Genomic DNA, 57671 nt, shown 5'->3' on the forward strand with positions numbered 1-57671 from the left:
GCATTTTTAGATTAAAGTCCTGTCCACTCCTGATGAAGATTGGCTTCTATGCCAAACATTTCCAGAATGCGACCGACTGCTTCATTGACCATATCCATCACTGAATCGGATTTATTGTAAAAAGCCGGCATCGGTGGATATAGGATGGCGCCCATTTCCGTTGCCGTTACCATATTGCGGACATGGGCCAGATTAAGGGGCGTTTCGCGCGGCATCAGCACCACTTTTCGGCGTTCTTTAAGTTGTACATCGGCCGCGCGTGTAATCAGGTTATCGCCAAAACCATGTGCGATGGCCGCCAGGGTTTTCATCGAGCAGGGCGCGATAATCATGCCTTCGGTTTTGAACGAGCCACTCGATACGGCGGCAGCAATATCATTGATACCATGAACCTGGTCGGCCAGTGATTCGATGTCGGACTTTCTCATATTCAGCTCAAATTTCAGGTTGACCAGTCCGGCTGAGGAAATAATCAAATGACTTTCCCACTCATCTAGAGTTTGCAAAACCTGTAACATTCGAATGCCATAAATAGCGCCTGTCGCGCCGGTCAATGCGATAATTAAGCGTTTTTTGCGCGGTTTCAATCGTGTTTCCAAAATACTCAAACCTGTTGTAAAAAATTATCAGTGGCCGTGATTAAGGCGTCAATCATTTCATCGCCAGCGGCAATATGGCCACTGTTTGGCAAAATTTCCAATTTGGCTTTTGGCAAGGCCTTTGATAATGAAAATCCGGCTTCGGCCGGGCATACCAAATCTAAACGACCATGAATGATATGGGTGGGAATATGTTGGATGAGGTGACAATTATCCAGTATTTGGTTGTCCTCAATGAAATAATGATTATGGGCGTAGTGCAGTTCCATGCGGACTTGCCGCAGCAGTGTTTCATCACACTCAGCCTTTGCCGTATCGGTTGGATACAAAGGTCCTAGGGCGGTTTGTGCGCCCCAGTCGGCCCAGGCTAAGGCGGCGGCTTCACGCTCTTCTTTATGTGATGAAAAAACCGCCTGAACCAGGTGCTCCAACAGGTGTTTAGGGTGTGACAAGCGAACACTTGACACCAATTTTTGCCAACATTCAGGATAGATGCGCCCCGCGCTACCTTCAATAAACCAATCCATATCACGTTGCCGGGCCAGGAAAACGCCACGTAAAATGAGGCCTGCGACCCGTTCAGGGTACTGTTGGGCATAGAGCAAGGCGAGTGTTGCGCCCCATGAGCCTGCAAATAATAACCATGTAGAAATCTTCAGACGTTTGCGGATGTTTTCCAAGTCATTGATTAATGCTTGGGTATTATTTTGTTCAAGTGCTCCAAATGGGCGTGAACGACCGCTGCCGCGCTGATCCAGTAAAATAATATGGTATTGTTCTGGGTTGAAAAAACGCCGATGCTCGGGGCGACAACCAGAGCAGGGACCGCCGTGCAAAAACACAACCGGAAAGCCAGCAGGATTTCCACATTGCTCGACATAAACTTGATGAATGTCATCAGTATCGAGGTAAAAATGATGAAAAGGATCTATTTCGGGGTAGAGTGTTTGCATAGCGCGTGATCAAAATAAAGGGAGATTATTATACGCTTCAGATAGAAAAAATAGATAGATACAGACCGCGCTTTTGTTACTTGATTTGAGCTTGAATACACAGCTTAGGTTGCTTCCACAGATGATTTCAATAATGGCCGTTTCTATATTATGTCGGCTCGGTGTATACTCTGCAAATGAGGTAATTATGATTTTTTTGCGACTTTAGGGATGTGATTTAATGGCTGATAAAACAGTAAGTAAGCATTTGATTCAACTCGAAAAGCTCTTTGCCAGTGGAAACCCCGCCTTGCAAACAGCAATCAAGACTTTTCACGAATTAGATCAGCTTGAATATGATTTAGGGCTGCTGGATGAAAATGACACGACAGCTCGCAAAGTATCCTGGTGGCCGATTATCAGTACGATCGGCGGACATTCACCGTCGAAAAATGAATTTTTAACGCGTTTTCTTAACACAGAAGCCTATAGTAATCCACATAAATTCACCGTGTTTCAATACACGGCGCAAGCTTCTTCGGTGACGTTGCCGGGGACTGCCGTCGATGCTGATCATCGCTTACCGTTCTATCAAATCAGTCGCGATATTGAAAATATTGCCAAAGGGGAAGGCGCTAAGATCAATGCCTATCTGGAATTAGTTACGGTAAATAGTGATATTCTTAAAAACAGGTTGTTGATCGATACACCGGTTCTGGGGACACATGAAGACAATAAAATCATACAACTATTGACCAACCGGACGATTGCCATGTCTGATCTGGTTTTGGTGTTTAGTGATTTTTTCGAGGCCGATTCCGAGCTGATTAAAGAGACGGTAAATACTATTGTAGAAAATCAGGACAGCAACAAATTCCTTTTTGTTATCGACCACTCTGAGCTCAGTCTCGATGCCGCTAGAACGGCTGAAATCATTGGAACTTGGCGCAGACGTCTAAGACAATTAGGCATCAACACAGGCGAATTTGTGGTGTTGACGCAAACAAACGAACACTCCACCATTCAACGTCGGATCAATAATCTGGAAACTGATCGCGCCTATCGGATTTTGGCGGTTTTAGAGCAAAATATTCGGGCCGTTGAAGATGTTCATGTTCCAGAAGTCAGAAAGGCGGTTGAAACCTGGAAAGATCGAACCAATATGACGACATTAATTGTTTTGGGCTTTTTGGTGACGATTCTGTTATTTGCCGAAATTACGATGGGTATTTTGGATATATTGATCGATCCGATAATCGGCCCGATATTTTTGTTGATATTGATAGCGATTTTATTGCCCATACATTTGGTTGTCGGCAAGGTTCATGCAAAGTTAATCGTTGAGACATTGTATTCACGACAACGAAAATTGAATATTCCCGAAAATCTGGCCGGTATGTTTGAGAAAGGACTAAGCTTCTGGCGGATTATTTTGCCCATAAAATCAACAATTGCAGAGAGTAAGAAGTACCGCAAACGTATCAAACAACTACTGGAAAAAACCAAAGACTTGGTTCAATCATTGAATGATCAATTCAGCCATTTTCAAATAGATTCATCAGCGTCAACGTCTTATCAGCCTTCCTATGATGATACTGAGACTTTCGACATTAATAACAATAACAATAATAGTCTTGAGTAACCGATATGAACTATTTAAAACAGTATCTGCCGCTCTGCTGGTTTGGTGTGAATCCGCTCGATTTACCGATATCGATCCAGTTTTTTAAACAGAACCTGTTTTTTTATTTTGCCTTGGAGCTGTTTACCCAGGCGAATATGATTGAAACCTATGAAGCGTTTTTTGAAGTCACGATAGAAACCATACTGACGGTTTGTTTTATTGCGCTTGCATTGGCGGTCAACAGAACCTTTGATACCTTTCTTCCGGTTGTAACGGCTGTTTTGTTCAGTGAGAATGTGGTTGCTGTCTTAGGTTTGCCGACCATGATCTGGTTGACGATGACCGATCATGAGGTGAGTTATATCCTGATGTTTATATTGGTTGTTTGGGATTTTTTACTGGTTGCGTATGTGTTTCGGAAGGCGCTGGGCATCAATAGATTGGCATCGTTTATCGTTTCCTTCTTTTATTTTTTTTGTACCTACGGTGCAGCCTATGGCATTACTTCATTGGTTATTGGCTAAACCAACGTCATATCACTTTTCCGTAATGAACATTATAAACATCAATGCGCCTGCGCCTTGTCTCTTGATGAGTTCAGCTTCGCTTGCCAAAGCCTACAGCGCACGGTAAAGTGCCTGGCTTGTGTTTACTTTGATATTGAAGACTTTATGCCTATCTCACCTGCCATCGCTGAAAATATTATTCGCCAAGCTGGAAACATTGCGCTTGAGCATTTTAAAGACTTAACCACCCTTGAAGTTAATAAAAAAAGTTCACGTGACTTGGTGACAGAAGCAGATGTCGCGGTTGAAGCTTTTTTAAAGCAGGCTTTAAACGATGCTTACCCGGAATTTGGTTTTTGGGGGGAAGAAAGCGGCCAAACTGAAAACCAGGCTAATCGTTGGATTGTTGACCCGATTGACGGTACCCATTCTTTTGCTAAAGGCCAGTATTTCTGGTCAATCAGTGTTGCATTGGAGCTGGAAGGGGAATTGCCGTTTGGTGCGGTCTACGCGCCGGCATTAGATGATTATTATTATGCACAAAAGTCTCAAGGTGCATTCAAAAATGGGAATGCAATACATGTTTCTGATGAGGACAGCCTAGATAATGCCATGGTCGCAACGGGTTTTGCCTGTTTGCGTTCATATCTGGAGGATAATAATCTAGAGCGTTTTGCTCGTATTGCTATGAGAACCACAGGGCAACGGCGGTTTGGATCGGCGGCGATGGATTTATGTTTAGTTGCTGATGGTCAGGTCGATGCGTTTTGGGAGCAGGAATTAAATCTGTATGACGTGGCGGCGGGCGCGTTGATTGTCAAAGAAGCCGGTGGCACGGTGACCGATTTTAAAGGACAAGAGGGGATTTTTCCCAAGCAAATTCTGGCAACTAATGGCTTGTTGCTGGATCAGATCCTGGCGTTGATGTAAATATATTCTGCGAAAGTATCATACTTTCGCAGAATAGGTATAAAACAGGTTCAAGAATAATTTTCATTTAATTCTTTCTCAAGTAGGGATTGAATAAGTGTGTCGTAATGTCGCCGCAGATTGAAATCGGTGGGCTTTGGCAGGCCTAATTGCTGTTCTAATTTGAAGCGTAATTCGGTGATAAAGTGTCGCCGTAAGGTGCTGTCTTCTGGGATAGTGACTTTTTTTATGGTCTGTGACTGAACGGCAATGAGGGCTGCGTTACTGTCGCTTCGATCGGTTAGCGCTTGAAGTTTTTCAATCAATTTAGATTCTAGCAATTGATCGTAATGTCGTTTGAGCGTTGCATCGGTCGGTCTCGGTTCAAGCAATGCTTCTGTCTCAGCTAATAATTGTGTCATGAAATGGCGTTTCAAGGCGCTATCCTGTGGCACGACTTCGCCAAACATTTCGGCAATTTCAATAAGTTCATGCAATGGTTTACGATAACACCGTGTAATGGAAGGTATGCCAGAGTCGTTTTCTGAGGTTTTAGTGTCAGGCGATGGTGTTTTGGTAGAAAAGGTTTTTTCATGTGCATCGACATGTTGTTTGAGCGTTTCCAATGCGTGACGGCCGTGTTTCAGTTTGCGTAATGACAAAACCAGAAACAAGGAACCGATAAGCGCAAATGCAATCGAAGCCATTGCGATTTCATCAAGTTGTTGCTGATGCATATAAACAGCCAGTGCCAGGTAGCCAACTAGAATAATAATGATAAAGGCAACAATCGCTTTGACTTCCCCGGCAATAATATCAACACTGTCTTCTTTGACATGAAGTTTAGGCAAACCGACTTTTAAAAGGTTTTGCGGGTCACGGGTATCGCATTTGAGGTCCCGTGCCAGCGCGAGTGTATCGTAATCCTGTTTTATCCGTTTATGCCGTTTACGGCTTTTTTGTAAAAAATAAATAATAACCAGCACAGTAATAAACATCGCTAATAGAATGAGCTCGAGTGCTGGGGTTGTATCTTTTATGTTATTCAGAAAATCTTGTTTTGAATTAAACATACTGACCTCCTCATATAGTTTTATTATTTTATTTATAGAGAATTTGAGTATCTCTCTTAATTCATTAAAAAACAAGTCTACTTTGCCTGATTTGTCAATATCCTGGATGAAATATATCCATATCATTAGCAAATAAAACAGTCCCTGAATATTCTTTTGCGATCTGTTTTCGGGTTTTTACTTCCTGGCCAAAAGTGCGCGTCATCCGATGAGATAAAACCAGTTTTTTAACCTTGGCTTCAGCAGCAATTCGACCTATTTCAGAAGGTGGCATGTGTAATTGGCGCGCAACACCTTGAGCCTGTTCAGGAATGGCATGATGTGCAATCAATAAATTGGCATGTTGGGCTAGTCCTGCCAAGGTATGGAACTGGTTGTTCATATCACCTGAAAAGACCAGTTTACAACCGGCTATATCAATCTTCCAGGCTAATGCGGGTAAGGGCCCATGATGAACAGGAACTGCGGATAATGCCATTTGAGCATTGCGATAGACAAAGCGTACCTGTTTCTTGGTGACATCAACATTTCTTACCTTGATATGATAGCTAGCTTGGCTTGATGAATCTATGTATGCATTTAAATAAGGATAAAGACCTGTGGAGGAAAAGAGTCGCTCAATAAATTTATCGGTAGCAGGTAATAAGGAATTTCCGGTGGGCCCAAACACAGCAAGATCACGATGACGGCCTGTGAAATAAAATCCTTTTATTAGGGCCGGCAGTTCGGCACTGTGATCGACATGCAAATGAGAAAACAACACAACACTTAGATCATTCGGGTTGGCATTACTTTTTTCATAATTGAGCATGGAGCCTGTGCCGGTATCCAGCAAGATAATTCCCTTATCATCCAGCCAGATTAAATAACTGGTCGATGCGCGCTGATCTGTCAGCTCAGGACCACCTGAGCCCAATACTTGGACCCGCACGCGATCTTTCTGGCATGTGGCCTGGGTGGCCAGGCTGAATAGCATTAAAAAAATGATTGAAAAAGTTTTCATGACATATCCCCGTTTCCTCTTTATCTCAAATAGTGATTATGTCGCACTCCAGGTATTCGTTCAATGGCGTTACTGTTTTATAAAAACTTTAAACGCCTGTTATAATGCCGCTTTATTTTTGATTCAGTCCACTGTTATGGGCGACATAATAGTTGAATCAATCGCTCTCCTATCTAACGTAAACTCAAGAGAAATCTATGGCACTTCATTGTGGAATAGTGGGATTACCCAATGTTGGGAAATCCACTTTGTTTAATGCTTTGACCAAAGCGACTATCGCCGCGGAAAATTACCCTTTTTGTACGATTGACCCCAATGTCGGTGTCGTTCCTGTACCCGATCCGCGCATGGATAAACTAGCGGAAATCGTGAATCCGGAAAGGGTTCTACCGACCACAATCGAATTTGTTGATATTGCAGGGTTAGTTGCTGGCGCATCTAAAGGCGAGGGGTTGGGTAACCAATTTCTGGGGAATATCCGCGAAACCGATGCCATTATCCATGTTGTGCGCTGTTTTGAAGATGATAACGTTGTTCATGTGGCTGGTAAGATTGACCCTATTGGTGATATTGATGTGATCAATACCGAACTTGCTTTAGCTGATATGAATACAGTCGAAAAAGCCTTACAACGTGCGGCTAAAGCATCAAAATCAGGCAACAAAGATGAATTAGCCAGAAAAAATGTGTTGGAAAAAGTATCCAAGCACTTAGATCAGGGCTTACCGGTTCGAACAATGGAGCTAACAGAGGATGAACAAGAGCTGCTTAAAGAGCTCTGTCTGATTACCCTCAAACCCGTATTATATGTGGCCAATGTGCAAGACGACGGCTTTGAGAATAACCCTATGCTGGATCAAGTCAGTCAGTTAGCCAAACAAGAAAATGCCCAAATTGTTCCGGTTTGTGCCGCTATCGAAGCCGAGATCGTTCAGCTTGAAGAGAGTGAAAAAAAAGAATTTCTGGATGATTTAGGCTTGGAAGAGCCAGGCTTAGATCGCGTTATTCGTGCCGCCTATGATTTACTTGATCTTTCCACCTATTTTACGGCAGGTGTGAAAGAAGTTCGCGCTTGGACCATTCCGAAGGGTGCTTCGGCACCGCAAGCGGCTGGCGTGATTCATACCGATTTTGAAAAAGGCTTTATTCGCGCCGAAGTTATCGCCTATGAAGACTTTGTGGCCTTTAAGGGGGAGCAAGGCGCAAAAGATGCCGGAAAATGGCGGCTGGAAGGTAAGGACTATATCGTTCAGGATGGCGATGTCATTCACTTTCGATTTAATGTTTGACACTAAAACGATTACTACCTATAATACGCGCTCTCTCATCGAGAGCGTACTTCTTTTTGAAGGTTCTATATTGGCGGCATAGCTCAGTCCGGTTAGAGCGCGGGATTCATAACCCCGAGGTCCCAGGTTCGATCCCCGGTGCCGCCACCATCTCAGCATCCACCAACGTCCAAGAAAGTCCTGAAGCCAGCATTGTAGCTGGTTTTTTTATGCCTGAATGGTACGATAACGTCCATCAATGTTTGGGGGCATCCACGCAAAAGAGGGGTTATATTCTAATCCCTAAGGATAGCCGTACTATGTATTTGTTTATTCCGAACTCAGGTTTGATCCGAAATTTTTTCTAAGCACTTACTTTTATAGATCACCATTTTTAAAATCATTTATAAAATAGCTGAAATGTTCCGGCGTCACAGGTGACAAGTGTGTTCTAATCAGGATGTTATTGATAAAAATATCAAAATCTGCCTGATAAAGTAATTTTCCAGTATTTTTAAAGTCCTCTTTTCTGACTGCAGGAAAAAGCTTCATAATATTTTTATGATTATAGGCAAGGTGGTTTGCATTAATTGCATCTTCAATCATTTTCCTGAACCTTTCCCTATCCTCGACCATGATATTCTTAATGGGCTCATATTTTTCATAGAACACGGTTTCCATCTTTTCTTTACCGTATTCCTCGACTTTTTCTACCCTGATATTTAATCGCTTTAGTCTACTCTTAAGTTCTTGAATGTTTGATGGTTTTATACGTTCTCTTGATAAATAATCATACGTGTTGTCCGAGGATATGGTGTGGCCTTCACTCTTTGGGTTTATCGAGCTGATCTGTTGAACGGGTGAATTAGCGCTATCATTACAGCCTATAACAAGAAACACAACCTCAATTAAGATGATTAATTTTTTCATTTGTTTGAGCAATCTAAATATTGGGCTTTGTTGCTATAAGTGGTTAGCAAAAAGTTAAGTTGTATTCCGAGCTAAATCCCTTATGAATTTTATCGATTTCATTTTCTAATTCCTCAGGCTCCATTTGTTTAAAGGGCAACCATTCATATTTTATTTTACGCCACAGCATTTCAATTCGGTTCAGCTCTGGCGAATAAGGGGGCAAAAAGTAAAATTCCATGCCTTCCTCTTTCAGCAATTCCCAATAGGGAGCGAGTTTTTGCTGGTGTGAATCGAAGCATTATCTAAAATCACTACCAAGGGTTTGCGTATTGTTTTAATCACCGCCATCAAAAAGCAAAGAAAAACAATCCGGTAACACTTCTCCAAAGCTTTGCCAACATGAGTTTACCGGATGAAAACATAGCCCCTATTAAATTAAGTCGCTGGCCTCGTTTGGCCGTGACACAATGTGTTTCACCTTGTTTAGTCCAGGCTGAACGATTCGGTGGTTGCGGCATAAATCCGGCTTCATCGACATAGGCCAACTCAATCTCACCTTTTTGAGCACGTTCAATTAATTGCTCAATCTCTTGCTTTGCTCGTATTTAGCCAAGAATTTAAAGTACAATCAGTAGAAAAAGCATTATCCAGAAGACCAGAACAATCGCTAAAGCAAATTGCAGTTACTTTAGGTGTGGGTTACTCCACACTTCAAAAATGGATTCGGTTAGCTAAGAAAAATCAACTCGAAAAACAGAGTCAAACATGTCAAAAGAAAAAAGCCCTCAAGATTGGAATACAGTAGAACGTTTTGAAGCCATTGTTCATTGTCATCATCTCACCGATGATCAGGCTAGCGCCTATTGTCGTGAACAAGGCATCTACTTACATCATCTAAATACCTGGAAAGCGGAATTTTTTGTCAGAATCTAAATCAACAGAATCCGTATATAAACAGGCGCAAACAAAACTCAAACAAGAAAACAAGCGTTTGCATAAGGAGCTAAACCGCAAAGAGAAAGCGTTATCAGAAACAGCGGCTTTACTGGTGTTATCAAAAAGTGCCAAGCGATCTGGGGGAAAAGGCGGCCGATTAATCGCCTACTCAGATCGCCAACACTACAGCGCACTCATTGATGAAGCCGTTGACAATGGAGCGCGGCAGAAATTAGCCTGTGAACTGGTGGGTATATCAGCTCGAACCTATCAGCGTTGGAACCGGGGAGAAGGACTCTCAGAAGACCTACGACTGCACAATACAGCGCCTGTGCACAATCAATTATCCGAGGCCATCAAGCAAGAAATCATCACCGTGATTAATAAACCGGAATACAGCGCTTTAACGCCGCATCAAATCGTTCCGAGGTTATTGGATTTGGGCTGCTATCTCGCATCAGAATCAACCTTTATCGTGTCATGAAAGCCCACAACCAGCTTAAGCACAGAGCTAAAGGAGCCGCAGGTCAGCATAATAAACCGCAGTCACTCAAAGCCACACAGGCCAATCAAATCTACTCGTGGGATATTACGTATTTATTAAGCCCCGTCAAAGGGCAGTATTTTTACCTCTACATGGTGATGGACATCTATAGTCGGAAAATCGTAGGCTGGCAAGTTCATGATGCCGAATCAAGCGCACACGCTGCTGATTTGATCGAAGATATCGCTCGCCGGGAAAACATCGACAAAAAGCAATTGGTGATACATTCTGACAACGGCAGTCCGATGAAAGGCGCAACATTAAGGGCCAAATTGGTCGATTTAGACATTGCCACGTCGTTCAGCAGACCTCGTGTCAGTAATGATAATCCTTATTCAGAATCGTTATTTAAAACAGTCAAATATCATCATACCTTTCCAGAAAACCCTTTTAAAACATTAAGCGAAGCCAGGAACTGGGTTGAAGCTTTCGTTTGTTGGTTCAACAATGAACATCAACACAGTGCGCTCAAGTTTGTAACACCCAACCAACGCCATAACGGCTTAGACAGCGCCGTACTCGAAAAAAGAAAACGAGTCATCGAGCAAGCAAAAAGAGACAATCCAGAGCGATGGAATGGACGACAAACACGAAATTTAACGCCCATTGGCCATGTTTATCTTAATCCGGATAAGGAAAATTTCAACACAACAGAATGTCAAGCAGCTTAATAAAATTCATTTCGTAAATTATTGCAAAAAATGCGACAGGTTGGTTGACATTTAGCGCATTTAGCGATAAATACCGTGAAGTGAGTGCTTCTTCTGTAACCCATTGCGACAGTAATTGCTGAGCTTCCAGTGAAATTTTTTGGGGCGCTCCGCTACGGGGACTCTCGGGTAAACTGGCAAAGCCTTCTTTGAGCCAGCGGCGCCGACGCCGTCTGATCGATTCAACATGATGTCCTTGTTGCTTTGCAATGTCTGCTGTACTCATTCCTTCATGAAGAAGTTTTATCGTCATTGCTCGATCTCGTTCTCGCCAGTCACTCCCCTTTTTAATAATCGTTTCCAATATTTGCAATTCTTCTTCTGATAGCTCTATAGTCACTCGGATAGGCATGGTTATTTCGTAGGTAAAATTGCTATTTTACACAACCTAACTTTAATCTAAACACTTAATTATCCATAACCAATTGATTTTAAAAGAGATTAATAAAATTGTTTTATTTTGTAACTCTCTGATTTAAAAGTATTTTTTGATTTAGATCAATAAATATTTAAAACTATTTGATTTTCTCTGGCTCAATGCATAGATTGAATACCTGTCATTTATATGTGACAGACAGTATCGTTATCAAATCAAGTAGGAGGCTATCATGAACAAAATCACTCCACATTTAATCAGAGACTTACATGCAACCTTGCCCGCAGGAACAGAATGCTATTTATGTGATCAGGTCAGAAGAGCATTGGCAAAATATAGGGGGGCTGATAGTTGGCAAGCTATTGAAAAAAATCAAGCGGTACATCTGCTGGCTAAACAATTAGGCCGTGGTTTAAAAAGATTTTTGAAGCCAGAAATCCAACAAGAATTAAAAGCATTACAAACAAATGAGCACTAAAGCTTTTGATAGAGGTGGGTTATCTGCGATATAGCCCACCTTTTAATTCGAGCATCAAAATTCAAAGACTTAACCCTCCTTTGTCGTCTTGTTCATCTAATTGCTTTAATAGACCCGGTAAGACTTCTGAATCACCGACACTATTGGTCGTCAACTCGACAGCCACGACCTCTTGACTTTGTGTATCAACGGCTACATGGAGTTTTCGCCAGGTGCGGCGCTTACCTGCGCCGTGTTTACGCACTTTCCATTCATCTTCATCATGCACTTTCAACCCTGTCGAATCGATAACCAGATGCCGGAGTGTCCGGCTACCAGTGGGGTAACCGAACATCCAGAGCTTGTTGACGCCGGCTTAAGGCACTGTAATGCGGGACTTTGATAGCCATATCTGAATACATCATCGGACTTACTCGATACCCTGTTTGAACAGAGCCTGATTGTAGGCTGACCAGTTGTTTGCTTTGTAGGGCGGTTTCTTTTTCTTATCCATGTCACTCAATATGGGGTGTATTTTGTTTTTTGCAACAAAGCCAATCTATTATGTCAGTAAATTTTACAGTTTTGTGTTGTTTTCCGCTGTTTACCAAGTAAACTTAATTAAGTTTTTGATTTAAAAGAAACTCTATTTTTTTGGTTTAAGAATTGCTATGAATCATATTGCATGTTTCTAATATGGGGAAAAATAATGTTGAAGAATAAAATATGTACCCTGGCCGTTGTGGCCGGGCTTTTATCGGGGGGCGGCGTTTCAGCGGCAGGGCTGCAAAACGGCGATTTTTCCAGTAATTTCGATAACTGGTCGGGGCAGGTCGATTATATTGACGATTATACCGCGTCACAAATGAATGCCGTGACCACGCCCGATTTTTTCACGATAGAAGGTACCGGAGGAGAGGCCAAGCTGAGTACAAATTATGACTTCATTACTGGTATTGGTTGGGCGGTAACGATGTTTCAGGACTTTACTATGCCAACCCTGTCTGCAGCAGGTAATTCCCTGTGGCTGGATTTTGATTTTATGGTGCAACTCGATGACATTGCTGGAGGTGATAATTGGTTTGCTCAAATCGGTGATGGCATTGGACCCTTGATAGATATAGATATTGCTGGCGCCGGCCCATTTGATGTCACCAGTTTTGCCGGGTTAAATGTACAGATTCTGTTTGGTCTTGAAAACATGGCAGGTGGCGATGACTGGCTTAAAATAGATAATATTACGATTACTGAACAAATGCAGGCTAATAATGTGCCAGAACCTGGGGTATTTGCATTACTGGGCTTGGGAGTATTAATGTTACGGCGTAAAAATTCCTGACACCCCAAACGGGGAGGAGATGATAATGAAAAACAATAAAAGTTGGACGAGGTGCACCAATACGGGACTGGGTTCTGTTGTTAGTATCTTATGTATTATACTGCTGATGTTTTCACAATCGACGACAGCTTTTACGATAGCGCTTGATAATGGCAGTTGGGAAGCGGCGGCTGACGTAAGCGTGGTAAAAGGGAGCCGGTTTTATGATACCAGCGAACGGGTTTATTACACGGTCAATACGCTGACTAATTCCTCTGCTGAGGCATTGACAGGCCCGCTGCGTTTGCTGGTCACAAACGCTTCACATACTGTAAAAAATTCTGACGGTGATGATGCCGGACAGCCCTATTTCAATATTTTGGCGGATGGAGAAACATTGGCCGCTGGGGAGCAACGTCAGGTCACCATTAAATTTCAACCGCGTCGGGCGCGCTTTTCTTATGATGTTGCAGCCCAGATATTCGTGGCGGTTACCGACAGCGATGGCGATGGCATCCCGGATGAACAAGATCCTTGTCCAAATGACCCTAATAATGCCTGCTTTACCATCAGTGGAGAAGTTTATGGTGGTGGCGCGGCATTAAGTAGCGCGGCAGTTAAAATTGGCCTAAACTCGGTGAATACATCAACTGATCCCGCAGGCCGATTTGAAGCGACTGGTGTCAGCATGTCTGAACTGACCAGCGATAATCTGAATCAGTTCTTTCCGGTGCAAGTCCAGGCGAGTGGATACTCCAGCGGCTATGCCAAAGCAATATTGATTCCCGGAACTACCAGCTATCATGTAATTGTTAATCTTGATCCAGTTTCTGACCAGATTACTCAGGATGATGATCTTTCTCAGGGTGTTCCCATTCAGGAAAATGGTCAAACAGTGGGGTCTTTAACGATTTCACCGAGTTCATTGCCGGATGGTGTAACCCAGGTGACAGGTACGGTCACTTATCTTGAACCGACTGGAGATTTGAGTTCTTCACCCGGTGGTGATCTTTTGGCCTTGCCTGCAAATGCTGACCCTAATTCCGCACCTGTACCACTGGAAACATACGGGATGATGGAATTTGATCTGCGCGATCAAAATGGCAATGAAATCCACCAGTTAAATGGTGAGGCTGAAGTTTGTATGGCAGCCACTTCTGGTCTTCAAGCTGGTGATACCGTACCTTTATGGTATTACGATGTAGAGCGAGGATTGTGGATAGAAGAAGGTCAGGGGACTGTACAAAGCCGTAATGGGCAGTTAATGATCTGCGGAAATGTGACTCATTTTACCTGGTGGAACTATGATCGACCGGTTAATACTCACTCTTGTTTCAAATACAAATTTGTTGACGAAACTACAGGTGAGGCATTGGCGGGCGCTTTTGATTGGTATGCTGAAGGTGTTACCTACAGTGGCACTTCTCCGGAGCGGGCTTGTGATCGTGATGGTAACGATCCTGCAACTGAGGGTAACACGATTGACGGACTGACTGTCAAGAAAAGTACAGCTACAATGACAGAACAAATCCGCGTTTACACACAATTATCCGGCGCTAAGTATTATCTGGTGCGGGATGGTGATGGTACTTACAGTTTAAGTCAGAATGTAAACAACGCAGCGGTATTTGATAATCCGCAAGATCAAGGCAGTTGTTTAACTAATCAGAATGTTGAAAACTGTGCATTTCTGGATTATCTGGATGCTGGTGCAGATGGCGTGTTGCCGCTATCTTCAGATATCAACTATCCACCGGTTATCAGTGATTTCATGATTGATAATCAGAATCTTAGGGTTAGTGAATCGACCGGTGTTCAAGCCACAGTGACCGACCCGGAAGGCAGTGATATCAGCATTAACTGGAGCCAGACCTGCTGGAACACCAATGATGGGACTCTCGATACAACTTCGGGCAGTGGTGCTTCACCGACTGTTTTTAATACAGTCTATACCGCGCCATCCAGTGTTGAAGGTTTTGGTCAATGGTGTGAGATTATAATTGAAGCCAGTGATACACAAGGAAATACCTCAACCGCCAGCCAATGGTTTACCGTTAGTCCTGGTTCTTATCTATTGACCATCGAAGGGACGCTGTATGGCACTGATGGTAATCCGCTGCCTGATACAGGGCTGAGTTATGATAATTATAATTGTAGTGCTGGCACTACTCAGGATGTATTTACCGATAGCAGTGGTTACTACCGTTTCGATGTCGACTTGACTGGTTGTCTGAGTGGTGGAGAAGGGTATTATGGAACTGAGGGAGTGATAACTGTTTCATATAGTCACAATGGCCAAACCTGGAATCATTGGGAAGAACTTTATTTGCAATTCGGAGCAGGTGAGCTTGGAAATGGAGGAAATTGTGCCTCATTGCCATTTGGAGAAAATGGTCTTCAGTGTCAGCATGATATCCACCTTCCTGTCGTCTGGGGGCCATTACAAGGTGCTTTGCTAGACAATGTAAGCAATCTGATTGTAAGCTCTGATCAGGCGTCGATTAATGCTTATTCATCTGACTCTAGCAGTTTGCAAAATTTAGGCGGAAGTACTTCGTACGGCCCAATAGAGGTGCCATTAAGCTCTCAACTGAGTCTTTCCAACTATGATCCTAATTCAGGGACATCAATCCATGTGTCGACCGTTATGCCGAGTACCGATGGTTTCCTTCAGGACTTTGGGGTTAATGGAAGCGGTACCGTGATGGTGACGGTTCTAGATCAAGGTAGCCCTGTAGCCAATCAGACGGTTAATTTAATCAGCGAGTTTTTCAACAGTGCCACGGGCGTAAGTTCTACCATACAAGCGGTGACTGATAGCAATGGACAAGCGACTTTCAATACGGTTCCGTTAGGTAGATTTCGGGTATGGGCTAGTAATGCTTCGTTTGGTTTTTTGACTGTATTCGGGTATGTTGCTGAAAACAATCAAATCGTTCTGGTTGATCTGGGAAGTCAGGATACCTGCGAAGTCATAGGTACTGCTTATGACTGGAACGCTCAGCCCCTTGCAAATACTGAAATTTCATTAACACTCAATCAGTGGGGGAGTAATAGTTCTGTTGTGACAGCCTTGACGACGGATTCTGGGGAATTTGTATTCTCTGGTGTGGTTCCGGGTAATGTTGGTTGGGAACAATTTTATTATTCTGATGGTTTTGGTGTTCCTGATTGCCGTCCAAATAATGATGGTACATCAAAGCAGATTCGGCTGGATCGTCCGCCATTTGATAATAATGTTTCGGACTTTATTATTGGACCGTCTTGATAGTTGGCTGAGTTCGGAGGGGTTTTCCCCTCCGACTTTTTCAGTAACCTTAGGAGCTTTGAAATGAAACAATTAATCATGATGCTGGCTGTGATGCTGGCGGCAAGTAATGTTTGGGCGGTGGAAGGCGAATCATCTCCATCGGATACACAACAAATCATGCGTCAACACATGCTGGAAATGCGCAAACAACAGCGCGAAATCCGCGCCAAAATCCGCGCTGAGCAAGTCGCTGCACAGCTTAAGCAGGAAGTCGAGCGTAAAGCGGCAATGCGCCGTGGTGAAGCTGTAGAATAGTCAGAATTTTTTGACGCGAAAAGCCCGGTTCTTTAAGGAAACGCAGAATAAATCTGCAATTCTTTAAAGGCCGGGTTTTTTGTTTGGCGCGGATAGTTGTGCAATGTCCAGTCTCAGCCGGAGTAATGAGGCTGCACCTTGACGCAGCATCAGCCTGCCGGATGGGTGATGTATCAAAATATTCGCAGGTGTACCTACCAGTTTCAGCAGTTTCGTTTCTTCAATATTTTTTTCGACTTTTTCTTTGAAACGGCGTTGTTCAAGGCACTTCATCAACGCATCGGCATCGATATTACTGCGCTTGGCAGCCTGACGAATGAGGTATTGATGAGACTGTTTGTTTCGGCGGGGGTGCTGAAACAATTTTTCGGCAAAGCGCCAGAAGCCATCATTGCCTGCAAGATTTGCGGCACATTCAGCCGCTTCAGCTTCCTGTCGGGCATTAGGTTGGTGAAAGTCGGCAGGCATGTGTCTGAAGACCCAGTTAATCGTTCCTTTTGAGTCATCAACCAAGCGTTTTAAGGTCGGATGAATCTTCCGGCAATAAGGGCATTCAAAATCTGAATACTCGATAACGCTAATCGGTGCATTGGGGTTGCCATAAATATGATCTTGTTTGGGGTTGACTGGCTGAAGGTGTTTATGGAGATGCTGCTGTTGTCGTTTTTTTTTCTCTAGGCGTTTTTGGATGCGAGTCAGCGCTTTTTGTTTTTCTTGAGCGACAATTTCATCACGAATGATTTTCTTGAGTTGCGGACTTTGAAGTAATTCTGTCAGTAATTGCTGTTTCAGGCTTTGCAAGTCGGTATTTTTTTCAGCAGCAATAATGGGAACCGATGTCACGAACAAAGTGCTACTGAGCAGAATGATGGATTTAAGTTTCATTGATTTTCCTGAAACGTGAGTCGCTAATATTCAAAGTTTATCATTTTAAGAGATAAAATAGCTTGTGTAAAAGCCCGGATTTTAATTCATCCGGGCGTTAAAAATATTGGCTAATAGATGATGTTTGTTAACCGGCTGCCAATCCAGCAATATTGTAACCACAGTCTACATAGGTGATTTCACCTGTTACGCCACTAGCGAGATCTGAGCACATGAAGGCGGCGACGTTGCCGACTTCTTCGATGGTGACATTGCGGCGCAAGGGCGCGGTGTCTGTGGCCTTGCTCAGCATGGATTTGAAGTTGTTAATGCCGGCGGAAGCGAGGGTTTTGATTGGGCCGGCTGAAACGGCATTGACGCGGGTGCCTTCAGGGCCTAATGCGGCGGCCATATAGCGCACATTGGCTTCAAGGCTGGCTTTGGCAACGCCCATGACATTGTAATTTGGAATTGCGCGAACGGCGCCAAGATAAGATAACGTGAGTAGTGAACCGTTGCGGCCTTTCATCATATCACGACCAGCTTTGGCTAATGCCGTGAAACTGTATGAGCTGATGTCGTGTGCGATGGCGAAGTTTTCGCGGGTGGTGGCCTCGACATAATCACCATCTAATGCTTCACGTGGTGCGAAGGCGACTGAATGCACGATGCAGTCCAGGCCATCCCAGTGTTTGCCGAGCTTGCTGAAGACATTGATGATTTGTTCGTCGCTACCGACATCCAATTCAATGGTGATGTTGGAATTACATTTTTCCGCCATGTCTTCCACCCGGCTTTTTAGTTTTTCGTTTTGGTAGGTAAAAGCCAGTTCAGCACCTTCTCGGTGCATTGCTTGTGCAATTCCCCAAGCGATAGAACGATTGCTCGCCAGGCCCACAATCAAGACTTTTTTGCCTTGCATAAATCCCATTAGACTCTCCCAATGTAATTGTTGTTAGAATAGGGGGTTCAGTATCTATGACCCATCAAATGATGTCCAGTTTTTTGTCGGTAAAAATGCGTAGTCAGGTTTGTTTTTTTTATAGTGTCCTGGTTTTTTTAGTGGGCTGTGAGATGGCGCCGTTAAATAACCCTTATCGCAAAGTTGAGCCAGGTGTTTCGGTGTTGTACTCTTCGTTTGCAGAGCGGCCGAAACATTTAGATCCGGCCAAAGCCTACAGCTCAAATGAATATGCGTTTATTGGGCAGATTTATGAGCCACCACTGCAATATCATTATTTAAAACGTCCCTATCAACTGATTCCTTTGACGGCTGAAAAGATGCTGACGGTAAAATACTACAATCGGCTCGGGCAGATAATCGATGGTAAAGATGCGGCGCAGGTTGCCTACAGTGATTATCTGATTAGTATTAAGCCCGGGATTCAGTTTCAGCCACATCCGGCCTTTAGTCGCGATGAAAAGGGCCGCTTGTTATATCACCATTTAAATGCAGAACAACTCGATGGGATTGATGTGCTGGGCGATTTTGAACAGCGGGGTAGCCGCGAGCTGGTGGCAGAAGATTATGTGTATCAAATAAAACGCCTGGCTTACCCGAAGATTCAATCGCCCATCGCCGGGGTGATGCAAAACTATATTGTCGGTTTTGCCGAATTTGCTGAAAAAATGCAAGATCAGCCGATTACGGTGTTAAAAGATATGCCGTTAGACGGGGTTCAGGCGACAGGTCGTTACCAGTATCGGATTCGTATCAAAGGTAAGTATCCGCAGTTTAAATTTTGGTTGGCTATGCCGTTTTTTGCCGCTATGCCGTGGGAGGCTGATGCCTTTTATGCGCAGCCGGGCTTGATTGACAAAAATATCACGCTGGATTGGTACCCGGTTGGTACAGGGCCATATTATCTCACCGAAAACAACCCAAACCGGCGTATGGTGCTGGAGAAAAATCCGCTCTTTCATGATGAGTTTTATCCTATCGTAGGCGAGGCTGGTGATAAGCGAAACGGGTTATTGGCGGATGCGGGTAAAAAGTTACCGTTTATCGATCGTGTGATGTATGTACTGGAAAAAGAAAATATTCCCTATTGGAACAAGTTTTTGCAAGGCTATTATGATGCTTCCGGCATCGCCTCGGATAGTTTTGACCAAGCGGTGCAATTCACTGGCGAAGGTGATGCAAAGCTTACGCCGATGATGCGGGAAAAAGGCATTCAGTTACAAACGGCGGTGACGACCTCAGTTTTTTATCTAGGGTTTAATATGCTAGATAAGGTGATCGGTGGTTATTCCGAGCAAAAACAAAAATTGCGTCAGGCCATTTCAATTGCAGTGAATTATGAAGAATATATCGCGATTTTTATGAATGGCCGCGGAGTGCCGGCACAAGGGGTGTTACCCCCTGGTATTTATGGCTATCAGGATGGCAAAGCCGGGATTAACCCGTTTGTGTATGACTGGGTGAAGGGTAAACCTAAACGCAAGTCGATTGCCGTGGCCAGGCAGTTATTAGCGGAAGCAGGTTATCCAAACGGTATCGACCCTGTCACCGGCGAAGCCTTAACACTTTATTTTGATACAGCCTCGGCTAGTGTTGATGAGCGGCCGCGAATGAACTGGTTTCGTAAGCAATTTGCAAAATTAGGGATTAAATTGATTATTCGGGCGACCGATTACAATCGGTTTCAACAGAAAATGCGTCAGGGTTCTGGGCAATTATTTATCTGGGGGTGGAATGCAGATTATCCTGATCCTGAAAATTTCTTTTTCTTATTATATGGCCCGAACAGCAAGGCTAAAAATGGCGGTGAAAATGCGGTGAATTATGAAAACCCCGACTATGACCGTTTGTTTGAGAAAATGCGTAACATGGACAATAGTCCAGAAAGGTTGGCCATTATTCAGCAGATGCAGCAGATTCTAAGGCGCGATGCGCCCTGGGTGTTTGGCGTGAATCCAAAAAGCTTCAGCTTGTTTCATAGCTGGTATAAAAACATCAAGCCCAATTTGATGGCGAATAATCGGCTGAAATATACCCGTATCGAAGCTGATCTACGCAAACAAAAACGTTACCAATGGAATCAGCCGGTTTTTTGGCCATTGGTGCTTATTTTTGTGTTATTGGCCATTTCTGTTTATCCGGCGATACGCGCTTATCGGCGTCGTTTGCAGGAGACCATTGTATGATTCAATATATTATTCGCCGTGTGGCTTACGCTATCCCGTTATTGCTCGCGGTCAACATTCTGACCTTTGTTTTATTTTTTGTAGTCAACAGTCCTGACGATATGGCCCGCATGCAATTGGGGCAGAAACATGTGACAGAACAGGCCATCAATAATTGGAAACATCAGCATGGCTATGATTTGCCATTGCTCTGGAATGCAGAACAGAGTGGCCTCGAAAAACTGCGGCAGACGATTTTTTATCAAAAATCCATCGGCCTGTTTTTATTTGATTTTGGTATTTCCGACAGCGGCCGAAATATTGGTCATGATATTTCAGAACGCATGTGGCCTTCGCTGGCACTCGCGTTGCCATCCTTGATTGTGGGGTTGCTGGTCAATATCACGGTGGCGTTGATGATGGTGTTGTTCAGGAACAGTTATTTAGAACTCGGCACGATTGTGTTATGTGTCATTCTGATGTCGATTTCATCTTTGTTTTATATTATCGGCGGGCAGTTTTTTATCGGCAAAATTCTCAAGCTAGTGCCTATTTCCGGTTATGACAGTGGCTTTTCGGCTATAAAATTTTTGATATTACCGATCATCATCAGTGTGATTTCAGGGCTCGGTGCGGGGGCACGCTGGTATCGAACCTTGTTTTTGGAAGAAGTGGAAAAAGACTATGTGCGCACCGCCCGCGCTAAAGGCCTGAGCGAGGTGCAGGTCTTGTTTCGTCATGTGTTGAAAAATGCCATGATTCCAATTTTGACCGGCGTTGTGGTGGTGTTGCCCTTGCTATTTATGGGCAGCCTAATTATGGAATCATTTTTCAGCATACCGGGGTTGGGCAGTTATACCATCGATGCGATAAATCGGCAGGATTTTGCTATTGTCCGCTCAATGGTGTTTTTAGGCTCGGTGTTGTATATCTTAGGATTGCTGATGACCGATATTTCCTATACCTGGGTAGACCCTAGAGTGAGGTTGTCTTGACGATGATTGTGTTATGGACAGATGGCTTGATCTTTATTCTAGTGCTAGCTATAGCTGTCAGTATCACGCTGATGCTGCGCAAACCGCATTTCAAACGGCCACTAGCGAAAATTACGCAAAGCAAGACAGGTATGGTGTCGTTGGTGGTTTTGCTGTGTTTTGCCGGTATCGGCCTGCTGGATTCGGTGCATTACAAAGACAGCAAAACACAGGACATCATCAGTTTGTTAGATCATTTTGCAAGGCCATTGACCGAGCGGTCGGAAAAAACCTATTCGGCGCCATTTTCGGCCTATTTATACAGCAAGGAAATGATTATTGGCGAAGATGGCCTGGAGAAATGGGATTATCCTCGGTTGAAATATGGGGGTGCCCATCTTAACAATCCAGAGCAGGAAAAATGGCCGGATATTCTAAGCAAAGCCGCCACAGGTTTTGGTAAAGGTGTGGTGTTAGCGCTGCTGCTTTATCTTATTTTCTGGATGATATGTGGCAGAAAATTGGCTGAATCCTTCCGGCCTGCAACCAAAGCGGCATTATTGACTTTGTTTTTGGTTATCAGCCTGTTTTACATGCTGGCCTATTTGTCGCACTGGTATCATGTGCTGGGTACCGATAAGGTGGGTGAAGATGTGTTTTACCAAACCCTAAAAAGTATCCGTACCGGTCTTGTCATCGGCACACTGACGACCTTGATGATGCTGCCGCTCGCTATCGGTTTTGGTATTATGGCCGGTTTTTTTCGCGGCTGGGTAGATGATGTGATTCAGTTTGTCTATACCACCTTGAATTCAATCCCCGGGGTGTTATTGATTGCAGCCTCCATCTTGATGGTACAGGTGTATATGGCCAATCATGCCGAACAATTCACCAGCGTACTGGTGCGTGCCGATATGCGGTTGTTGTTTTTATGCTTGATTTTAGGTGTTACCAGTTGGACGGGCTTATGCCGAATGCTGCGCGCCGAAACCCTTAAATTGCGGGAAATGGAATTTGTACAGGCGGCCGAATCGTTGGGCGTGACTCGGCCGACGATCTTGATCCGGCATATTCTGCCGAATGTGATGCATATCGTGCTGATTTCGGTGGTGTTGGATTTCAGCTCACTGGTGTTGGCCGAAGCAGTATTGTCCTATATCAACATCGGTGTGGATCCAACCACCTACAGTTGGGGAAATATGATCAATGGTGCTCGGCTTGAGATGGCACGCGACCCGGTGGTCTGGTGGTCATTGTCGGCAGCCTTCTTGTTTATGTTTACACTGGTGCTGGCGGCCAATTTATTTGCCGATACGGTGCGCAATGCCTTTGATCCACGGAGGGCAGAACATGGCTGAACCTTTATTACAGGTCAAAAATTTAAGCGTTTCCTTTCAGCAGGACACGGTTGTCGATGCAATTGATTTTGATATTTATGGTGGGGAAACCTTTGCCCTAGTGGGCGAGTCGGGGTCTGGAAAATCCATTACCGCATTATCCGTCTTGCGGCTTTTGCCCAACAATGCCAACATTCAGGCCGATAGCATTGCATTAAATGGCCAGAATCTGCTGACGATTCCGGAAATTGAATTTTGCCGCTGGCGCGGTCGCCGTATTGGTTTGATTTTTCAGGATCCGATGTCGTCGTTGAATCCGGTCATGACGATTGGTGCACAAATTGCCGAAGTGATTCGCTTGCATTTCAGTCTCAAGCCGGCAGACATCGAGCGGCGCGTACTGGAGTTATTGCAACAGGTTGAAATTCCGAATCCTCAGCGCCGCATGAGGGAATACCCACATCAGCTTTCCGGCGGCCAACGGCAACGGGTGATGATTGCCATAGCGCTGGCTGGACGCCCTGAACTGCTGATTGCCGATGAGCCGACGACGGCACTGGATGTGACAATTCAAGCACAAGTACTCGCTTTGCTAAAAAAAATTCAACAACAGACCGGCATGGCTTTGTGGCTGATAAGTCATGATTTGGCGCTGGTTTCCAATATGGCCGACCGAATCGCGGTGATGGAGAAGGGGGTTCTTGTCGAAACTGCGACCCGCGCTGAATTTTTTAAACAGCCCAAACATCCCTATAGTCGGAAATTGTTAGCGGCATTGCCGGAGATGCGGCATTGCCAGGATAAAACCGCGATGCCTTCTGCACCGTTATTGCAGGTCAATGACTTTAAAGTTTGGTATCCCATACGCAAAGGATTATTCAAGCGCGTGGTCGATCATGTGCGTGCGGTCGATGGTGTCAGTTTTTCGTTACAACAGGGAAAAACGTTGGCGTTGGTTGGCGAATCGGGGTGCGGCAAAACCACCTTGGGCAAGGCGTTATTGAACTTGGTGCCGGCCAGTGGCGGGCAGGTCTGGTTTGATGGGATTGATTTAGGACAGCTCAGTGGTGAAGCATTGCGTAAAAAACGTGCCGAAATACAAATGATTTTTCAGGATCCGTTTGCGGCGATGAATCCGCGTATGTTGATTGCCGACATCATCGCCGAAGGCCTGAAAGCGTTGCGGCCTGAAATCAATGCCGAACAGCGGCGACAGAAGGTTTTGCAATTATTAAAACAGGTTGAACTTCCGGCATCTAGCGCCATGCGTTATCCACATGAATTTTCCGGCGGTCAGCGCCAGCGCATCTGTATCGCCAGAGCATTGGCGGTCAATCCCAAATTAATTATCTGCGACGAACCCACCAGTGCATTGGATGTATCGGTACAGGCGCAGATTTTACAATTATTGAAAGATTTGCAACAACGACAACGCTTGAGCTATTTATTTATCACCCATGATTTGGCCGTGGTAGGTGAAATTGCCGATGAGGTTGCCGTGATGTATCAGGGTAAAATTGTCGAAATGGGGCCTGCCAAACAGGTGTTGATGGCGCCACAGCATCCTTATACCCAAAAACTGTTGAAAGCCGTACCGGTTTTGGCTGCGGTATGAGGTGATAAATCGGGATATACAGAATGAGAATAGTAATCATTTTAGGGTTGAGTATTTTATTATCGGCATGTCAGTCAACAGGCGAGGGCTATATGCAGCAGCAACAATTGTTAGCATTGATTCAACAGGATAAAGCCCCTGTTATTGTCGATGTCCGTTCTGGGGTTGAGTTCACGTCCGGTCATGTGCCGGGTGCCCTTCATGTACCGTTCTGGTCGGTGTTGACTACAGATAAGCTCAATACAGTCGATAAAAGTCAACCTTTGGTGATTTACTGCGAACACGGCCCGCGCGCTGGGATTGCTAAATTCGGTTTATGGTTGATCGGCTTCGAACATATTGATTATTTGGCTGGACACATGACCGCTTGGAAAAAGGCTGGATTGCCAATGGTGAAAAATTGAGTCTTACTGATGATAGAAATCCTAGAGGGTCGATGATTGTCAGAATAGTTTTCTATCTGATCAAAGAACATTCCGAATAAACTTCCGAGCAGTGGGTGGTTAAAAAACTCTCTGTACACGACAAAAAATCAGAATTTCCGTTGGGAACCGGGCAAGTCATTGAAAATATTAAACACGCGTCAATACATCCATGTAGCTCTCTATCGCATCCATGCGATAGAAGGTTTATATTTTCAATGACTTGCCCGGCTCTTACAATTTTTTGTCATGCACCAATAAAAAAACTATGTTATTTAACACAATTATTATGCGTTAAATAACATAGTTTTTTTATTGAATCTTGCATGTTAATTCCTTGTTATTAGTAAGCATATATTGTGTTTAACTTGATTCCATGTATTGCACAGAGAAGCAGACTTTGAGTTATCAGGGGTTGAGAAAGTTCCCACGACCAAACTATCTTATTTTCTGTGCCGAGGAAGGCAGGCATTCTGTTTCTTGGTGATATTGGCATGTTTTTTGATTGCTATTTGATTAGGAAGATGGTTTTTAAACTTACTATGAGGAAAACATGAAAAAAAAATTAAAATTAAAACAATATGCGGTTCTGTTACTATCTGGCGGAGCTTTATTATTTTCTTTTGAGGCTTATGCTCATTCGAAAAATTCACATTCAAGAATGTTGCCGGCTGCACCCGAAAACAGTGATTATTACAATAACGGGATGCCGAATAAGCACAAGGTTGAACTGGGTAAATTGCTGTTTTTTGATAAGGTATTAAGTGGGAATCAGAATATTTCTTGCGCGACTTGTCATCATACTTTAACTGATACGGGAGATGGTCTTTCTTTGCCTGTCGGTGAAGGTGGTCAGGGATTGGGTATGGCTCGCCATACTGGGGTAGGTGATAATGCTATTCATGCAAGAGTACCGAGAAATGCGCCACCTGTTTTCAATCTGGGGGCGAGAGAATTTAGCAGGATGTTTTATGATGGACGGTTAGAAGTTAATCCTTCTCATCCTTCAGGATTTGATAGCCCAGCGGGTGATGATTTACCGATGGGTTTGGATAATGTCTTAGCTGCGCAAGCAATGTTTCCTGTAACATCTGCCGAAGAAATGGCGGGCCAGGTGGGTGAAAATATGCAGGCCGATGCGGCAGCGGCGAGTGATTTTCCGGCCGTTTGGGAAATTATTGCTAATAGACTGAGAAATATTCCTGAATATGTTGATTTGTTTAAAGCCGCTTTTCCTGATGAGGTAACTCAGGCCTCAGATATAACGTATGTACAGGCGGCAAATGCCATAGCAGCTTTTGAAGCTGACGCCTGGCGTTTTGATAACAGTCCTTTTTTACGTTTTTTAAAAGGGGATAAAAAAGCTTTGAGCAAATCGGCAAAAAAAGGGATGAAGATTTTTTACAGTCGTAAAAAAGCAAATTGTGCCAGTTGCCATAGCGGACCTTTTCAAACGGATCACGATTTTCATGCCATTGCCATGCCTCAAATCGGGCCGGGTAAAGGTGATGGGTTTGATGGGCACAGTGACTTTGGTCGTGAGCGTGTGACTGGAGATACTGAAGACCGGTTTAAATTCAGAACTCCCACATTGAGTAATATTGCGTTGATAGCACCTTATGGTCATGACGGCGCTTTTAATACTTTAGAAGCGATGGTGCGACATCACTTGGATCCTGAAACATCTCTATTAGAGTATGATCGTTCACAGGCTGTTTTACCCTCAAGACCAGATTTAGATGCTATCGATTTTATTGTGATGGATGATCAGCAGCGAGTTGATGATATTGCTGATGCGAATGAATTGGATGAAAAGCATTTGTCAGAAAAACAATTTGGATATTTAATGGACTTCTTACATGCATTAACTGATCCAGCGGCTGTTGATTTACGGATGAATACACCCATGCGAGTGCCTAGCGGTCTTCCTGTTGCGGATTGATTTAGTTTAATAATGCTGACAAATCAAGGATGATTTGTCAGCGCCTACATTATATTTTGAACATTAACCCAGTCTTGCCATTTTCATCAAAGTTTTACGATGTGCTGTGGCAAAGCTGGGTTAAAACTTAGTTTTTTATTTTGTTAATGACAAAATCAACCACCTGATCCAGCGGAATCTCCTGGTTTTCGTTGTCAGTTCGGGCACGGTATTCTGCCATGCCTTTATCCAGTCCCCGGTCGCCAATGACAATTCGGTGGGGTATGCCGATCAGTTCCATATCAGAAAACATAAAGCCCGCCCGGACTTTACGGTCATCAAACAGTACCTCAATACCGGCATTGAGCAATTGCTGATAGATATTCTCAGCGACATCGCGCAGACGATCGGATTTATGCATATTCAATGGACATAACGCCACCTGAAAGGGTGCCAGCTCCTGTGGCCAGATGATGCCTTTGTCGTCATGACCTTGTTCGATGGCGGCTGCAACGACACGGGAGATGCCGATGCCATAACAACCCATAATCATGATCTGGTTTTTGCCGGCTTCATTAGTGACGGAGGCATTCATCGCTTTGCTGTATTTATCGCCTAATTGGAAAATATGACCAACCTCAATCCCGCGGGCGATGGTCAGTTTACCTTTGCCATCGGGGCTGGGGTCGCCTTCGACAACCAGGCGCAAATCGGCCGTTTCCGGTAAAGGTAAATCCCGTTCCCAGTTAACACCTTGATAATGAAAGCCGTCTTCATTAGCGCCGCAAATAAAATCGGGCATCGCTGCAACGCTGTGGTCGGGAATGATTTTGATATTTAGACCTAATGGGCCGATAGAGCCCGGCTTGCAACCGATGGTCTGCTGGATTTCTTCATCGCTGGCAAATTGTAAAGGTGACAACACACCCTCGAGTTTTTCTGCCTTTAATGGGTTGAGTTCATGATCGCCGCGTAACAACAAAGCGACCAGAGCATCGTTTTCGCCGCGCACGATCAGGGTTTTCAGGCATTGATCTGGGGTAGTCTTGAAAAAGGCGCAAACTTCCTCAATGGTATGTTGCTCGGGTGTTGCGACTTTTTCCAGCGGTTTGGAAGGTGCAGGGCGTGGGGTATCTGGTTTTAAGGCTTCGGCTTTTTCGACATTAGCGGCATAATCACTTTGGTCAGAAAAAGCGATAGCATCTTCACCGGAGTCGGCCAAAACATGAAACTCATGCGAAACAGCGCCGCCTATGGAACCTGAGTCGGCCACCACGGCACGAAATTTAAGGCCAAAACGACTGAATATATTGCTGTAGGCCTGATACATCTGCTCGTAAGTGTGTTGCAATGATGCCTGGTCTAAATGGAAGGAATAGGCATCTTTCATGATAAATTCGCGCGAGCGCATCACGCCAAAGCGCGGTCGAATTTCATCACGAATTTTGGTTTGAATCTGATAATAGGTAATCGGCAGTTGTTTGTAGCTTTTCAGCTCGTTACGGGCCAGATCGGTGATGATTTCTTCATGTGTCGGCCCTAAACAGAAGTCGCGTTCGTGTCGGTCTTTCAACCGTGCCAGTTCCGGGCCGTATTGCTCCCAACGCCCCGTTTCTTGCCATAGTTCAGCGGGTTGAAGCAGCGGCATCAAGACTTCCAGGGCGCCGGTTTTTTCCATTTCTTCCCGGGTGATGCGTTCCACCTTGCGTAACACACGTAATCCCAACGGCAGCCAGGTGTAAAGGCCTGCGGCCAGTTTTCGGATCAGGCCGGCACGAATCATCAGTTTATGGCTGATGATTTCAGCATCGGAAGGAACTTCTTTAACAGTATTGAGTGGAAATTGAGATGTGCGCATTGAATAAATGAGTCCAGTTAAAAGGCAATGTTATTTAAGAAAATGCAAGGGTTTAAAGACTATTTTAAACCTAAATCCTCGCTCGGGCACACTTTTACCCGAATCCGTGATTTAAGTGAGTAATTCAACCAGTATTTGCTGGTAAATTTTGCTTAAAGTTTCCAAATCCTCCAGATTGACATATTCATTGACTTTATGAATGCTGTCGTTAATCGGCCCGAGTTCTAAAACCTGTGCGCCGGTTGGGGCGATAAAGCGGCCGTCGGATGTGCCGCCACCGGTATCGTCAATCGGCTCGTAGCCGGTAATTTTTTTAATAGCCTTATGGGTGGCGTCAATCAAAGTACGTTCGGTAGTCAAAAATGGATTGCCGGACAAACGCCAGTCGATGTGATAATCCAGATCGAAACCGTCGAGTAGAGCATGAGTACGTTGTTTGATGGTCTGCTCATCCAGTTCGGTCGAAAAACGTAGATTAAATTGCGCTTCCAATTGGCCGGGAATGATATTTTCTGCGCCGGTGCCGGCGTGAATATTGGATACCTGCAAGCTGGTTGGTGGAAAAAAATCATTACCTTGATCCCAGACTTCTTCGACCAGGGCTGTTAATGCCGGTGCAAAACGGTGAATCGGGTTGTCAGCAATATCAGGGTAGGCAACATGGCCCTGAATGCCCTTGACCGTGATTTTGGCGCACAGTGAGCCGCGGCGACCCACGCGAATCACATCCGCCAGTTTTTGGTCGCTAGATGGCTCGCCCACCAGACACCAGTCGATTTTTTCGCCACGTTTTTCCAGCACATCAACGACCTTGACGACGCCGTGGGTCGCTATGCCTTCTTCATCACTGGTCAACATTAAAGCGATTGCACCTTTGTGCTTGGGGTGCTGTTGTATAAAACGTTCCAATGCAGTGATAAAGCAGGCGATGCTGCCTTTCATATCGGCTGTACCCCGGCCGTAAAGCCTGCCGTCGCGCAGGGTCGGCTCAAACGGGGGCGATTGCCAGTCTTCCAGGGGGCCGGGTGGGACAACGTCGGTATGACCTAAAAAACAAAACAAGGGAGCTTGCCCACCGCGTTTGAGCCAGATGTTGCGGGTGTCTTCAAAATCCAGATGCTCACAGTTGAACCCTAATGGTGCCAGACGTTGGCTGATCATATCCTGACAGCCGGCATCTTCGGGTGTGACCGATTCGCGGCGGATTAAATCGATGAGTAAATCCAGAGTATCGCTCATAATAAGGTCTGTTGGTATTGTTTGTCATTGAAGCCGATCAGCAATGCGCTTCCGGTATCTAAAATCGGGCGTTTAATCAGGGTTGGCGTTTCCAGCATCAGCTGTAAGGACTTGCTGCGATCCAGATCAGTTTTTTGCGCATCACTTAACTGGCGCCAGCTGGTGCTGCGTTTGTTGAGCATGTTTTCCCAGCCTAATTGCTGTTCAAATGATTCCAGTAAGGCCATGTCCAGGCCATCTGTTCGATAATCATGAAATACATAAGGCAGCTCATGTTGCGCCAGCCATTGGCGGGCTTTTTTGACGGTATCGCAGTTTTTTATTCCGTAAAGTTTAAGCATGGTTACAGTTGGCTGGTTAAGAGTTCATCAATACCGGGAAGGTTTTTTTCCTGTTTACAGCGACTTTTGTAGAGTCCAACAAATTCCATAAAGGCTTGTTCTAAATCAGACAGGATTTCTTCTTCGTTTTCACGCTCATCAATGCTGATGTCAGGCGAGTCAAGATATTCTTTTTGCAAAGCAATTTCGCTGTTTAAGGACAAAATAGCGTAAATGAGGGCATTGCTTGAAATATGTTCAGTCATGATAGATTATGGATAAATACGGCTGCCGTGACCGATTTTTAAAATAAGGAGTTGATGTTTATTTCAATCGACATCAAACAGTACACGATATTGACCAATGTGTAGACGATAGTCAGCAATAGGATGATTCAACAGTGGCCTGTGCTTGGCCGAAGCTAAGCACAGGTAAATAAGGTTTAGTCGCGCAGTAACTCGTTAATACCGGTTTTGCTGCGGGTTTTTTCATCAACCTGTTTGATGATGACGGCACAATACAGGCTGTGAGAGCCGTCTTTGGCAGGCAGTGAGCCGGGTACCACAACAGAACCAGCAGGAACCCGGCCATAGATTATTTCGCCAGTCATACGGTTGAAAATTTTAGTGCTCTGGCCAATGAAAACACCCATGGAGATAACCGAGCCTTCTTCAACCACAACACCTTCAACAATTTCAGAACGCGCGCCGATAAAGCAATTGTCTTCGATGATGGTCGGGCCAGCCTGCAGCGGCTCTAAAACGCCACCGATACCGACGCCGCCGGATAAATGCACGTTTTTACCAATTTGGGCACAAGAGCCGACCGTGACCCAGGTGTCAACCATGGTGCCACTATCGACATAGGCGCCAATATTGACATAAGACGGCATTAGCACTGCGCCCGGTGCAATATAAGAACCATGCCGCGCGTTGGCATTCGGCACGACGCGGACACCGGCTTTGGCGAAGTCATCCGGCGTATAGGTGGCGAATTTGGTTTCAACCTTATCGTAATAACGATTAACGCCGCCATCCATCACCCGGTTTTCATTGACACGGAAAGACAATAAAACCGCTTTTTTCAACCATTGGTTGACCACCCATTCACCATCGACCTTTTTGGCCACGCGAGCCGAGCCGTTATCGAGCTGGTTAATGGCGTCTTCAACGGCGTCCTTGATTTCAGGTGTAACCGTTGTCGGTGTGATGTTGGCACGGTTCTCAAATGCTTCGTTAATAATCTTTTCTAGTTGTGACATAGCTTCTCATTAGCGTGTTAATAAAATTTTATTTTCTATACTCTCTATACACGACACAAACAAAAACGTAGGATGGGTGGAGCGGTAAGCGAAACCCATCCTACGATTTCCATCAATTAAGCATCAAAAGCTGACATGATATTCATATTTTGTGTAGTGTACAGAGAAAATCTTTAATCCGGTGCGCCGCGTCAATACAATCTTCTAGGCTTGAAACCAGCGCGATGCGCACATGGTTTTGTCCTGGATTCAGCCCATCTGCCTGGCGGGACAGAAAACTGCCCGGCAAAACCGTTATATTCTGACGGGCAAACAGCTGTCTGGCAAATTCAGTCTCGTCAATCGGTGTTTTCAGCCAGACATAAAAACTGGCGGGCGGTTGTGTGATTTGACAAATCGGTGACAAAATGTCGATAAAGGCAGTGAATTTTTCTCGGTACTGCTGCCGGTTGTGTTGCACATGAGATTCATCTCGCCAAGCGGCGATACTGGCTTTTTGGGTGGGAAGCGGCATGGCGCAGCCCTGATAAGTCCGGTATTGAAAATAGCGTTGTAAAATCGCGGCATCACCGGCGATAAAGCCGGAACGTAAGCCCGGTGCATTCGAGCGTTTGGACAGGCTGTGAAATACGACACAGCGTTTAAAATCAGCATTGCCGGCCTGCCAGGCCGCTTGCAGCAAACCGGACGGCGGGTTGTGTTCATCCTGATAGATTTCACTGTAGCATTCATCTGAGGCAATCACGAAATCATAACGTTCAGCCAGTTCGATCAGATGGGTCAACGTATCCAAGTCAATCACAGCTCCGGTCGGATTGCCGGGCGAGCAGATATAAAGTAACTGACAGCGACGCCAGACCGCTTCGGGAATATGTTTGAAATCTGGCAAATAGCCGTTTTGTTCCAAGGTATTTAAATAATATGGCTCAGCACCAGCCAGCAAGGCTGCACCTTCATAAATTTGATAGAACGGATTAGGCATCAAAACTAATGGCAGAGTGGTACGGTCAATGATGCACTGAGCAAATGAGAATAAGGCTTCGCGGGTACCGCTGACGGGTAAAACCTGGTTGTCAGCATCAATTTTTCCGGCTGGAATTTGAAACCTTTGGCTTAGCCAGTCAGCTATTGTCTGGCGAAGTTCAGGCAAGCCCTTGGTCGTGGGATATTGTCCTAAGCCATCGAGATGTTGTAACAACGCTTCGGAAATTAAATGGGGTGTCGGGTGCTTGGGTTCACCGATCGACAGCGCGATATGTGTTTTATCGACCGGCGGCATGATACCTTGTTTGAGGCGATTCAGCTTCTCAAACGGATAAGGGTGTAATTGATTTAAATCTGGGTTCATTATTTTCGACAATTAGGGGCTGTTGCCATTTCACATAGGTAACCATAAAAAGGCGCAAGCCAGAGCGATAGAGCCTTCAAAATTTCGTTTGAGTTTGTCATATCGCGTGGCGATCGCTCTGAAATGCTTAAGTCTTGCAAACACATTTTCAACGAGATGGCGATATTTGTAGAGACACCAATCCATTTCATCATTTCCCCGAGTTGAATTCTTTTTCTTGGGATAACAGGAACAGCCCTTTGTCTTTAATTTGAAGACGTAATGCTTCACTGTCATAGCCTCTGTCAGCAACTATATAGTCACCTTTTGGGAGCTCTGCAACTAATTTCGGTGCTTCTTTACAGTCATGAACTTCGCCGCCTGTCACTGAGAAATGAATAGGAAGACCACAGGCATCAACGGCCATATGAATTTTACTGGTGTTCCCGGCGACAGATTTCCCTATCGCTGTTTCTTGTTCACAGGCCGCACCACTACTATGCTGATGTGCTTTCACAATACTCCCATCAATAAATTCCCATTCCAGGTCTGGATCAACAACCAAGGCGTTAAAAATACCCATCAGTTTTTCTTTTACGAGACCAGTCATTGAATCGTTTATATACCGCATTCCAATTACCAAAAGCCGTGGGTAAATCTCTCCAGGGACAACCTACTCGCAAGCGATAAAAATACCTTCGACTGTTTTTCGAAGACAAGGTTTGTCATAAATTCCCATTTTCAACATAATTTCAAGGGGGATTTTCAAAACGGCAACAGCCCCTAGGGCGGAATCCTGTGGCTTTGACTTGACGCCATAATTCCAGTGCTCTGGGAAGTTGTGCTTCAAGGTTTTGGATACGGGATGCCGGCGCCGGGTGGGTGGATAAAATTTCAGGTGGGCGGGGGCCGTTATTGGCAGCTGCCATTTTTTGCCATAAAACAATGCTTTGTCTGGGATCAAACCCGGCTTTTGCCATCAATTCCAAGCCAATGACATCGGCTTCCGATTCATGAGTCCGGCTAAAAGGCAATAAAATACCGTATTGAGCCCCTACGCCAAGCAAGCTGACAGCGGTTTGACCCAGTGGCGTGGAAGGTGATGCGACCGCCGAAATCAGATTGATGCCGGTATTCACCGCCATTTTCTCAGACAGTCTTTCATTGCTGTGGCGCGCTAGTACATGGCCGATTTCATGACCGACTACCGCAGCTAGCTGATCGGCATTATCGACAAATTCGATCAAGCCGCTATGAATACCTATTTTATTACCTGGTAAGGCAAAAGCATTCAGGGTTTTATCTTCAAACACCACCACTTCCCATTGGCCGCCGACAACGCGGGTCAACGCCCTGGCGACGCAATCGGCGAAACGAATATAACGGGTGTTTTTACTGAGTGGTTTTTTCTGCTTGAGTTGCTCAAAAGCCTGCAAGCCCATTTGATTGACCTGGGCATCCGGCATGAACACCAGTTGCGAACGTCCGGTCGGGCTGGTCGCGCATGCGGAAACAAGCAAGATGGAAAAGACAAGGGCTAAGTATTTCATAGGGCCGCCAATCAGTGATTATCAGCCTGTTATTCTATCCTAACTGATCGGGTTTGGAAAAAATCTTGGCTTTAGGGGAGAGTGGTGGTTAATGAGCGCATAAAGGCGATTAGGTCGGTTTTTTCCTGTTCGGTCAAATGTAAGGGGTAAATTGCGCTGTCCAGATACGGATTTTTACGCCCACCTTTATCATAATAGTCAACCACTTCTTCCAGTGTTTTAATACTGCCGTCATGCATATACGGCGCAGTCAGTGCAATATTGCGCAGCGTTGGTGTTTTAAATTTTCCAATATCCTGAATCACATGGGTAACATTAAACCGGCCTAACTCGGCGCGTTGTTCGGCTGTCAGCGGGAAATCATCAGGGTTTTGGCCTTGTTTAAGTGCGGCAAGAAAATCAGGCAGAATGCCTTCTATTTTTTCAAAGCCTTGGCCGAGATTGTAAAAGCGATTGTCGGTAAACAGTGCATTATTCATGGAAATTTCATGACAGTTGGCACAGTTGCCTTTGCGTCTGAAAATTAGTAGGCCACGGGCAGCACTTTTAGATAGTTTAGAACGATCTCTGCCAAAATAAAATTGGTCAAAAGCAGAGTTGCCAGCAATAAGCGTGCGTTCATAAGCAGCGATGGCTTTAGCCAGGTGTTCCGCGCGAATATCTTGTTTGTCAATATTGAATATTTTGCTGAAACGCTGCACATAATCCGAATTCTGGTGAATAATCCGTTCGATATGTTTTTGCGACTTAAGACCATGTTCAACAGGATTCAATAATGGCCCGAGCACTTGTTGTTCCAACGCGTTGGTACGGCCATCATGAAAAAAATGTTTGAAAAAAGCCACGTTGAGTAACGTCGGTGCATTACGGGAGCCGATTTGGCCATAAATCCCTTTGGCTTTTGCACGTTGGTCGGTGAAGGCTTTTTCAGGTGCGTGACAACTGGCGCAGCTTATCGTGTTATTGGCGCTAAAATGCGTATCATTAAACAAGTCTTTGCCCAGTTGGATAAGCGCTTTGTCTTGCGGTACAGCAATGGTGGGCAATCCGAGTCGGCCATCGGCTAGAACAGAGCCTGCAGAAAGAAAGAATACAATCAATAAAATTGGCATCAGTTTCTCCTGTCTTAAAAAAAACCGGCAACCCCATCAATAGGTTGCCGGTGTCAGGTACCCGAAGGTATATACCAAAGGGGGGGGATGGTATAAGGGTTATTCTTGTTCAGGCATATCCTGAACAATCATGATGTATGGTTCGCCTATTGGCATTTTGTCATCGGGTTGTTGGAAATAAACGACTTTGCCATAAGTTTCATTGACCGCAGGTAATATTTTAGCTGTTTCTTCAGGCGTCAAATCCGGAAATGTTGCATGCGCGCGAGGTACCTCAACCCGGTGGTAATGCCAATATTTTTTCTCTTCTTCCGGTAATTGGTTAAATTGCTCGGTTGTGATGATGTATTCAAAACCGATGGGTTTATCCTGGTCTTTCATGCCTGAATGAAACATCAAGCACACAAAAGTCTGATCATCATAGGCCTTACAATGATGATGCACTACAGTTTGCAGTTTTGGGTCATGGATATCATGTGTATCCGGTCTTAAATGACGAATCGCTTGAATATGCAAATCATTAAAGCCTAAATGATTTGGATATTCTTTTTGTCTGGGGTTTAACGTTTCGTTATAAACTTTAACAGGTGAAGCGCTAGCTGTTTGAGTGTTAGTTGCTTCGACAGATGCGCAGCCAAACAAAACAGTTGATAGGGCTGAAAAAAATAAGGTTTTTGAAGGCATGAAAATCTCCGAACAAGTATTAGTAAGTTATGGTACTAGAATATTCTAAATTTTAAACAAAGTAAAGTCCTAGGTTATTTTTTTATGAAAATTTTTATTGTCTTGGTTTTTTTAGTCAGTTCTGTTTGTGCCGCCAATGAGGTGGAATATGTGCATTTTTCGACTCAGGATGGAGGGGTCGTCTATGCAGATTATTATCTGGCAGGCAAACCGTCGATTGTATTGGCGCATGGTGCTATCTTTAACCGGAAGAGTTGGGCACCGTTGATTGAGGCGTTGCGACATCATAAGATTTCAGTGCTAGCGATAGACTTTCGCGGTTATGGTGAATCGAAAGCCGATGCGTTGTTTGATAAATCAAAGGATGTATTGGCCGCCATTGACTATTTAAAAAGACAGGGACACCATCCGATTGCGGTCCTAGGTGCGAGTATGGGGGGAGCAGCCGCAGGCGAGGCGGCGGTAGAGGCGTTAACAGGTGATATACAAAAGCTTATTTTATTATCGCCTGCACCTTTTTCTGGCATTGAGCGGTTAAAAACCGAGTTGTTGCTGATTGCCAGCGAAAAGGAACCTATGATCTCTACGATTAAAACACTCTATAAAAAAGCGGCGGAGCCTAAGAAAATCGTATTGTTAAAAGGTCGGGTACATGCCCAACATATATTCAAAACGGATGAAAAAGAACATTTACTTCAGACGATTATTGATTTTGTTCACGGCGATCGTTAAGTGAAACTGGATGCAGATGGCAAAACGTTACACGATAGTCACCGAGTTTATGCGATCGGCACATAACTTTTCAGGGCAGCGACGTAGGCATAATCAAGGATACGGGGTAGAATGTAAGCTTTTAGACTTAGCAGTTTTCAAGATGCGCTCTAAGCGCTAACAATAGATTTTCAAGGACAACACTATGGTGGAAATAACAGAAGTACCCAGTCCTTTTTGTGGGATAGGCACGGACGATCTGACGGTTCAGGTTGATGGCGTCTCTCTGCAAGTGACAAAAAACGGGTGTGCGGTAAATACGCCGGCATTTGAACAACCGATTGGTGATACGGCCCCAAAGATAGCGGGTCAAGCTGTCTCATTGGCGGAAGCAGCTAAAAAAGCGGCTGAAATTCTATCGAACAGTCAGCAGCCTGTGATTGGCGGCTGTGCTACCGATGTCGCCGGTATGCGTGCGCTGTTAGCGTTAGCGGATAAAACGGGCGCGGTCGTCGATAATATGAATTTTAATGCGGTGCGGCGTAATATTCTGGCTATGCAGGATTCAGGTTGGATGACAACGACTTTGGCCGAGATTAAAAATCGCTGTGATCTGTTGGTTGTTGTTGGAACAGACTTAGAGCGTTTTGCACCGCGATTTTATGCGCGTTATTTATGGAATGACGAGGCCATGTTTCTGGAAAACACCAGCCAGCGTACGGTCGTTTATTTAGGTAAAGCGCCATCGGGTGATGCTTCAACCGCGCCGGATGGCCGCAAGGCGACGGTTTTAGCCTGTGATGATCAGGATTTGCCTGACGTATTGGCGGTTTTATCAGCGTTGGTAAAAGGAAACAAGGTCACTGTCGATAGCGTAGGCGGCATCGAGTTCTCTGCATTACAGCAGTTGGCCGAACAATTGCAAGCAGCTAAATATAGCGTTGTCACTTGGGCAGCCGGTATGCTGGATTTCGATCAGGCCGAGTTAAGTGTACAAACGATTTGCAGTATCGTGAAACAGATCAACGATCAAGGTGCGCGTTGTTCCGGCTTTCCATTAGGGGGCAAGGAAGGCGATCAAACGGCGAATCAGGTTTGTGGCTGGATATCGGGATATCCGGCACGAGTCAGTTTCGCTAGAGGTTATCCCGAATACGATCCATTTTTATTCGATAGCCATACCATGCTGGCTGAAAACCAAGCTGATGCGCTGGTTTGGGTGCAGGCTTTCAATAGCAAGGCCGTCCCGCCTGAAACCGATGTGCCATCGATTGTTATTGGGCGTTCCGGTATGACGTTTAACAAGCAGCCGGAGGTGTTTATTCCGGTCGGTACGCCAGGCATTGATCATGCAGGGCATGCCTATCGGTTGGATAATGTGGTGGCGATTCGATTAAAAAAATTAAGAGACGCAGGCCTTATCAGTGCGGCTGAAGCGTTAGATGCGATTGAACAATCCCTTAAGGTGCAACATGCTGATTAAGTTAACAGGTGGAACCGTCTATGATCCCGCAGGCGGTATTGATGGGCAGCGGCAGGATATTTATATTCAGGATGGCCGCATTATCGACAAGCCTGACGAGGGCATGAAGGTCGATAAAGAATATAATTTGAATGGCAAGGTGGTGATGGCCGGTGCGATTGATATGCATACGCATATTGGGGGCGGAAAGGGTAACATCGCACGGATTCTGTTACCGGAAGACCATCGCGCCGATCCGGTTATTCGCAGTCAGTTGACCCGTTCCGGTTGCGGTTATGTTATGCCAAGTACTTATGTGACCGGCTATCGTTATGCCGAGATGGGTTACACCGCTGCCTTTGAACCGGCTGTGTTGCCAGTCAACGCCCGTCAGGCGCATATGGAAATGGGCGATATTCCAATTCTTGATAAGGGCGGCTATATCATGATGGGCAGTGATGATTATTTTCTGCGCATGATGACGGCAAAAAAAGATCAACAGGCAATTAACGATTATGTCGCCTGGACTTTGCGTGCGGCTAAAGGCATTGGGATTAAGGTGGTCAATGCCGGCGGCATTAGTGCCTTTAAATTCAATCAGCGCAAACTTGATCTGGACGAAAAGAATGCCTATTACAATGTTACCCCTCGTGATGTATTGGTGACTTTGGCGCGAGCGGTCAAGGAACTGGGGATTCCGCATCCCTTGCATGTTCATGGTTGTAATCTTGGCGTGCCGGGTAATGTTGAAACCACACTGGACACTATTCAGGGGATTGGCGGTCTGCCAATGCACTTGACCCATATTCAATTTCATAGTTATGGGACAGAAGGGGATTTTAAATTCTCTTCTGGTGCAGCACAGATTGCTGAAGCGATCAATAAAAACAAGAATATTACAGTTGATGTTGGCCAAATTTTATTTGGTCAGACTGTGACTGCTTCTGGCGATAATATGCGCCAACATGCCAATCATCAGTTTGCCAGCCCGAATAAATGGGTCTGTATGGATATCGAATGTGATGCCGGTTGTGGTGTTGTACCGTTTAAATACAAAGATCAGAATTTTGTGAATGCCCTGCAATGGGCAATTGGCTTGGAAACATTTTTGCTGGTCGATGATCCGTGGCGCATATTCTTGACCACAGATCATCCAAATGGTGCGCCGTTTACCAGCTATCCACATTTGATTCGGCTGTTAATGGATAAAAGTTTCCGTAATGACATGTTGGCAACCATTCATCCCGAAGCGCAAAAAATGACGACATTGGCATCCATCGACCGCGAATATTCCTTGCAGGAAATCGCGATTATGACGCGTGCTGGTGCGGCTAAACTGATTGGGTTACAAGACCGTGGCGGTTTGACGGCCGGAAACTGGGCCGATATTACCGTTTACACCGAAAACAGCGACCGCGAAAAAATGTTCGAAAAGCCAGATTATGTGTTTAAAGATGGTGAACTGGTGGTGAAAGACGGTCAGGTCGTTCATGTCACCTGGGGTACCACACATACCGTATTGCCGGAATATGACGCATCGGTGGAACAGGGCTTAAAAGACTATTTTGATCGTTATATGACTATGAAACTGGGTAATTTTAAAATCAGCGATGATGAAATCACCGAAGACGGCCGTGGTAGCTTGACCGTTCATCCTTTACAAGGAGGTGCAGTATGATTATTAACGGCGTCAGTATCGATAAAACCTTCGCTGAAGCATTTCCGATGAAAGCCACCCGCGCCATTATTACGGCGCAGAATGAAAAATGGGCGATGATTTCGGCTCAAGCAATGACCGGTTTCGCCACCTCGGTGATCGCCTGCGGCTGTGAGGCTGGTATTGAACGGGTGCTCGACCCTTCTGAAACGCCAGATGGCAGGCCTGGTGTCGCAATTTTGATTTTCGCTATGGGCGGAAAGGGATTGGCTAAACAGCTCGAAACCCGCGCTGGCCAATGCGTATTGACTTCGCCAACCTCGGCGCTGTTTGCCGGTATCGAAGAGGGTAAACAGATTCCACTGGGCAAAAATTTGCGCTATTTTGGGGATGGTTTTCAAATTTCCAAGAAAATCAATGGTAAGCGTTACTGGCGGGTACCGGTGATGGATGGTGAATTTTTGACTGAAGCTACCACCGGGCAAGTTGAAGCTGTCGGCGGTGGTAACTTTCTGGTCTTGGCTGAATCGCAGCCGCAGGCACTAGCGGCTTGTGAAGCGGCCATCGAGGAAATGCGTAAAATACCGAATGTCATCATGCCATTTCCGGGAGGTGTTGTGCGTTCCGGTTCTAAAGTTGGATCGAAATATCCAGCGCTGGGTGCATCGACTAACGATGCATTTTGCCCAACCTTAAAAGGTGTGACCAAAACGGATTTGTCGCCGGAAATTGAATCGGTGATGGAAATTGTTATCGACGGTCTGACTAAAGAGGATATTGATAAAGCCATGCGTGTCGGTATTCAGGCGGTTTGTGATTTGGGTGCTGAAAACGGCATCAAGCGCATCAGTGCCGGTAACTATGGTGGTAAACTCGGCCCGTTTCATTTTCACTTACAGGAGATCATGGCATGAGCGCATTGACACTGACACTCAAAACAAGACCGCGTCAGCATGTGGATATGTCGCCCCTGGTTTGCCAAAAACTGGTGGGGATGACACCGGCTGACATTGCAGCGATTCCATTGCAAACGGGCAATAAAACCGTTCGTGTTGATGAGTTGTTTAAAATTAAAGGTTCTGACAGTCAGAACCTGGTGATTGCCGGTAGTTTTAACAAGCTCGATTTTATCGGTAAAGGACTCGATGGCGGAAGTATTACGATTGAAGGCGACTGTGGCGCGTATTTGGCACAAGATATGAAAGCCGGCATGATTCGGATTGATGGTAATGCTGGCCTGTATGCGGGTTGTGAAATGAAAGACGGCTTGCTAGAAATCAATGGTAATGCTGGGGATTTTGTCGGCGCTGCGTTGCCCGGCAATAAACAGGGTATGAAAGGTGGCACTATTCTGGTCAAAGGCAATGTCGGCGCCAGGGCAGGCGACCATATGCGGCGTGGTGTTATTTTGGTGGAAGGAGATGCGGGTGATTATTGCGGCGCACGCATGGTCGCGGGTACGATTGCTGTCATGGGACAGACTGGCCGCTATTTAGGCTATGCCATGCGGCGTGGGACCTTACTGTTATGGCAACAGCCGCAATTGTCGGCAACCTTTAATGATTGTGGCTCGCATACGCTGGCGTTTCTACCCATTTTGTTTTCCTCATTTAAATCGCTTAACAGCCGTTTTGCCGATAGTGCACAGGCGTTCAATCGTGTGCAACGCTATGGCGGTGACATGGCTGAAACGGGCAAAGGCGAGGTGCTGGTCAGGCTTTAAGGCTAAGTTGCAAGCTGGGTGGGGCGACGACGTAAGTTGAGTCTCGCCCGGAACCAGCCATTATGTATATTCGATAATGAAAAATGGAAACCACTCGACTTATTATCTGGTTTATAGCGATAGTGTTGCCGACAGTTTAGAAAAGGTCACGCAGCATCCGCGTATCCTCGCCGAAAATCTTCAGATTTCAGCGGTAAAACTCAATGATTTTGAGGCCATTCAAGTTGATGACGCACATCGACAGGCCTTGTTATGGATTAACCAGGTTGATTATCCCCAAGCCTTAATGATAGCCCAACAGAAAGGTGTGCAGTTGGGCTTTTTGCCGGTAGCAGGCGATAAACTGACGTTGTTTTATAAAAGTCTTGGGCTGAATGAAAGTCTCGATGCCTGTTTGGAAATTGCGCTGCAAGAAAGTACGGTTGAAATTGATTTAATTCAATGTAATGGCGATATTGTTGTCGATGGTGTCAATCTTGAAAATCAGACCACAATGGCCGAGTTTTTAGGCGATAGTGCTCAAATTGCAGGTTTTCGTAAACTTCAGTTCCGTATCAAACGCTTTATTCATGCGTTTTCATTAAAACCGCATCCGGTTACACTGACGACGGCAAAAGGCAAAAAAATTCCAACTGCCATTACCGGCATGTTGCTGCTGGATTATCATCAATCCGGTGCATTACGCCAATTATTTGAAGAAACCGTGTCACTGGTCGATCACAGAATCTCTGTGGTTTTGTTTGCCCCGCAATCTATTTTGTCTTATTTACAATTGTCCACGTCGGTTTTATTGCGTTCAAAAAAACAGCTACTTAACCAAATTGGCTATATTCGCACCGAATCCCTGTATATCGAATCACCTGAGCCGACTCATTACCTAGTGAACAATCGGCCGGTGACGACTGAATCCCTGACTCTGTCCATTTTGCCAACACCCTTGCAGGTCAAAGCTGTCGCTGACTTTCAAGCACGACAACAGTTTAATGATGACAAGGAAAATGTCATTTGTGATCAACTGCCACAGCAGGACGAGCGGATTAAATATTTGAGCAAGACTTTGCCGTTTTTTCCGCATGCATTGGAATCGGATTTTAAAGAGCTGTTTCTGAATTTAAAAGACAGTGCAAACGCTTCGGGTAATTATGTATTGCTGATGGTGCTGAGCGTGTTGCTGGCATCGTTGGGGTTATTTTTGAACAGTCCGTCAGTCGTGATTGGCGCGATGGTACTAGCGCCCCTGATGTCGCCAATCATCGCCTTATCAATGGGGGTGTTGCGCTCCGATGTCGGCCTAAGTCGTAAGGCATTTATGACCGTTTTGCTGGGAATTTCGCTGGCGTTAGCTTTATCTGCTGGCATGGCCTGGTTTATTCCATTTCATGATATTACCCATGAAATTGCTGGCCGTTTGCATCCGTCGATGCTGGATTTGATGGTGGCCATTTTATCTGGCATTGCAGGTGCATTGGCCAATGCACGGGAAAATATCGCCAAAAGTTTACCCGGCGTCGCCATTGCCGTGGCCTTGGTGCCACCATTATGTGTGGCTGGCATTGGCCTCGGCTGGTGGCAGTTTGATATTTTTTATGGCGCTATGCTACTTTTTTTAACCAACCTGACGGGCATCATTCTAGCCGCAGGGCTGACCTTTATGTTGATGGGCTTTGCACCTTTCAGCCGTGCCCGTACCGGCATTCTCGTCTCATTATTGATGGTGCTGGCGGTTTCATTTCCACTCAGTGCGGCGTTTGAAAAAATGCGGACCACAGCCAGGATCAAACAGAACCTGCTCAATCAGACATTTCAGGTTGCAGCACATCGCTTTCGGCTACGCAATATCACGATTCAGCTTAGTCAACCGGTCTTGATTCGAGCCGATTTACTGGGCAGCTTTTTGCCAGATGCCAAGGTCTTGTTACAAATCGAAAAAAGCATCGAACAGCAGCTTGGACGACCAGTGAGGGTAGAAGTCTCATTTCACTGGGTTTCACAGCTCTAGGAGGCTGTCGTTATTTGCTATACACATTAATGGATATGTTTATCTTTTGTTACGGGTTTTAAGCCGGGGAATTTATGTATCGCAAATTTGACATGGCAGCCAGCGCAAGCCTCGGTCATTTCCGAAAAATAAAAATTGATCAGTTCCGGTTTTTTATTGTGTGCGACATGTTCAAGCATTCCGGCCAAATAATGAAACTTTTTGTCCTTTTCAATAAATTCAGGGGGTAATGATGAATGCAGCTCTTTTATTTGGTTCTCCGTTAGGTTTTGTTTTAATAGATAACTATTCTTTATTTTCCCGGCTGTCGCTTCAATTTCATGCCAGTTTCCGGAAACATAGGCGGGAATGATAGACATCATGCCATCCTGTAATGCCTTCATTTCTTGAGTCAATAGATTCCGTAATTCAGGAGAAAGGGCTTCTACTCCTGATGCTTTAGTTTGCTCATGAGCTTGCTTGGCATCTTCGGCATAGCTTATTGCGGATAGACTAGACAAGAGGGTAATACAAATTAGTTTCTTCATAAGGATCTCCGATTAACAAGGGATATTGTTACACATTTTTTAAGGTAGGCAAGGTTTAGCCGTTATGTTTTCTGAGTTAATTTAGGCGCTTATTAGTACAGTAGTGGCTGCAAAAATAGCGCAAAACCCATGGGGTAACAAAATTAGTCAGTAACACGACGATAGTGATGATACTGAAAATTGCGTCATTCATCACGCCCAGAATTTTGCCCATGCTGATAAAAATTAACACAGCTTCACCTCGCGGCAGTAGCCCGATACCGACGGCAAGCGCATCAATGTGTTGCAGACTTGCATAGCCGGCGGCAATTTTGCCTATGCTGGCGGCTAAAAACAGGCAAACGATAAGCAGGAGCATACTCGGATCGGCCAACAGTTCAAGATTGACTTGCATACCGACAAAGACAAAAAATGCTGGCGCAAAAATTTTCTCTAATAATGAAATCAGGCCTTTAATGATATCGCGCTTGTCCTGTAATTTATTCAAAATCATGCCGGCCAGAAAAGCACTGCTGATTTGGCCAATTGAAAAAATATCCGCTAGCCAACTGACCAGTACAACCATGGCCAATGGAACCAATAAAATAGTGTGGGTCTCGGTAAATCGATAATAATGAGGGATATACCGAACAATGGCTTTGCCGATAAAAATAATCAACAAAAAAATTACCAGAGAATAGATGAAAAAGGCAATAATTGCAGGAAGGCCAACAATGTTTGAAAGTACGACATTGGCGATAAAACCAAGCAAGAATACGCCTGAGATATCATCGATGTAGGCCGCTTGTATGGCAATTTGTGCTTCGCGGCTATTAAATTGGTGTACTTTAGCAAACAGATGGCTGGCAAGCCCAGCGCTGGTGGTGCTGAGTGCAGCAGCTAGAAAAATATGCTCAGCTGTATTTAGCTCGGGTATCAACCAAAGGCTGAAGCCCAGTCCGAGTAAAAACGGCAATAAGGTTCCCGTTAAGGAAACCAGATAGGCCGCCGGTTCTGCTTTTTTAAGAATATCTTCCGGACTGGTTTCAATACCGAGTTTGAAGAGCAGAAAAAATACTCCAAAACTTGAAAAAAGCCAGATCGAGATGCCGACAATAATCAGAGCAGGGGACTGATCTGTTGCAAAGACCTTAAGCATTTGTTCGGCAAACGCGGCCGTTTCTGCATCGTCAGAATTGTAAAAATTCTGGATGGTATCGGCAATCGGCAAATCAGATGTCCACACGCTTTTAAAGACTTCGCTGGCATCGGCTAAATGCATCAACAAATAAAATACTGGCGAAAAATCAAACCAATACAAAATATTGCCAACGATGATTCCAATCAATAATTCGCCCAGCATTTTTGGCCATTGATAATGATGGGAGACAATATGACCAATTAAGGCCAGTAAGGTAATAAAGCCAAATTCCAGCAATACAAACGAAAAAGGATCTTTTGTTGCATAACGCTGGATACTTTCTGTTGAAATTTCATTTGCACCGGCATTCATGCTGATTAATAGCATGAAAACTATCGAGATAATGGTTGTTGTTTTGGTTGTCATCATTTTTACCCGAGTTATGGCGTTAGAAAATTCAGTCTCTGAAAAGGACTTGTCATTTTTAATGCGTGAAATTGTCGTTCCGAGTTGAATCCGCCTATTTACCGTGAAAAAGTGCCAACCGTCAGGGGTGGCGGTTCAGTGGCTTTTATGGCACGATGCATAAGCATTCTACTGGCCTGTGTTGGATTTTTAAGTTTCCAATAGTATACCTCTTTAGAATGCGTGATTTATTTAGAGTCAATAGTCTATTCTTAATTCATTGAACTTTGAAACTTCAATAACAAATAAAAATGCTTGATATTTTCTGGATTATTTTTTGTGCCATTTTAGTGTTGTTTATGCAGGTTGGTTTTATTTGTCTTGAAACTGGCTTGGTCAGAAGCAAAAACAGTATCAATGTGGCGATAAAAAATCTAATGGATTTTTGTGTGGCGGGGGCCGTTTATTGGCTGTTTGGCTTTGCTTTGATGTTTGGTGACAGTTGGGCCGGTGTGGTTGGGCATAATTATTTTCTTTTTTCCGCAAGCAACAACACTTTTTTTACTGCATTCTTTTTGTTTCAGCTGATGTTTTGCGGCACAGCCATCACGATTGTGTCTGGAGCAGTCGCTGAACGCATGCGGTTTATGGCGTATTTACTGATTGCGTTAATGATGTCAGCAATACTTTATCCGGTCGTGGGGCACTGGGCCTGGGCTGGCAGTCAGCAAAATGAGAAATGGGGGTGGCTGGGGCAATTGGGATTTATTGATTTTGCAGGATCAACCATCGTGCACTCTGTCGGTGGTTGGTGTGCACTGGCGGCAGTGCTGGTGTTAGGTCCTAGAATCGGGCGTTTTGAACACGGCAAAATCGCCGGCAGTAATTTGGCTTTATCGGTCGTCGGCGTGTTATTGCTTTGGATTGGCTGGTTTGGCTTTAATGGTGGTAGTGCGCTGGCGTTAAATCAGCAAGTACCCAACATTTTATTGAATACCTTGTTAGCCGCTTTATGGGGCGGCTTGACCGGAGTGGTTTTATCGGGTGTGACACAAAAGCAGATTCATATTCTGGATGGTATCAATGGTGTATTAGCAGGGCTGGTGGCGATTACCGCATCCTGCCATCTGGTTTCCGCCATTGCCGCAATGATTATCGGCATGGGTGGCAGTATATTGACCTTTTATGGCGATAGATTGCTGGAAAAACTCAAGATAGATGATGCGGTTGGTGCAATTCCCGTGCATCTGTTTGCAGGGATCTGGGGGACATTGGCATTTCCTTTTTTCAGTGACCCGGCAAGTTGGTCAACCGGGTTAAATTTAGCGCAACAATTTTTCGTCCAGTTGATCGGGGTTATTTGTATTGGTGCTTATGTTTTTATTTGTAGTTATTTTCTGCTGCGCTTACTTAACCGTTTTTATCCATTACGCGTGTCGGTAAACGATGAGCAAGAAGGATTGAATATAGCTGAACATGGTGCGATGACTGAAATTCATGATTTGATGAATGCCATGCTGGCACAAGAAAAATCGGGAAACTTCGATCAGCCGGTAACTGTAGAACCTTTTACCGAATCGGGTCTGATTGCACAACAATATAACAAAGTCCTGGCGCGGGTTAAACAGGAAATCGGTATTCGTGAAGAAGCGATTAAAGCCTTTCAAAATAGTGAATCTCGTAAAGATGCTATTCTTGATTCAGCTTTAGACAGTATCGTTAGTATTGATGCCGAGGGTAATATTCAGGAATTTAATCCTGCTGCGGAAAAATGTTTTGGAGTTGGTCAAGAAGTGGTTTGGCAACAAAATTTTATTGAACTGTTTTTACCTGAGCGACTACGGGCTGCATTTAGAAAAAGTCTGGAAAATGAATTTTCCGAAAAGGGTCAATGGCTATTGAATCATCGCAATCAGACCGTTTTATTGCGTTTACATCATCAAGAATTCGATGCCGAATTAAGCATTACCAAGGTGGCAGATAAACACAATGGCAAAAAAGAATTTACCTTTCATATCCGTGACATTACCCGACAGTTGGTGCTTCAAGACCGCTTGAAACACCTCGCCTACTACGACAGCCTGACCGGGCTGAGTAACCGGAGTTATTTTATTAGTAAATTAAACTATGAAATGCAGCGAGCCAGGAAACAGCAGCAAGGGTTGATGCTGATGTTTTTGGACTTAGATGGTTTCAAGGCGATTAATGATTCATTAGGTCATGATATTGGTGATCAAGTGTTATGCCATGTTACCCAGAAACTTAAGGAGATTGTTCGAGAGGATGATTTTATTTGTCGCTGGGGAGGTGATGAGTTCATTATCTTGTTCTGTGGCGTGGAAAGCCGACAATTTATCACCCAGCGAGCGCAGAAAATTATTGAAGAATTTAGAGCGCCTTTTGAAGTTGAAAATGAACGCTTGGTGATTCGGGTCAGTATTGGCATTGCTGATTCGAAAAACGGCCAGGTTTCGGCCGATCAATTGATTCAAAATGCTGATATGGCCATGTATGAAGCGAAAAGGCTGGGGAAAAACCAATACTGCTTTTTTTATAAGGCATTAAAGGACAGTAGTAACCTTCGCTTTGAATATCAGGCTGCACTCAACCAGGCTCTCGAACAACAACAGTTTTTTATTGAGTATCAGCCAAAGATTAACAAGAGTCAGGAAAATACCGTAGGCTTTGAAGCCTTGTTGCGTTGGCGTCATCCTGAGAAAGGCATGGTGTCACCCGCTGATTTTATTCCTATTCTGGAGGAAACTGGCCAAATCAGTCAGGTGACTTTTTGGATTCTGGATACTGTTTGCCATCAGATTCAAGCTTGGCAACAACAAGGCTTGATCGTGCCGCCTGTGGCTGTCAACCTGTCGGGAAAAGACTTTCTCCATCCAGATTTATACCATCAGGTAGCCGGTTGTTTACGGCGCTATCAATTATCCGGCGACATGTTAGAGTTGGAAATTACTGAATCTATTTTGGCAACTAATGTGGATATTTGTATCAAGCAGATGCAAAAGCTTAAAAAACTGGGGATAGAGTTTTCTATTGATGATTTTGGAACTGGATACTCATCAATGAGCTATCTAAAAAAATTCCCATTGGACAAATTGAAAATCGATCGTTCTTTTGTCAGTGAATGCGACACTAACAAGGAAGATGCCGCTATTTGCCAGGCTATTGTTTCCCTGGCCCAAAGCCTGGGATTAAGCGTTATTGCTGAAGGTGTGGAGCTGACGACACAGGTGGACTTTCTGTTTGAGTCGGGCTGTCATGTTTATCAAGGCTATTTATTCAGCCGGCCCTTATCGGCTGAAGCTGTGGAACAATGGCTTGCCTAATGTGAATGGCGATTCGGGGTGGCTTTCAGCCAGTTGAACAAGGCAGTGAATAAACCGGCTGAATGCATGGTGCACTAATGTGGAGTATGTTGAGGTATTTGCCACTGCAGCGGGTGTTTTTCGGTGATTTGTTTTAGGTATGCGGTCATTTTTTCAGCCAACAGCTTTTGTTTAACTCGGTCTTTGACGGCATTATAGTTTTTCTGTTCGGCGGGTTTGCGATCGACGATGGTGATGATATGCCAGCCTTTTTTGGTTTTGATAATCGGACTGATTTCGTCATTTTTAAGCTGTTTCAACGCGGCTTCAATTTCTGGGCTGCCGCTGCCTTCTGTCAGCCAGCCCATGTCACCGGAGCGTTGGCGGCCATAAGGGTCTACGCTGTAAAGTCCAGCTAAGGTGAATAGACTTTCACCATTCATAATGCGTTGCCGAATTTCTTCGGCTTGTTTCTGGCTGGCGAGGACAATTTGGCCAATCTGACGGCGTTCTGGAATATAGCCGATTTTGGGGTGTTGTTGAAAATAATCGAGCAGCACCTGTTCGTCTGGTATCCACTGTTGTTCTTGTTGGGCCAGTAATAGACGGATAGCGAGGTTATGCGCGTAGTCTTGTAATTGATTATCCAGTGAGATGCCGTCGGCTTGTGCGGCTTTTGCCATTAAAATCAGCTCTATCCATTGTTCAACTTTTTGTTTGATGCGGGCATTGTCAACCGAGATCGCGGTATTGGGCACAAAGTCACCGTAATGGATTTTAAAGCCTTTGCCTTCAGCGAGTACGGTATCAGCTTGTGCGTTATCAAGATGGTCAAAATAGGTTTTGACATTCGCTTGTTGGCGCAAGGCGTTGAGTTTTTCGGTTTTGAGTGCGTTAAAGCGTTTGGCGATATAGGCCGAACGGGCGGCTTTTAAGGCGTCGCTGTTGTTTTGGGTGTTTTGTTCCAGTTGTTGCGCAATATCATCAGGCACCTGAATGGATTTTCCGAGCTTGAGTAGATAGCGTTGTGCCAACAGACTGGTTTTAAAATTGCTCATTTCCTGTTTAAAAACATCTGACTCAGGAATTTTTTGTGTCAGGGCTTCCTGATATAAGGCTTCGGCTTGAGCTAAGCGTAACAGCATATCACCGCGTAAATAGGCTTGGTCTTTTTCATCCAGGCTGGGAAATTGTGTGGCGAAAGGGGCCGCTTTCATGGCGGCTTCCAGTTGCTGGTCGGTGACCTGTCCGGCCTGTCCTATCGTGACCAGGATGGTTTCAGCCATTGCCGTAGAGCAAAGGCTAGCGCTCAGCAAAAAGGTTGTTAAGTATTTTTTTATCATCATTTTTAGCATACAAAAAGACTCTGTGGAAAAAGCAAATAAATCCGGCCCGGGCTCGGGCCGGATTGAGAAGATGATTAATGCAGATTTTTGCCACCTAAGTCATGGGCATTGCCATGAATCCAGGTGATCGCTGCGTCGAGATCATCCTTGATTTTTTTGCCTTTCCAGGTCAAGGCTTCAGCAACCAGTGGTACACCCGATTTGTTGACTTCATGACACGAAGCGCACAGCAGAGGCCCATGACTGCCATCAGGGTTGTATTGCGCGGCTTGCTTGTAAGTGGTGGTATCAACGTCAGGTGTGACCGGATACAAGCCATGAATCGATTCATGGCAGGCCTGACAGGCTAAACCGGCATGACCTTTAGAGTAACGCATCAGACTGTATTTACCCGGTTGGTTGATTGGAAAGGCAACCCCGCCTTGGCCTTCGACAAAGGGGGCTTCATGGCAGTCAGCACAATGCGGCGAGCCTGGAGACAGCCAGTAGTCACGTCCATCCGTTGCCGCGCTATAAGGTACAGCAGTAATGCCGGTGGCATCTTTCGGCAAATCCAGCTCCGACAGAATGGCGGTTGGATTGGCTGACAAGATGACAACATTGGCATCACCATCTTCATCTTTACGAATTAACGGTTGCCCGTCTTTAGTGGCGATGACAGCAATATCGGGTGTCATCCGTTTTTTCGACCAGGTGAGTAAAATACCGGATTTTCCGGGTGTGTCGTGGCCTTTTTCATCCAAGACAACTTTAGGGTCCAGATATTTATTGATCAGTGTTTCGCTATCGACGCCAAGCGCTAAAGCAATCTTGTCCAGTGGCAAATTACGAATCGTTTCGCCGGTTTGCTGAAAGGCATTGATCAAATTGTCGCGTTGATACAATTCCCGTGACAACTGATTATGACAGTTAGTGCACCACATGCCTTTGCCACCTTCACCGTTGCCGATTTTGGAAACATTGGCTTGCATCCATTTGCCGATGGCATTCAAATGCTCTGGCGTCCCGACGCCGTCTTTGTCTTTGTTAGGATTGGAATGGACATCCCGACCTGCGAAACAGCCGCCCTCAGTGTCACGATTATCAGCTTGGGCATAGGTGTTTTGACCGTCTGGCGTAATCGGATAACCATCCATGCTGCCATCTTGTCTATGAGCCGGGTGACAGCCCGCGCAGGTGCCAGTACGACCTTTAGAATCAGGCAGAGGCCTCATGGTTTGGTGTACGCGGTGTAAAGCCTCGGATAAGGCGACGATAGGTGTATCCCAAGACTCACGTTTTTTACTGCCACTGAGTACCTGGGCAATGCCTTTTGATTGTAAAACGCCGATCACATTGTCGGCATGACATTGTTGGCACAGTACCGGGTCGCTGCCCAGGCGGTTTTGGGTTGAGCGACTGGTTGGGTCGTATTTGGCCAGAAATTGCGTGCCATGACGGGCATCGTGGATTTGCAGGATGGAAATGGAGGTCGCTTTCAGATTAGCCATATATTCGCTGGCACCGAGGCTTTTCCAGAATGTTTTTTCCTGTTTATATAAAGTGAAGGTGTCGCCGTTGGCATTCTCATTAGAATGGCAGTTTGCACAGTTGGGAACATCGATGGGATTGGTGCCGATAAATTTAATGGGTTTCCCGGTATGGCTGTCGATAACCGGTTTGCCGCTTTTAGCATCGACCAAGCCCACCCAGGCCTCCTGGTAAGGGCGGATATCGCTTTCCACGATTTCCAAAGGGCTTTTTTTCATCAATTCATCATAAAATGGCGTCAGTGGCAAACCGAGTGCATCCCAGATGCCGGGATTGGTGAGTACGATAGGCACGTTATCCAGCACCGATGATTTGGTATAAACGATGGTGCCGGTATCGCCGGTATAGTGTAAATGGCCATTTTTTAAGGGTTGTCCGGAAGGGCCGGCGTCGCGTGGAATCGGTAGTTCAATACCAATCCGTAATTTTTCGCTGTCTTTACTGGTATGTTTCGGGTTGCTGCCTTTCAGGTCTTTGTAGATATAAAGATGGGTGAAATAAGCATTGCCAACATTTTCATTATCGCTGTATTTACCATCTTTATTGACGTCATAAGGAATATTCCAATAGGCCAGTTTGGTCCCTTCAGAAAAGGTATTGTCGATATGGCCATATTCCAGTTTCATGCGTTTATTCCCATCCACCAGAACGGTCGGGTCATTCGGGTCGGCTTTTAAAAGCTGTGGAAAATCGTAAGGACTGCGAGCTGTTTTAACGACCTGGCTCTGGATTGAGTTATACGGTGGCAGGATACAGCAGTAGGAAAAGTCAAACCCCGTACAATGCATGCCCAGCTCGTAATTGATGGTAATGTTATAGGGGCTGTTGCCATTTCACATAGGTAACCATAAAAAGGCGCAAGCCAGAGCGATAGAGCCTTCAAAATTTCGTTTGAGTTTGTCATATCGCGTGGCGATCGCTCTGAAATGCTTAAGTCTTGCAAACACATTTTCAACGAGATGGCGATATTTGTAGAGACACCAATCCATTTCATCATTTCCCCGAGTTGAATTCTTTTTCTTGGGATAACAGGAACAGCCCTTTGTCTTTAATTTGAAGACGTAATGCTTCACTGTCATAGCCTCTGTCAGCAACTATATAGTCACCTTTTGGGAGCTCTGCAACTAATTTCGGTGCTTCTTTACAGTCATGAACTTCGCCGCCTGTCACTGAGAAATGAATAGGAAGACCACAGGCATCAACGGCCATATGAATTTTACTGGTGTTCCCGGCGACAGATTTCCCTATCGCTGTTTCTTGTTCACAGGCCGCACCACTACTATGCTGATGTGCTTTCACAATACTCCCATCAATAAATTCCCATTCCAGGTCTGGATCAACAACCAAGGCGTTAAAAATACCCATCAGTTTTTCTTTACGAGACCAGTCATTGAATCGTTTATATACCGCATTCCAATTACCAAAAGCCGTGGGTAAATCTCTCCAGGGACAACCTACTCGCAAGCGATAAAAAATACCTTCGACTGTTTTTCGAAGACAAGGTTTGTCATAAATATTTCAAGGGGGATTTTCAAAACGGCAACAGCCCCTAGTCATTTTAGGTTTTTGTTTTTGATCGGTAATATTTTCAACCGGCCCGTTACGAATCAGGTTAAACATTTCCTGCGGATTTTTTGTTCCGCCTGTTGATTATCTGGCCGGTATGGAACAATACGCGCTAAGCCTGTTTGACTGAGCAACAAGCTGGCTACAAGAAGATATAAAGTACGGGGCTGCATGATCTACCTCCTGAGTTGGTAATAATAGTGTGCTAATTGACGAATGTCCTCGTCGCTTAACTGTTCTGCAATCAAGCGCATACGGGCGTATACGTCGTTATGACGTGCGCCATTTTTGTATTCTTTAAGGGTGGCTATAAAATAGCCGGGGTTTTGACCAGATAATGCTGGAATATCTTGTTTTTCTCCTTGACCCTGGCTGCCATGGCAAGTAAAGCAGGGTGGAATGATTTTTTGCCATTGCCCCGTGTCACCAGTATTTCGGCTTGTTTTAGAGTGGTTTTGTTATCGGCCTTATTCTCAGGCGCTGGCAAGGATGCGAACCAGGCTGCAATGTCGGCAGAGTCTTGTTCAGATAAGCCGGCAGCGACGGAATTCATCAACATATGGGTGCGTTTACCATCAGCATAATCACGCAGCTGTTTGTAGGTATAAGTTGCTAATTGACCGGCTAGCGAAGGATAGCTGTCCATTGGGCTGATACCATTTTCGCCGTGACAACCTGCACAGGTTTGTGCCAGTTGTTTGCCTTTTTGGGCATCGCCTTGTTTGATAAATTCCAGCAATTCTGGCGTCCATGCGATATTCGTGGATGGCTCGGCCATACCGTAAACAGGGGCGAGCACTAACAGTAAGCTTAAAAATATTTCATATCAATACCCCCAGGCGCTTGAGTCGTAAGTATCCATCAGGAAGAACTGCAGGATCGGAAAGCCAAAGCTGATTAACATCAACACAGCAATGACTTTATTCCAGAGTTTAATGTCATTCAGATATTCAGGTACTGACGCTGAAGGGTGCAGGGCTTCGGCGTATTCAACCGGTTGTTCATATACCTCTGTGGATGAACTAAACTGTGTTTTGAACAAGATATAAATAAATAAGCATGCTGAGGCTAATAGAACCATGCCGCCAAAATCATCGCGATCTCATAAGGTTTCCACGATAAAGTCAGTAAGTTGTTGTAAACAACCGTCGAAATCCGGCGGGGTTGGCCGAGTAAGCCCAAAATATGCCAAGGTGTCGTCAGGATGCTCATACCGATGAACCAAGTCCATAGTTGCAATAATGTCAATTTGTTGGAGAACAAAGGTTTTTAGTCAATATCGGCCAGATGTAATAAGCAATAGCAAAATACATGATGACGGTAGTACCGGCAAAAATAAGATGGAAGTGGCCCGGAACCCAAGCCGTATTATGGATCATCGCATTCATGGCGTAACTGGCATTAATAATGCCGCCAAAACCACCAAAAATTAGGGGCTGTTGCCGTTTTGAAAATCCCCTTGAAATTCAATAACTCCGCCACATAGATTGTTTATTTTGACTCAAAAACAAGCAAACTATGCCGCGACAACTGCTTACGGATGAACTTTGGGAGAAACTGAAGATAATTATGTTGAAAATGGGAATTTATGACAAACCTTGTCTTCGAAAAACAGTCGAAGGTATTTTTTATCGCTTGCGAGTAGGTTGTCCCTGGAGAGATTTACCCACGGCTTTTGGTAATTGGAATGCGGTATATAAACGATTCAATGACTGGTCTCGTAAAGAAAAACTGATGGGTATTTTTAACGCCTTGGTTGTTGATCCAGACCTGGAATGGGAATTTATTGATGGGAGTATTGTGAAAGCACATCAGCATAGTAGTGGTGCGGCCTGTGAACAAGAAACAGCGATAGGGAAATCTGTCGCCGGGAACACCAGTAAAATTCATATGGCCGTTGATGCCTGTGGTCTTCCTATTCATTTCTCAGTGACAGGCGGCGAAGTTCATGACTGTAAAGAAGCACCGAAATTAGTTGCAGAGCTCCCAAAAGGTGACTATATAGTTGCTGACAGAGGCTATGACAGTGAAGCATTACGTCTTCAAATTAAAGACAAAGGGCTGTTCCTGTTATCCCAAGAAAAAAGAATTCAACTCGGGGAAATGATGAAATGGATTGGTGTCTCTACAAATATCGCCATCTCGTTGAAAATGTGTTTGCAAGACTTAAGCATTTCAGAGCGATCGCCACGCGATATGACAAACTCAAACGAAATTTTGAAGGCTCTATCGCTCTGGCTTGCGCCTTTTTATGGTTACCTATGTGAAATGGCAACAGCCCCTAGCATCAGTAACGACAAAATAGTCGCGAGAACCATGGGATTAGTCCACGGCAGGGTACCAATCCAGCCAAATATGCCTTTACCACCTCTAAGACGCCCTGCAATTTCTAATGCGGCGATGACGGTAAAGCCTGTGAGCAATGTCGGTGTAGAGACGATGAAGGTGCCGACCATATGCAATAATTTCCAACCCTTAGCTTGCTCAGGATCCATATATAAATGATGGAAACCGATAGGCAGACTGAATACAACCAGCACAATGAAGGCAACTCGGGCGGCTTCGTCACTGAATAGGTAAGATCCTGCCTGTTTAGGCACGAATACATAAAAGGCCGTGTAAGCTGGAATCAGCCAAAAATAAACGATAGGGTGTAAGGTCCAGGCAAAAGTGTGCGCGCGAGTCCAACGTCGATAGTGTCAGTCAGCCCTAATGCCCACGGTAATATTAAAAGACCGATTCCAGTGCAACACCCGCGCTAGTCCATAGCCAGAGCATGGCATTGAATGTGGTGGCAAACATGGCTAATGGTACTGTCTTGTCAGGGTTTTCTTGTTTCCATTGCAAGAACATGACAATCATGATCGCACACCAGACCAGGGCAATCGGGTTTAAAAAAGGGTTGAAATTATAATTTAGATAAGGTATTGGTTTTATCATTTTGATTATAAATGACAGTTACCCCAACGGCCTCAATTATCCACCATTTTTCAACGATTGCTGATCCAAGAGTAGATCGGCGAAAGAAGCATCAACTCACTGATATATTTTTCATCACCTTGTGTGCGACTATTTGTGGAGCCGATAACTGGGTGGCCATTGAAAAATTTGGAAGGCTAAAGAAAGCTGGTTCACTGAACAGCTTGGTTTAGAAAATGGAATCCTTCACATGATACGTTGGGTGCTGTTTTTGCCGCCATAGATACGGAACAATTTAGTCAATGCTTCTCAAACTGGGTGGCCGATCTAGCGGACTTGGTTGAAGAAGAAGATATTATTGCAATGGATGGCAAATGCTTAAGGCGCAGTATTGATAAAGCCTCAAATAAGTCAGCCATCTATATGGTGAGCGCCTGGTCGCGGAAAAACAGTTTGGTTTTAGGTCAGGCGAAAGTGGATGATAAATCCAATGAAATTACGGCCATACCCAAACTTCTGTCGCGTTTGGATATTGCAGGCGCTTTGATTACAATTGATGCAATGGGGTGCCAAAAGAAAATAGCCAAACAGATTATCGACCAAGGCGGTGACTATGTTTTGAGTTTAAAAGGAAATCATGGCACCTTACATGAGGATGTAAAGGCCTATTTTACATCCGCTTTATCGCCAGAAATTGCCACAAAAACCGTCAATGGTGAGCATGGGCGAATTGAAACGCGTTCTGTTCGTGTCACGGATGAGATTGAATGGTTAAAAAGGAGCATTCCTGGTCAGGATTAAAAAGTATTATTGCCGTCACAGCCACAAGAGAAGTGGATGAAAAAATAACCGAGGAAACACGCTATTTTATAAGCAGTTTAAGCGCAAACGATCCAAACAAGTTAGAGCATGCTGTTCGCGCTCATTGGGCGATTGAAAATAACTTGCATTGGGTTCTTGATCTTGCTTTTGATGAGGATAGCAACCGAACCCGCAAAGGATATAGTGCTTCAAACTTAGCTGTCATTCGACACATGGCCTTAA

52 protein-coding genes, 1 tRNA gene and 5 pseudogenes (1 of these 58 cut by a window edge) are annotated in these 57671 nt (G+C 44.9%); 28 read left to right on the top strand and 30 right to left on the bottom strand.

Going from position 1 to position 57671, the window contains the following annotated elements:
• Positions 1-11 precede the first annotated feature (11 nt).
• Both JEU20_RS09815 and pip read right to left on the bottom strand, forming a co-directional pair.
• Complete coding sequence (locus JEU20_RS09815; RefSeq protein ID WP_281066811.1) at positions 12-599, bottom strand: UbiX family flavin prenyltransferase; 588 nt, start codon at positions 597-599, stop codon at positions 12-14.
• Positions 600-604: 5 nt separating this feature from the next.
• Complete coding sequence (pip, locus tag JEU20_RS09820) at positions 605-1552, bottom strand: prolyl aminopeptidase (RefSeq protein WP_198245421.1); 948 nt, start codon at positions 1550-1552, stop codon at positions 605-607.
• Positions 1553-1772: 220 nt separating this feature from the next.
• On the opposite strand from pip, the gene JEU20_RS09825 reads away from it, so the two are divergent.
• From JEU20_RS09825 to JEU20_RS09835, 3 genes are all read left to right on the top strand, one after another.
• Positions 1773-3173 (top strand): hypothetical protein, encoded by a 1401-nt coding sequence (locus JEU20_RS09825; RefSeq protein WP_198245423.1) that lies wholly within the window; start codon positions 1773-1775, stop codon positions 3171-3173.
• A gap of 5 nt (positions 3174-3178) precedes the next feature.
• Entirely contained in the window at positions 3179-3679 is a 501-nt protein-coding gene (locus JEU20_RS09830) for a hypothetical protein (RefSeq protein ID WP_198245425.1), read from the top strand.
• Positions 3680-3826: 147 nt separating this feature from the next.
• On the top strand, positions 3827-4591 hold the full coding sequence (locus tag JEU20_RS09835) for an inositol monophosphatase family protein (RefSeq protein WP_198245427.1): 765 nt from the start codon (positions 3827-3829) through the stop codon (positions 4589-4591).
• A 50-nt stretch (positions 4592-4641) separates the two neighbouring features.
• On the opposite strand, the gene JEU20_RS09840 is transcribed toward JEU20_RS09835, so the two are convergent.
• Complete coding sequence (locus JEU20_RS09840) at positions 4642-5643, bottom strand: hypothetical protein (protein ID WP_198245429.1); 1002 nt, start codon at positions 5641-5643, stop codon at positions 4642-4644.
• Between the two features lie 94 nt (positions 5644-5737).
• Complete coding sequence (locus JEU20_RS09845; protein WP_198245431.1) at positions 5738-6646, bottom strand: MBL fold metallo-hydrolase; 909 nt, start codon at positions 6644-6646, stop codon at positions 5738-5740.
• A 197-nt stretch (positions 6647-6843) separates the two neighbouring features.
• Between JEU20_RS09845 and ychF the strand changes: the two genes are divergently transcribed.
• Positions 6844-7935 (top strand): redox-regulated ATPase YchF, encoded by a 1092-nt coding sequence (ychF, locus tag JEU20_RS09850; RefSeq protein WP_198245433.1) that lies wholly within the window; start codon positions 6844-6846, stop codon positions 7933-7935.
• A gap of 72 nt (positions 7936-8007) precedes the next feature.
• A tRNA-Met gene (locus JEU20_RS09855) sits at positions 8008-8085 on the top strand.
• 207 nt (positions 8086-8292) lie between these two features.
• Here the strand turns inward: JEU20_RS09855 and JEU20_RS09860 are convergent.
• The 3 genes from JEU20_RS09860 to JEU20_RS09870 all read right to left on the bottom strand — a co-directional run bounded on the left by JEU20_RS09860 (position 8293) and on the right by JEU20_RS09870 (position 9371).
• A complete protein-coding gene (locus JEU20_RS09860) occupies positions 8293-8844 on the bottom strand; it encodes a hypothetical protein (protein ID WP_198245435.1) in 552 nt (183 codons plus the stop codon).
• 43 nt (positions 8845-8887) lie between these two features.
• Positions 8888-9082 (bottom strand): transposase, encoded by a 195-nt coding sequence (locus JEU20_RS09865; RefSeq protein ID WP_281066813.1) that lies wholly within the window; start codon positions 9080-9082, stop codon positions 8888-8890.
• Positions 9083-9173: 91 nt separating this feature from the next.
• On the bottom strand, positions 9174-9371 hold the full coding sequence (locus tag JEU20_RS09870; protein ID WP_198245439.1) for a hypothetical protein: 198 nt from the start codon (positions 9369-9371) through the stop codon (positions 9174-9176).
• A 50-nt stretch (positions 9372-9421) separates the two neighbouring features.
• Between JEU20_RS09870 and JEU20_RS15915 the strand changes: the two genes are divergently transcribed.
• Genes JEU20_RS15915 through JEU20_RS15930 form a run of 4 tightly spaced genes read left to right on the top strand, consistent with a single transcriptional unit; the run spans position 9422 to position 10977 of the window.
• Positions 9422-9631 carry a transposase gene (locus JEU20_RS15915; protein ID WP_425356693.1) on the top strand — a complete coding sequence of 70 codons (210 nt, stop codon included), beginning with the start codon at positions 9422-9424 and terminating at the stop codon, positions 9629-9631.
• A complete protein-coding gene (locus JEU20_RS15920; RefSeq protein ID WP_425356694.1) occupies positions 9592-9759 on the top strand; it encodes a hypothetical protein in 168 nt (55 codons plus the stop codon). Before JEU20_RS15915 ends, JEU20_RS15920 begins: the two co-directional genes overlap by 40 nt.
• Complete coding sequence (locus tag JEU20_RS15925; protein ID WP_342590517.1) at positions 9746-10246, top strand: hypothetical protein; 501 nt, start codon at positions 9746-9748, stop codon at positions 10244-10246. Before JEU20_RS15920 ends, JEU20_RS15925 begins: the two co-directional genes overlap by 14 nt.
• Positions 10243-10977, top strand: coding sequence for a DDE-type integrase/transposase/recombinase (locus JEU20_RS15930; protein WP_198244948.1), 735 nt, complete (start codon positions 10243-10245; stop codon positions 10975-10977). The genes JEU20_RS15925 and JEU20_RS15930 overlap by 4 nt, the downstream gene beginning before the upstream one ends.
• On the opposite strand, the gene JEU20_RS09880 is transcribed toward JEU20_RS15930, so the two are convergent.
• Positions 10949-11368 (bottom strand): helix-turn-helix domain-containing protein, encoded by a 420-nt coding sequence (locus tag JEU20_RS09880; RefSeq protein ID WP_214657298.1) that lies wholly within the window; start codon positions 11366-11368, stop codon positions 10949-10951. The genes JEU20_RS15930 and JEU20_RS09880 overlap by 29 nt on opposite strands.
• Before the next feature lie 256 nt (positions 11369-11624).
• Between JEU20_RS09880 and JEU20_RS09885 the strand changes: the two genes are divergently transcribed.
• Positions 11625-11870 (top strand): hypothetical protein, encoded by a 246-nt coding sequence (locus tag JEU20_RS09885; protein ID WP_198245443.1) that lies wholly within the window; start codon positions 11625-11627, stop codon positions 11868-11870.
• Between the two features lie 61 nt (positions 11871-11931).
• Here the strand turns inward: JEU20_RS09885 and JEU20_RS09890 are convergent, their stop codons facing one another.
• A complete protein-coding gene (locus JEU20_RS09890) occupies positions 11932-12204 on the bottom strand; it encodes a transposase (RefSeq protein WP_198245445.1) in 273 nt (90 codons plus the stop codon).
• A 354-nt stretch (positions 12205-12558) separates the two neighbouring features.
• On the opposite strand from JEU20_RS09890, the gene JEU20_RS09895 reads away from it, so the two are divergent.
• The 3 genes from JEU20_RS09895 to JEU20_RS09905 all read left to right on the top strand — a co-directional run bounded on the left by JEU20_RS09895 (position 12559) and on the right by JEU20_RS09905 (position 16732).
• On the top strand, positions 12559-13188 hold the full coding sequence (locus JEU20_RS09895; RefSeq protein WP_198245447.1) for a PEP-CTERM sorting domain-containing protein: 630 nt from the start codon (positions 12559-12561) through the stop codon (positions 13186-13188).
• A 25-nt stretch (positions 13189-13213) separates the two neighbouring features.
• A complete protein-coding gene (locus tag JEU20_RS09900) occupies positions 13214-16435 on the top strand; it encodes an Ig-like domain-containing protein (protein ID WP_198245450.1) in 3222 nt (1073 codons plus the stop codon).
• 63 nt (positions 16436-16498) lie between these two features.
• The gene (locus tag JEU20_RS09905; RefSeq protein WP_198245452.1) at positions 16499-16732 is read left to right on the top strand and encodes a hypothetical protein; all 234 of its coding nucleotides are present in this window, start codon (positions 16499-16501) and stop codon (positions 16730-16732) included.
• Positions 16733-16795: 63 nt separating this feature from the next.
• On the opposite strand, the gene JEU20_RS09910 is transcribed toward JEU20_RS09905, so the two are convergent.
• Positions 16796-17617 carry a DsbA family protein gene (locus JEU20_RS09910; protein WP_198245454.1) on the bottom strand — a complete coding sequence of 274 codons (822 nt, stop codon included), beginning with the start codon at positions 17615-17617 and terminating at the stop codon, positions 16796-16798.
• A gap of 127 nt (positions 17618-17744) precedes the next feature.
• A complete protein-coding gene (locus JEU20_RS09915) occupies positions 17745-18527 on the bottom strand; it encodes an enoyl-ACP reductase FabI (RefSeq protein WP_198245456.1) in 783 nt (260 codons plus the stop codon).
• An 86-nt stretch (positions 18528-18613) separates the two neighbouring features.
• On the opposite strand from JEU20_RS09915, the gene JEU20_RS09920 reads away from it, so the two are divergent.
• The 6 genes from JEU20_RS09920 (at position 18614) to JEU20_RS09945 (ending at position 27012) form a co-directional block, all read left to right on the top strand.
• Positions 18614-20743 carry an ABC transporter substrate-binding protein gene (locus tag JEU20_RS09920; protein WP_425356709.1) on the top strand — a complete coding sequence of 710 codons (2130 nt, stop codon included), beginning with the start codon at positions 18614-18616 and terminating at the stop codon, positions 20741-20743.
• On the top strand, positions 20740-21717 hold the full coding sequence (locus JEU20_RS09925; protein ID WP_198245458.1) for an ABC transporter permease: 978 nt from the start codon (positions 20740-20742) through the stop codon (positions 21715-21717). Before JEU20_RS09920 ends, JEU20_RS09925 begins: the two co-directional genes overlap by 4 nt.
• A gap of 2 nt (positions 21718-21719) precedes the next feature.
• A complete protein-coding gene (locus tag JEU20_RS09930) occupies positions 21720-23054 on the top strand; it encodes an ABC transporter permease (protein WP_198245994.1) in 1335 nt (444 codons plus the stop codon).
• Complete coding sequence (locus JEU20_RS09935) at positions 23047-24648, top strand: ABC transporter ATP-binding protein (RefSeq protein WP_198245460.1); 1602 nt, start codon at positions 23047-23049, stop codon at positions 24646-24648. Before JEU20_RS09930 ends, JEU20_RS09935 begins: the two co-directional genes overlap by 8 nt.
• Before the next feature lie 23 nt (positions 24649-24671).
• Positions 24672-25052, top strand: coding sequence for a rhodanese-like domain-containing protein (locus tag JEU20_RS09940; protein WP_198245462.1), 381 nt, complete (start codon positions 24672-24674; stop codon positions 25050-25052).
• Between the two features lie 571 nt (positions 25053-25623).
• The gene (locus JEU20_RS09945) at positions 25624-27012 is read left to right on the top strand and encodes a cytochrome-c peroxidase (protein WP_198245464.1); all 1389 of its coding nucleotides are present in this window, start codon (positions 25624-25626) and stop codon (positions 27010-27012) included.
• A gap of 127 nt (positions 27013-27139) precedes the next feature.
• Here the strand turns inward: JEU20_RS09945 and JEU20_RS09950 are convergent, their stop codons facing one another.
• The 10 genes and pseudogenes from JEU20_RS09950 to JEU20_RS09995 all read right to left on the bottom strand — a co-directional run bounded on the left by JEU20_RS09950 (position 27140) and on the right by JEU20_RS09995 (position 36342).
• The gene (locus JEU20_RS09950) at positions 27140-28849 is read right to left on the bottom strand and encodes a proline--tRNA ligase (protein WP_198245466.1); all 1710 of its coding nucleotides are present in this window, start codon (positions 28847-28849) and stop codon (positions 27140-27142) included.
• Positions 28850-28960: 111 nt separating this feature from the next.
• Positions 28961-30088: a succinyl-diaminopimelate desuccinylase gene (gene dapE, locus JEU20_RS09955; RefSeq protein WP_198245467.1), complete on the bottom strand. Its 1128-nt coding sequence runs from the start codon at positions 30086-30088 to the stop codon at positions 28961-28963.
• On the bottom strand, positions 30085-30429 hold the full coding sequence (locus JEU20_RS09960; RefSeq protein WP_198245469.1) for an ArsC family reductase: 345 nt from the start codon (positions 30427-30429) through the stop codon (positions 30085-30087). Before JEU20_RS09960 ends, dapE begins: the two co-directional genes overlap by 4 nt.
• 2 nt (positions 30430-30431) lie before the next feature.
• Positions 30432-30674: a hypothetical protein gene (locus JEU20_RS09965; RefSeq protein WP_198245471.1), complete on the bottom strand. Its 243-nt coding sequence runs from the start codon at positions 30672-30674 to the stop codon at positions 30432-30434.
• A 176-nt stretch (positions 30675-30850) separates the two neighbouring features.
• Positions 30851-31669, bottom strand: coding sequence for a 2,3,4,5-tetrahydropyridine-2,6-dicarboxylate N-succinyltransferase (gene dapD, locus JEU20_RS09970; RefSeq protein ID WP_198245473.1), 819 nt, complete (start codon positions 31667-31669; stop codon positions 30851-30853).
• Positions 31670-31811: 142 nt separating this feature from the next.
• Positions 31812-33017 carry a succinyldiaminopimelate transaminase gene (gene dapC, locus JEU20_RS09975; RefSeq protein ID WP_198245475.1) on the bottom strand — a complete coding sequence of 402 codons (1206 nt, stop codon included), beginning with the start codon at positions 33015-33017 and terminating at the stop codon, positions 31812-31814.
• Positions 33018-33047: 30 nt separating this feature from the next.
• Positions 33048-33744: pseudogene (locus JEU20_RS09980) on the bottom strand (IS5 family transposase).
• Between the two features lie 4 nt (positions 33745-33748).
• Complete coding sequence (locus tag JEU20_RS09985; RefSeq protein WP_198245477.1) at positions 33749-34546, bottom strand: M48 family metallopeptidase; 798 nt, start codon at positions 34544-34546, stop codon at positions 33749-33751.
• A gap of 71 nt (positions 34547-34617) precedes the next feature.
• Positions 34618-35658 carry a cytochrome-c peroxidase gene (locus JEU20_RS09990; RefSeq protein WP_198245479.1) on the bottom strand — a complete coding sequence of 347 codons (1041 nt, stop codon included), beginning with the start codon at positions 35656-35658 and terminating at the stop codon, positions 34618-34620.
• 99 nt (positions 35659-35757) lie between these two features.
• Positions 35758-36342 (bottom strand): DUF1264 domain-containing protein, encoded by a 585-nt coding sequence (locus JEU20_RS09995; protein WP_198245481.1) that lies wholly within the window; start codon positions 36340-36342, stop codon positions 35758-35760.
• 84 nt (positions 36343-36426) lie between these two features.
• On the opposite strand from JEU20_RS09995, the gene JEU20_RS10000 reads away from it, so the two are divergent.
• The 6 genes from JEU20_RS10000 to JEU20_RS10025 all read left to right on the top strand — a co-directional run bounded on the left by JEU20_RS10000 (position 36427) and on the right by JEU20_RS10025 (position 43894).
• Positions 36427-37074 carry an alpha/beta hydrolase gene (locus JEU20_RS10000; RefSeq protein ID WP_198245483.1) on the top strand — a complete coding sequence of 216 codons (648 nt, stop codon included), beginning with the start codon at positions 36427-36429 and terminating at the stop codon, positions 37072-37074.
• A gap of 184 nt (positions 37075-37258) precedes the next feature.
• The gene (locus tag JEU20_RS10005) at positions 37259-38536 is read left to right on the top strand and encodes a formylmethanofuran dehydrogenase subunit B (RefSeq protein ID WP_198245485.1); all 1278 of its coding nucleotides are present in this window, start codon (positions 37259-37261) and stop codon (positions 38534-38536) included.
• Positions 38526-40193 carry a formylmethanofuran dehydrogenase subunit A gene (locus JEU20_RS10010; RefSeq protein ID WP_198245487.1) on the top strand — a complete coding sequence of 556 codons (1668 nt, stop codon included), beginning with the start codon at positions 38526-38528 and terminating at the stop codon, positions 40191-40193. The genes JEU20_RS10005 and JEU20_RS10010 overlap by 11 nt, the downstream gene beginning before the upstream one ends.
• Positions 40190-41086 carry a formylmethanofuran--tetrahydromethanopterin N-formyltransferase gene (gene fhcD, locus JEU20_RS10015; RefSeq protein WP_198245489.1) on the top strand — a complete coding sequence of 299 codons (897 nt, stop codon included), beginning with the start codon at positions 40190-40192 and terminating at the stop codon, positions 41084-41086. The genes JEU20_RS10010 and fhcD overlap by 4 nt, the downstream gene beginning before the upstream one ends.
• Positions 41083-41895 (top strand): formylmethanofuran dehydrogenase subunit C, encoded by an 813-nt coding sequence (locus JEU20_RS10020; RefSeq protein ID WP_198245491.1) that lies wholly within the window; start codon positions 41083-41085, stop codon positions 41893-41895. The genes fhcD and JEU20_RS10020 overlap by 4 nt, the downstream gene beginning before the upstream one ends.
• A gap of 76 nt (positions 41896-41971) precedes the next feature.
• Positions 41972-43894 carry a TIGR00341 family protein gene (locus tag JEU20_RS10025; RefSeq protein ID WP_198245493.1) on the top strand — a complete coding sequence of 641 codons (1923 nt, stop codon included), beginning with the start codon at positions 41972-41974 and terminating at the stop codon, positions 43892-43894.
• A gap of 26 nt (positions 43895-43920) precedes the next feature.
• Here JEU20_RS10025 and JEU20_RS10030 read toward each other — a convergent pair whose 3' ends face one another.
• Together JEU20_RS10030 and JEU20_RS10035 are read right to left on the bottom strand one after the other, a co-directional pair.
• Positions 43921-44421: a hypothetical protein gene (locus tag JEU20_RS10030; RefSeq protein WP_198245495.1), complete on the bottom strand. Its 501-nt coding sequence runs from the start codon at positions 44419-44421 to the stop codon at positions 43921-43923.
• 76 nt (positions 44422-44497) lie between these two features.
• Positions 44498-45967: a cation:proton antiporter gene (locus JEU20_RS10035; protein ID WP_198245497.1), complete on the bottom strand. Its 1470-nt coding sequence runs from the start codon at positions 45965-45967 to the stop codon at positions 44498-44500.
• Positions 45968-46257: 290 nt separating this feature from the next.
• On the opposite strand from JEU20_RS10035, the gene amt reads away from it, so the two are divergent.
• Complete coding sequence (gene amt / locus JEU20_RS10040) at positions 46258-49287, top strand: ammonium transporter (protein ID WP_198245499.1); 3030 nt, start codon at positions 46258-46260, stop codon at positions 49285-49287.
• A gap of 74 nt (positions 49288-49361) precedes the next feature.
• Here the strand turns inward: amt and JEU20_RS10045 are convergent, their stop codons facing one another.
• The 6 genes and pseudogenes from JEU20_RS10045 to JEU20_RS10065 form a co-directional block, all read right to left on the bottom strand.
• Entirely contained in the window at positions 49362-50612 is a 1251-nt protein-coding gene (locus JEU20_RS10045; RefSeq protein ID WP_214657299.1) for a peptidylprolyl isomerase, read from the bottom strand.
• 74 nt (positions 50613-50686) lie between these two features.
• Positions 50687-52930 (bottom strand): cytochrome c3 family protein, encoded by a 2244-nt coding sequence (locus JEU20_RS10050; RefSeq protein ID WP_198245503.1) that lies wholly within the window; start codon positions 52928-52930, stop codon positions 50687-50689.
• Positions 52931-52975: 45 nt separating this feature from the next.
• A pseudogene (locus JEU20_RS10055) lies at positions 52976-53657 on the bottom strand (IS5 family transposase); the annotation flags it as partial.
• 227 nt (positions 53658-53884) lie between these two features.
• A complete protein-coding gene (locus JEU20_RS15620; protein ID WP_342590505.1) occupies positions 53885-54112 on the bottom strand; it encodes a c-type cytochrome in 228 nt (75 codons plus the stop codon).
• Positions 54016-54486, bottom strand: coding sequence for a c-type cytochrome (locus JEU20_RS10060; protein ID WP_342590490.1), 471 nt, complete (start codon positions 54484-54486; stop codon positions 54016-54018). The genes JEU20_RS15620 and JEU20_RS10060 overlap by 97 nt, the downstream gene beginning before the upstream one ends.
• 48 nt (positions 54487-54534) lie before the next feature.
• A pseudogene (locus tag JEU20_RS10065) lies at positions 54535-55141 on the bottom strand (cbb3-type cytochrome c oxidase subunit I); the annotation flags it as partial.
• 85 nt (positions 55142-55226) lie between these two features.
• On the opposite strand from JEU20_RS10065, the gene JEU20_RS10070 reads away from it, so the two are divergent.
• Positions 55227-55975 (top strand): IS5 family transposase gene (locus JEU20_RS10070; protein WP_245395175.1). Its coding sequence is split into 2 segments (ribosomal slippage): positions 55227-55758 and positions 55758-55975, totalling 750 coding nucleotides; the frame shifts between segments, so codons are not numbered across the junction.
• Positions 55976-55990: 15 nt separating this feature from the next.
• Here the strand turns inward: JEU20_RS10070 and JEU20_RS10075 are convergent.
• Positions 55991-56582: pseudogene (locus tag JEU20_RS10075) on the bottom strand (cbb3-type cytochrome c oxidase subunit I); the annotation flags it as partial.
• Positions 56583-56659: 77 nt separating this feature from the next.
• Here JEU20_RS10075 and JEU20_RS10080 point away from each other — a divergent pair.
• Positions 56660-57671: pseudogene (locus JEU20_RS10080) on the top strand (ISAs1 family transposase); it runs 104 nt beyond the window's last position.

Source organism: methane-oxidizing endosymbiont of Gigantopelta aegis (assembly GCF_016097405.1).
In the GTDB taxonomy this organism is placed as follows: Bacteria; Pseudomonadota; Gammaproteobacteria; order Methylococcales; family Methylomonadaceae; genus Methylomarinum.

Excerpts from the sequence above, each read along its gene's own strand:
- ychF (WP_198245433.1), top strand. The coding sequence starts at position 6,844 with ATGGCACTTCATTGTGGAATAGTGGGATTACCCAATGTTGGGAAATCC.
- JEU20_RS09885 (WP_198245443.1), top strand. The coding sequence starts at position 11,625 with ATGAACAAAATCACTCCACATTTAATCAGAGACTTACATGCAACCTTG.
- JEU20_RS09960 (WP_198245469.1), bottom strand. The coding sequence starts at position 30,429 with ATGCTTAAACTTTACGGAATAAAAAACTGCGATACCGTCAAAAAAGCC.
- JEU20_RS10000 (WP_198245483.1), top strand. The coding sequence starts at position 36,427 with ATGAAAATTTTTATTGTCTTGGTTTTTTTAGTCAGTTCTGTTTGTGCC.
- fhcD (WP_198245489.1), top strand. The coding sequence starts at position 40,190 with ATGATTATTAACGGCGTCAGTATCGATAAAACCTTCGCTGAAGCATTT.
- JEU20_RS09895 (WP_198245447.1), top strand. The coding sequence starts at position 12,559 with ATGTTGAAGAATAAAATATGTACCCTGGCCGTTGTGGCCGGGCTTTTA.
- JEU20_RS09840 (WP_198245429.1), bottom strand. The coding sequence starts at position 5,643 with ATGTTTAATTCAAAACAAGATTTTCTGAATAACATAAAAGATACAACC.
- JEU20_RS10030 (WP_198245495.1), bottom strand. The coding sequence starts at position 44,421 with ATGAAGAAACTAATTTGTATTACCCTCTTGTCTAGTCTATCCGCAATA.
- JEU20_RS09900 (WP_198245450.1), top strand. The coding sequence starts at position 13,214 with ATGAAAAACAATAAAAGTTGGACGAGGTGCACCAATACGGGACTGGGT.
- JEU20_RS09985 (WP_198245477.1), bottom strand. The coding sequence starts at position 34,546 with ATGAAATACTTAGCCCTTGTCTTTTCCATCTTGCTTGTTTCCGCATGC.
- JEU20_RS09835 (WP_198245427.1), top strand. The coding sequence starts at position 3,827 with ATGCCTATCTCACCTGCCATCGCTGAAAATATTATTCGCCAAGCTGGA.
- JEU20_RS10035 (WP_198245497.1), bottom strand. The coding sequence starts at position 45,967 with ATGACAACCAAAACAACAACCATTATCTCGATAGTTTTCATGCTATTA.
- JEU20_RS09905 (WP_198245452.1), top strand. The coding sequence starts at position 16,499 with ATGAAACAATTAATCATGATGCTGGCTGTGATGCTGGCGGCAAGTAAT.
- JEU20_RS09940 (WP_198245462.1), top strand. The coding sequence starts at position 24,672 with ATGAGAATAGTAATCATTTTAGGGTTGAGTATTTTATTATCGGCATGT.
- JEU20_RS10045 (WP_214657299.1), bottom strand. The coding sequence starts at position 50,612 with ATGATGATAAAAAAATACTTAACAACCTTTTTGCTGAGCGCTAGCCTT.
- JEU20_RS09860 (WP_198245435.1), bottom strand. The coding sequence starts at position 8,844 with ATGAAAAAATTAATCATCTTAATTGAGGTTGTGTTTCTTGTTATAGGC.
- JEU20_RS10005 (WP_198245485.1), top strand. The coding sequence starts at position 37,259 with ATGGTGGAAATAACAGAAGTACCCAGTCCTTTTTGTGGGATAGGCACG.
- JEU20_RS09830 (WP_198245425.1), top strand. The coding sequence starts at position 3,179 with ATGAACTATTTAAAACAGTATCTGCCGCTCTGCTGGTTTGGTGTGAAT.
- JEU20_RS09915 (WP_198245456.1), bottom strand. The coding sequence starts at position 18,527 with ATGGGATTTATGCAAGGCAAAAAAGTCTTGATTGTGGGCCTGGCGAGC.
- JEU20_RS09880 (WP_214657298.1), bottom strand. The coding sequence starts at position 11,368 with ATGCCTATCCGAGTGACTATAGAGCTATCAGAAGAAGAATTGCAAATA.
- JEU20_RS09920 (WP_425356709.1), top strand. The coding sequence starts at position 18,614 with ATGCGTAGTCAGGTTTGTTTTTTTTATAGTGTCCTGGTTTTTTTAGTG.
- JEU20_RS09950 (WP_198245466.1), bottom strand. The coding sequence starts at position 28,849 with ATGCGCACATCTCAATTTCCACTCAATACTGTTAAAGAAGTTCCTTCC.
- amt (WP_198245499.1), top strand. The coding sequence starts at position 46,258 with ATGCTTGATATTTTCTGGATTATTTTTTGTGCCATTTTAGTGTTGTTT.
- JEU20_RS09845 (WP_198245431.1), bottom strand. The coding sequence starts at position 6,646 with ATGAAAACTTTTTCAATCATTTTTTTAATGCTATTCAGCCTGGCCACC.
- JEU20_RS15920 (WP_425356694.1), top strand. The coding sequence starts at position 9,592 with ATGTCAAAAGAAAAAAGCCCTCAAGATTGGAATACAGTAGAACGTTTT.
- JEU20_RS09930 (WP_198245994.1), top strand. The coding sequence starts at position 21,720 with ATGATTGTGTTATGGACAGATGGCTTGATCTTTATTCTAGTGCTAGCT.
- JEU20_RS09945 (WP_198245464.1), top strand. The coding sequence starts at position 25,624 with ATGAAAAAAAAATTAAAATTAAAACAATATGCGGTTCTGTTACTATCT.
- dapC (WP_198245475.1), bottom strand. The coding sequence starts at position 33,017 with ATGAACCCAGATTTAAATCAATTACACCCTTATCCGTTTGAGAAGCTG.
- JEU20_RS09910 (WP_198245454.1), bottom strand. The coding sequence starts at position 17,617 with ATGAAACTTAAATCCATCATTCTGCTCAGTAGCACTTTGTTCGTGACA.
- JEU20_RS10010 (WP_198245487.1), top strand. The coding sequence starts at position 38,526 with ATGCTGATTAAGTTAACAGGTGGAACCGTCTATGATCCCGCAGGCGGT.
- pip (WP_198245421.1), bottom strand. The coding sequence starts at position 1,552 with ATGCAAACACTCTACCCCGAAATAGATCCTTTTCATCATTTTTACCTC.
- JEU20_RS09990 (WP_198245479.1), bottom strand. The coding sequence starts at position 35,658 with ATGCCAATTTTATTGATTGTATTCTTTCTTTCTGCAGGCTCTGTTCTA.
- JEU20_RS10025 (WP_198245493.1), top strand. The coding sequence starts at position 41,972 with ATGAAAAATGGAAACCACTCGACTTATTATCTGGTTTATAGCGATAGT.
- JEU20_RS09935 (WP_198245460.1), top strand. The coding sequence starts at position 23,047 with ATGGCTGAACCTTTATTACAGGTCAAAAATTTAAGCGTTTCCTTTCAG.
- dapD (WP_198245473.1), bottom strand. The coding sequence starts at position 31,669 with ATGTCACAACTAGAAAAGATTATTAACGAAGCATTTGAGAACCGTGCC.
- JEU20_RS09925 (WP_198245458.1), top strand. The coding sequence starts at position 20,740 with ATGATTCAATATATTATTCGCCGTGTGGCTTACGCTATCCCGTTATTG.
- JEU20_RS15930 (WP_198244948.1), top strand. The coding sequence starts at position 10,243 with ATGAAAGCCCACAACCAGCTTAAGCACAGAGCTAAAGGAGCCGCAGGT.
- JEU20_RS09995 (WP_198245481.1), bottom strand. The coding sequence starts at position 36,342 with ATGCCTTCAAAAACCTTATTTTTTTCAGCCCTATCAACTGTTTTGTTT.
- JEU20_RS09890 (WP_198245445.1), bottom strand. The coding sequence starts at position 12,204 with ATGTTCGGTTACCCCACTGGTAGCCGGACACTCCGGCATCTGGTTATC.
- JEU20_RS10060 (WP_342590490.1), bottom strand. The coding sequence starts at position 54,486 with ATGGCCGAGCCATCCACGAATATCGCATGGACGCCAGAATTGCTGGAA.
- JEU20_RS10050 (WP_198245503.1), bottom strand. The coding sequence starts at position 52,930 with ATGCATTGTACGGGGTTTGACTTTTCCTACTGCTGTATCCTGCCACCG.
- JEU20_RS10020 (WP_198245491.1), top strand. The coding sequence starts at position 41,083 with ATGAGCGCATTGACACTGACACTCAAAACAAGACCGCGTCAGCATGTG.
- dapE (WP_198245467.1), bottom strand. The coding sequence starts at position 30,088 with ATGAGCGATACTCTGGATTTACTCATCGATTTAATCCGCCGCGAATCG.
- JEU20_RS09965 (WP_198245471.1), bottom strand. The coding sequence starts at position 30,674 with ATGACTGAACATATTTCAAGCAATGCCCTCATTTACGCTATTTTGTCC.
- JEU20_RS09825 (WP_198245423.1), top strand. The coding sequence starts at position 1,773 with ATGGCTGATAAAACAGTAAGTAAGCATTTGATTCAACTCGAAAAGCTC.